Origin of the sequence: Kitasatospora sp. NPDC056181 (assembly GCF_042266225.1) — a bacterium.
GTDB lineage: Bacteria > Actinomycetota > Actinomycetes > Streptomycetales > Streptomycetaceae > Kitasatospora.
On the sequence record NZ_JBHJUK010000076.1, the window covers coordinates 1 to 41,400 of the forward strand.

The following is a 41,400-nucleotide window of genomic DNA, read 5'->3' on the forward strand; positions in this document are numbered from 1 at the left end:
CCCCGCCCCCGGCCGCCCCGCCCCCCCCCCAACCGCCGCCGGCCCGGCCGGGCCTGTTGCTCACTCTCCGTCACCGCCTCTGGCCGGGCCGGCCCGGCGGGCATCCGGTATCGTCGCTGGTTGGTCGAACGGTGGACGGAGCGAACAGTGACAGCGGTGCAAGACGAGCGCAGCACGGTGCAGACCGCACCCGACCCGGCGCCCGCCCCCCTGTCGGACCGCCTCGCGGCCGCCCTCGGCGCACCCGTACGGGCGCTGCGCGAGGCACCGCGCCGGCCGCTGCTGGCCGTCTCGGCCGTGGCGCTGCTGTCCCTGGTGGTCTACGCCGTGGTCCGGCACTTCGTCCACACCTCGATGGTCGACATGATCGTCTACCGGGCCGAGGGCGCCGCCGTGGCCGACGGCCGCGACCTCTACGCCCTGCGGGTCACCGAGTGGAACCTGCCCGCCACCTACCCGCCGTTCGCCGCGATGCTGTTCGTGCCGACGACCTGGTTCCCCGTCCCGGTCCTCCGGATCGTGATCACGCTCGGCAACCTCGGGCTGCTCGCGCTCCTCACCCATCTCTCCTTCAAGCTCGTCGGCTGGCCGCGCCGCGAACTGCGCGCCCTCGGCGTGATCCTGGTCACCGGTGCCGGGGTCTGGCTCGAACCCGTCTTCACCACACTGCGCTACGGCCAGATCAACCTCGCCCTGGCGTGCCTCATCCTCTGGGACCTCACCCGCCCGGACGGCCGCCGCAGCAAGGGCGTCGCGATCGGCATCGCCGCCGGCATCAAGCTCACCCCCGGACTGTTCGCCGTCTACCTGCTGCTCACCGGCCGGATCCGGGCCGCCTTCGTGGCCGGCTTCACCTTCCTCGGCACGTTCCTCGTCGGAGCGCTGGTGCTGCCCGACGCCACCTGGGGCTTCTGGACCAAGTACCTCTACGACTCCTCGCGGGTCGGCAAGACCCACATCGTCGACAACCAGTCGCTCCGCGGCGCCTTCGCCCGGCTGCTGCACACCAGCGACCCCGGGACCGTCGCCACCCTGGGCGCCGGCCTGGCCGCACTGGCCGGCCTCGCCATCGCCGCCTGGGCGGCCAGGAGCTCGCGCTGGCTTCCGCGCGCCGAGGCGTGGGGCGTCTGCTGCGCCGCCGTCACCGCGGTGCTGATCTCGCCGATCAGCTGGACCCACCACTGGGTCTGGTGCGTGCCCCTGCTCGTCCTGCTCGCCTGCGAGGCCTCGGTCGAGCGGGCCCGTCCGGCCGCCGTCCGCAAGGTGCGCTGGCGCGCCGCCTTCGGGGCGACGCTGGTCGCGTTCCTCTCCTTCGCGATGTGGGCCGCGAAGCCGCTGGGCGACCTCGTCCTGCACCTCTCGCCGCTCCGCCAGATCCCGACCTCCATCTACCCCCTGGTCGGGATCTGCTTCCTGCTCGCCGCCGCGCTACGGATATGGGCGCGCCGACGGGCCGCCGGCGCGCCGCTGGCCCTGCTGCCCGGGCAGCGGGCGGGCGGCGGCCGTCCGGGTCCCGCGCGCGACCATCAGCAGGCCCCCGCGGCCCGCTGAGTCGTCGGGGCCGGTGGGGTCCTGGGGTGTGCCGGGCTTTCGTGGGCCGGTGGGGTCCTGGGGTGTGCCGGGCCGTCGTGGGCCGGTGGGGTCCCGGGGTGTGCCGGGCCGTCGTGGGCCGGTGGGGTCCTGGGGTGTGCCGGGCTTTCGTGGGCCGGTGGGATGCGCCGGGCCGGTGGAGCCGTGCCGCGCGACCAGGTCGCGCGCACTCACGCGAGCAGCTCGGCGAGCGAACCGTCCATGTCCAGGGCGGCCATCTCGCTGCCCGGCGGCACCAGCCGGTGAGCACGCTCCAGCCAGGCGGCCACCGCCGGCAGCGGCGCCTCCAGCAGCGCGTCCCCGGCCGGCGAACTCAGCGCCATGCAGAGCACGCTGCGCCGCCCCGACCGGGTCGGCCAGATCCGCACGTCCCCCTGCCCGCACGGGCGGAACGTGCCCTCCACCAGCAGCTCGCGGGCGAACACCCAGGTGACCGGCGAGCCGGTGTCCAGGTGGAAGGTGATGTGCACCGCGTACGGGTCGTGGCTGCCGTACGACAGCCGGGCCGGGACGGGGACGCTGTGCTCGGGGGAGAGCACCAGGTTGAGCTCCAGCTCGTGCTCCACCACGCTCGTCGGGCGTTCCATGATCGCTTCCTCTCTGCCTGCGGTTCGTGCCCGGTTCCGGGCCCTGTGACTTTGGAGAGCGCGGGCCGGGCGCGCTCTTACACACGTTTCCGGGATTTCTTCGGGGGAGTCCGCGGACCGCGGCGCAGAGCGGTGGGGCGCCGGGGGAACGGGCACGGGACCACCGCGGTGCGCCCTCGTCCCTACCCCGGCCGGGTCGGGGCTGTCCGGTGATTGGCCAAGTTCCAACCTCCGGGCTTCCGAGGTACTACCCTTTGTGACTGCCCGGCGACTGTCCGCCCATCCGGCGGTACCCTCGCGCGCGCCGACGGCGAAGCCACCCGTGCCGCCCGAGCCGCCGTCGTGAACCGCTCGCCGGGCGCGCCGCACGGCCCTGCGAGGAAAGAAGACCCCCATGACGGACCAGCCCTTCGCCGGCGGCGCGGACACGGCCGTCGATCCCGCACCGGGCTACTACCCCGACCCCTCCATCCCCGGCTTCGTCCGCTACTGGGGCGGCACGGCCTGGGTGCCCGGGACCAGCCGCCCCTCACCGGCGGAGGGCGAGGTGCTTCAGCCGCCCCGGTTCGTGGCCCGCCGCAGCGGGGCGGCGGGCGGTGCCGCCGGCGCGGGGGTCGGAGCACGGTACGTGCCGCCGCCGGCGGGGCCGGCCGGAACGGAGGAGGCGGAGGAAGGGGTGGCGTCGCACGCCCCCGGGGGTGCCGCGGCTGTCGTGGAGCGGGCGCCGGAGCGGGTGCCGGAGCGAGTGCCGGAGCGGGCGTCCGACAAGGCGGCGGACGTGGCGGAGGCCTCGTCCGGGGAGACCGGACCGGTGTACCTGGACCAGACGGCGGGCGGCGCGTCGTTCACCTTCGGGCCGCAGTTGGCCGCCGGCGGGACGGTGTTCCGGCCGGAGGGTGCGGACGACGCGGCGGGCGCGGCGGGCGCGGCGGGTTGGGAGGCGGTGCGCGAGACGGTGCGCGAGGTCGGGCCGGCAGACGAGGCGCAGGCCGGCTGGCAGGTCGACCCGCAGGCGCAGCGGGGGCTGATGGAGACCGGCGGCGCGCCGCGGTGGGTCTCCTGGGGCGTGCTGCCCGGGGCGGAGCAGTGGGCGGAGGCGTCCAGGGTTGAACCCTCCAGGGTGGAGGCGTCCAGGGTCGAGGCGGTTCGGACGGAGGCGTTCGGGGCGGAGGCGTTCGGGGCGGAGGCGTCCAGGGGTGAGGTAGGCGCTTCGGTGGCCGGGCCGGCCGTGGCGGCCGAGGCCGCGGTGGATCCCGCGCCGGTGGCGGCGGCCGTGCGGGTCACCGTGCCGATGCCCGTTCCGATGCCCGTTCCGATGCCCGTTCCGGTGGCGGGGCCGGTTGCGGGGCCGGAGCCGGAGCAGGAGTCGGCTCCCGGGTCGGCGGCGGACGGGGCGCCGGAGTCGGCCCCTGGGCCGGCGGTGGAGGTGGCGCCGGCGCCCGCTCGTGCCGCGGCGCCCGCTCGTGCCGCGGCCCCCGCCACCCGTGCGGCGCGTCCGGTGCCCGGGCCGCGCCCGGCCACCCGTCGCCGCCCGGCCCCGCCGGTGCCGGCCGGGCTCGGGCGCCGGCTGGCCGCCCGGCTGGTGGACACCGCCGTCCTGGCCGTGGTCGCCACCGCCGCCGCCGTCCCGCTCGGCAACTCGGTCAGGACCCACCTGCAGGACAAGCTCGACCAGGCCCGGATGGCCAGCTCGCTCACCCGCCGCCAGGTCGACGTCTGGCTGGTGGACGGCGTGGTGGTCGGCAAGTTCGCCGTCCTGGTCGGCATCCTCGCCTTCGTCGGCCTGCTCTACGAGGTCCTGCCGACCGCCCGCACCGGCCAGACCTTCGGCAAGCGGCTGGCCCGGATCCGGGTCATCGACGCGGCTCCCTCGGCGGCCCGTGTCCGGCTGACCGTCGGACGCTCGCTCTGCCGATGGCTGGTCAGGAACGCCTCGGCGGTCCTGCTGCTCGGCCTCGTCTGGCCGGTGTTCGACCGTCCGGCCCGGCGCGGCTGGCACGACCGCGCGGCCCGCACCCGGGTCGTCCGGTCCTGACCCGGCCCGGCGGAGGTCACCGGGCGAAACGGACTAAATATCCGAAGCTCGGAGAATGTGTGATGTTCTACTCAGGGGCATGAGCACCTACAATCCCTCAGGCCCCGACCCGGAAGGGGGCGGCCAGCCCTCCTCCGACAAGCAGCCCCCGCAGTCGGCCGGCGGCACGCCGGAAGGTGCGCCGTCAGACCCGTACGGAAACCCCCGGCCCGGCAGCCCCGACGACCGCCCCGGCGCGTACGGCGGCAATTACGGCGGTACCCCCGGCGGGTCGCCGTACGGGCAGAGCCCCTACGGCCAGTCGCCGTACGACAAGCCGCCGTCCGGCTACGGCTCGCCGGGTACCGGGCCCGTCCCCGGGATGCCGCCGCTCGGCAGCTGGCCCAGCCGGATCCTCGCCCAGCTGATCGACTACCTGCTGGTCCAGGTGGTCGCACTTCTCGTGGTGCTGCCCTTCGCCAGTCTCGGCGACCGCTTCGGCTCGGCCGGCGCGTTCTGGCTCGCCTGCGGGCTGTACCTGATCTACGACGGTGTGATGCTCAGCCGGGACGGCCAGACCCTCGGCAAGAAGGCCTTGAAGATCCGGGTCGCCATGCTGATCGACGGCAGCACGCCGACCCCGGCCGCCGCCTGGACCAGGTCCGCCGTCTTCATCCTCCCGGCGGTGGTCTGCTGCGCCGCCTTCTGGTGGGTGATCGACGGCCTGTTCGGCGTCTTCGACAAGCCGTACAGCCAGTGCATCCACGACAAGGCCGCGAAGACCGTGGTGGTCTCCACAGCCTGAGTGTCCGTGATCCCGGTGGCGCCCGGTGGCGCCTCAGCGCTGCCGGGCGTACTCGTGCCCGGCGGGAGCGGGAGCGGGAGCGGGAGCGGGGGAGGGGGCGGGCTCCGGCGCGGGGGTGGGGGCCGGTACGGGAGTCGGCGCGGGGGCCGGCTTCGGCGCGGGCTTCCCGCGCTGCGCGGTGGTGGACAGTGACAGCACCGTCACCAGCGTGCCGAGCGCGAGCGCGAACCCGACCAGCACCGTGACCGCCAGGACGCCCGTGGCGCCCGAGACGGCCAGCAGTGCCACGGTGGCGGCGACGACGGTGAAGGTGCCGAGGCATATCTGAGCGGTGGTCGGGCGCGGCATGGCGTCGGTCCTTCGCACGTCGGGGGAAACGGGCGGGTGGTGCCGGTACCGAATGTTCCTACCCGGCACGGGAGTTCGGTAAGTGCAGCCTAACCCGCCGGACCTGGGGCACGGGGGGCGCACGGGCTCACCGTGGGGTCGTGCGCCCCGCTCGGTACGGTGATCGTGACCGGACCGTTCACGCACTCAGGGGGAACCGCCGTGCCCGTCGCCGACTGGCCCACCACCGAGACCGAGGCGATCGCCGAACAGGAACGGCTGCGCCCGCTCGTCCAGCCGTACGGCCCCGGTCCCTCCGGCGCGCAGGACGACCGGCTGATCGCCGGTGTCGACGTCGCCTACGACGACGAACGGGACCTCGTCGTCGCCGCCGCGGTGGTCCTCGACCTCGACGGCCTCGCCGTCGTCGAGGAGGCCACCGCCGTCGACCGCGTCGCCTTCCCCTACGTCCCCGGCCTGCTCGCCTTCCGCGAACTCCCCGCAGTCCTGGACGTCCTCGAACGGCTCACCCACGCCCCCGGTACCGTCGTCTGCGACGGCTACGGCCTCGCCCACCCGCGCCGCCTCGGCCTCGCCAGCCACCTCGGTGTGCTCACCGGCCTGCGCACCATCGGCGTCGCCAAGACCCCGTTCACCTTCGACCACCGCGAACCCGGCGCCCCCCGAGGCTCCTGGGCCCCGCTCACCGACCCCGCCACCGGCGAGGAGGTCGGGCGCGCCGTCCGCACCCGGGCCGGCGTCAAACCCGTCTTCGTCTCCGTCGGCCACCGCATCGGCCTGACCGAAGCCGTCGACACCACCCTCGCCCTCGCCGACCGGTACCGGCTGCCCGAGACCACCCGCCATGCCGACTCGCTCTGCCGCCGGGCCCTCGCCGCCCTGCAGAAGGGGACGTCCGCGAACTGACGGCTCGCCGGCCCGTCGGCGGTTCGGCCGAAGCGCCATACTCCCGGCCCGGAGCATGTGTTAGACATGTCTCTCCGGAAGCTGCGCAGAACAGTTGAACGGGACGGCTACACGGGGCAGCCGCCGAACGGCGGCCTCACAGGCAGCGGAACGACGGACGCAGGGGAGGCGCCGGAAGTGGCGACGGGGACCGGATCGACCGGCGGGGGCGGCCAGGGATACCGCGTCGAGGTCGATCAGCTGAGGGCGTTCGCCGCCCAGGTACGCGGACTGCTGGCCGAGTTCCAGCACCACGCCGACGGCACCACGGCCCACGGCCAGAGCGCCGTGGGCAAGAGCGCCCTCGGCACCTTCGCCGAGGCCACCGAGCTGCACGACCGCTACCAGACCATGCGGGACGGCCTGCGCGACGTCCTCAACCAGCTCCAGGACGCCGTCGACGACGCCCAGAAGAAGGCCGAACTCACCGCCACCAACTACGAGGAGCAGGAACACCGCACCTCGGGCAAGCTGAAGCTCGGCGACGACGGCTGGTCGGTCGCCAGCCCCTCCGCCACCAGCGCCGCCGCCTACGCCCAGACCGTCGCCCCGGCCCAGCACAGCGGCGGGAAGTCCGAGCGATGAGCGCCGCACGCCAACAGCCCCCGGAGAACGGAGACGGCCACCGATGAGCGGATCGGGCTACACCAAGTTCAACGACTACAGCCACGCCGAACTCCGGAAGATGGCCCAGGCCCTCAACCCCGGCGAGGTGATGGCCGCCAGCGACCCCTGGCGCCGCGCCGCCGACACCCTCAAGGCCATCCGCGCCACCCTCACCCGCGCCAGCACCGAGGCCGCCGTCAGCTGGGAAGGCAGCACCAGCGACGCCTTCCACAAGCGCATGCTCAACCTCGCCGCCACCATCAACAACGCGGCCTCCTACGCCAACGACGCCGCCAACACCCTCAAGCACCTGTCCGAAGCCATCGCCCAGGCCAAGCACGACATGCCCGAAGAGCCCAGCGGGTGGGAGCAGTTCACCGACGGAGTCGGCGACACGGTCTCCGCCGTCTTCGGCGGCGACGACGAGGACACGAAGACGGCGGTCGCGGAGCAGAAGAAGGCCGAAGCGGCGGCGGTCATGCAGACGCTGGCGATGCACTACCGGGTCGCGGCGCCGATGCTGAAGCCGCCGCCGCCACTTCCGCGCCGCGATGACGTTCACGACGTCCCATCGTCTCCAGCCGATGCCTCCGCGGGAGCACCGGCACTGAGCGCCGTCATGGCCGGAATCGGCTATACCGGGACAGGAACGGTGCCGGTCGCCACCGGAGGTTCGACGCCGCGGGTAGGGAAGGCCGCTGATCAGCCTGCGCCGAGGTCGGCGGCGGCGAAGCCGGCACCGACACCACCGAGGACGGACTCGGGCATCAAGGGTGGGACGGCTCAGGCGGCTCCCAAGCCTCCGTCCGTCACGAACTACGGCCCCGGTACCGGGATCGACGGCACGACGATCAATCCTTCCGGCACGTCCGGGACCAGTCCGCTGTCCACCAACCCCGCCAACCCGACGTCCAACCCCGGAACGCCCATCGGCCCCACGGCGAGTGGTAATGGTGGCGGACCGGGGCCGACCGGAGGCGGGCCGATCATGGGCGGGCAGGCAGGGCAGGGAAACAACCCTGGCAAGGGCGGCGGGATCCAGAACAAGGACGTATTCGGCCGCACGGCGAGTGCCCCTGGTAAGGCTGCCGGACGCGGTGGAAAGGCTTTCGGCGCGGGAGAGGAGCTCGGAGGCGGTTTCGGGACTGGAGGCCGCGCCGCGGGGGCCCGCCCCGGAGGCGGTCTTTCGGGGCGGACTGGAGGCATTGTCGGCGGGGGCGCGCGTCCGGGGAGCGGATCCGGGGCGAAGCAGGCCTTCACCGAAGGCGGTTCCGGGCTCGGAGCCCGAGGTCGGGCCCGGGGAGAGCTGGGCGCGAATGCGGCGGGCGGTATGGCGCCCGGCATGCCGCTCACCGATGCCCAGCGGCGCAAGAAGGAGAAGGGTAAGGACGGCAAGCGGCCGGATTACCTCGTCGAGGACGAGGAGACCTGGGCGTCGGACAAGCCCGCCAACCCGAACGTGGTGGAATGAGCCCTGTCCGCTAGTGGACAGGCTGATGATCAGTCGTCCCGCAGGTCCGTGACCTGCGGGACGCTTCGCTGAGTGGGGTGACCAGGCTTGACGAGCAGCCGGCTTGTGCGAGGTGCAGCTTCGTTGGCTGCCGGGACCCTCTTGTGGGGAGTGGCTGCTTCTCCGGCAGCTGCGGATCAGATTCGCGATGGGCAATGGCCCCTGAAGAAATATCAGGCAGAATCAAAGATCTGGCCGGTAAGCCAGGGTGACGGAGTTATTGTCGCCGTGGTGGACGGTGGCGTTGAGGGAGATCACCAGGATCTTGTTGGGCAGGTACTGTCTGGAGCCGATTTCTCCGGCGAGAAGACGGATGGCCGGACGGATAGGAACGGCCATGGTACCGGTATGGCCAGTTTGATTGCCGGTACGGGGCACGGTCCACAGGCCGGCGTCATGGGCCTCGCACCCAAGGCAAAGATCCTTCCCATCAAGATCAGAAGTGATGGAGAGTCGGCTGGACTCGAACAGTCCGACATTGCTTTGGCCGTCAGATTTGCAGTGGATCACGGAGCGAAGGTCGTCAACATTTCGCTCGGAGGCTATGCGCGGCTTGATTCCGAGGCGCGTGACGCGATCAAGTATGCCGTAGCCAAGGATGTCGTTCTCGTGGCATCCACTGGAAATAGCGGGAACAGGGCTTTGCCTGTCGAGTACCCGGCGGCCTTCCCTGGCGTGGTTGCAGTGGCGGCGGTCGATGAACAGGGAGAGGTGTGGGAGAAATCCACATTCGGTCCCGAGACAACGATCGCCGCACCGGGTGTGGAGGTTTATCGCGCCACTGCCACTTCGACTTCGAGTTATGGCATCGGCGATGGCACCTCGGACGCCACCGCCTACGTGTCTGCGACGGCGGCCCTCATCCGTTCGAAGTACCCCACCCTCTCCGCCGGCCAGGTCATCAACCGGATGATCAAGAGCGCTACCCCTCCGTCGGACGGTTCGGCAGTGCCCGATGCCCACTACGGCTACGGGATCATCGACCCCGCCAAGGCCCTGGCGCCGAATCCCGCCGTGGACGGGGGGCCGAAGGAGAATCCGCTGCTGAGCCGGGCAGAGTCGCAGGGGGCTCCGGACGCGGGGGAGGCGCCGCCCGGGGTGCCCTCCGCCGGGGCGAAGGGCAATCCCGGGATCACCTACACGCTCATCGGCGCCGGGGTGCTGTTCGGGCTGGTGCTCGTCGCCGTCTGCGTGTCGTTGGTGGTGCGCGGGCGGCGCAAGCGGCGGGAGGCTGCGGCGGAGCCGGGTGGCACCGGCTACCCGTATCCGGTGCCACCGCCCCCCGGGCCGCCCGGGCAGCAGGGGTACGGCTACGCGCCGCCGCAGCAGCCTCCGGCGCCGCCGACGGGGAACCCGTATCAGTAGGCCTGCGGTTGGGCCGCCAGCCACTCGTCGCGCAGGGCCGCCATGTGCAGGACGTCGTGGAACTCGCCGGCCCAGTGGTGGGCCTGGCGGGCGCGGCCTTCGAGGACGAAGCCGGCCTTCTCGTAGGCGCGGGCGGCGCGTTCGTTGAAGGCCCAGACCTCCAGGTGGACGCGGTGGAGGCGGACCTCCTCGAAGGCGTGGCGGAGGAGGAGGCGGGTGGCCTCGGTGCCGATGCCGCGGCCGGTGCTGCCGGGGGTGAGGGCGATCCGGAAGCTCGCGGAGGCGTTGTCGCGGTCGAGGTCGTTGAGGGCGAGTTCGCCGAGGAACCGGCCGGTGGCGGGGTCCTCGACGGCGAGGTCGAGGCGGTCGGGCTGTTCGGCGCGGGTGGCGCACCAGGTGCGGATCTGGTCGTGGGTGAAGGTCTGGCGGGTGCCGGTGAGGCGGTTGGTCTCCTCGTCGGCGGTGAACCGCCACATGGGTTCGGTGTGGCGGGCGGCCAGGGGCACGAGGGTGATGGTGGGCCCGTGCAGGGTGGGCTTCTGGGCGAGCGCGGCGTCGTTGATCATGTCCGGGCGGCCTCAGAGCTTCCGGTGCATGACGTGCAGGCCGACGTAGCCCTTGTCGGGGTGGCGGAAGGCCTCGGGGACGGTGGTGAGGATCTCGAAGCCGAAGGTCTGCCAGAGCGCGACGGCGCGGTGGTTGGTCTCGACGACGGCGTTGAACTGCATGGCGCGGTAGCCGTCGGCGCGGGCCTGGTCGAGGACGTGGGCGCAGAGGGCGCGGGCGACGCCCCGGCCGGAGTGACGGGGGTCGACCATGAAGCCGGCGTTGGCGACGTGGGAGCCGCCGCCGGCCTGGTTGGGGTGGCTCTCGGCGGTGCCGAGGACGGTGCCGTCCTCGTCGACGGCGACGAAGGTGCGGCCGGGTGCGGGCTTGAACCAGAGGGCGCGGGCGCGTTCCTCGTCGGTGTCGCGGTCCCAGCTGTAGGTTTCGCCGGCGGCGATGATCTCGCGCAGGAAGGGCCAGATCGCCGGCCAGTCGTCGGGGGTGGCTTCGCGGATGAGCATGGTGTCCAGCATGGACCGGTGCGCCCCGGTCCGACCAGCGGTTTTGGCCGGGGCGGATCTCCCTGCGGAGGGCCGGAACCTGCCGCTGCCGGCCGGCTGGCAGCGGCGCCCCGGCCGGCCGTGGCGCCCCGGCCCGCGCCGGGCACACTGGGTAGGCCGGGCTACTCGGCGACGGCGATCTGCTCGCGGTGGTGGGCGGGTGCGGTGAGCTCGTCGACCACGGCCACGGCGAGGTCGGCCTGGGCGATCCGCTCGCCGAGGACCTGTGGGCCGCCGGTCCGGTAGCGGCCGGTGCCGGGGGCGGCGCGGTCGAGGTCGAGGGGCGGGGTGACCACGACCCAGTCGAGGGCGGCGTCGGACTCCCGCAGCCGGTCCAGGGCGAGGGCGTGGCCGAGCGAGAAGGCGCGGTAGGCCTCGGGGAAGGCCGGGTCGTCGTGGACGGCGGTGCCGGGCGCGGTCTCCAGGGTGGTGGCGACACCGACGTGCACCAGCCGGCGGACCCGGGCCGTGCCGAGGCCGGCCACCAGCGCGTCGGCGGTGGCCCCGTAGAAGTCCGTGGAGGGGACGTCGGGCGTGTAGACGGTGGAGACGGCGGCGGTGTGCCCGTGTGCGGTCGCGGCGACGGCGGCCGGGTCGGTGACGTCGCAGCGCACGAGGCTGACGCCCTCGCCGGCGAGGTCCCGGTGGCGCTCGGGGTCGCGGACGGCGGCGGTCACCGCCAGTCCGCGCCGCCGGGCCTCGGTGACGACTGCGCGCCCGACCTGGCCGCCCGCGCCGAAGACGACGACGCCGCGGTCAACCTGCCTGGGGGTGCTGCTCATTGTGGTCTCCGTCCGCTCGCCGGGGGCGCTGTCGCCCGCCGTTGCGGTGACGGTAGACCGGGGGCGGCCGGTTACTTCAACGGTACCGGCGGGGGCCTGCGGGGACGGTGGGTCGGCTACGGTCGGGGCCATGCCGCCGACTGCGATCGAACCCCTGTCACTGGAACCGTCGCCCCTCGCACCCCGGCCTCTCGAACGCCCGCCCCTCGCACCCTTGCCGGCGGACTTCTTCGACCCGGACTGCCCGGTGCAGACGATGCCGGTGCTGGGCGGCAAGAAGTGGACCTGGAAACTGATGCGCTGTCTGGAGGGCGGTCAGCGCCGGTTCTCCGAGCTGCGGGTGCCGCTGGTGGGCATCACGGCGAAGGTGCTGGCCGAGACGCTCCGCGCGATGGAGCACGACGGGGTGGTGAGCCGGACCGAGTACGCCGAGAACCCGCCGCGGGTGGAGTACGCGCTGACACCGCTGGGCCGTTCGCTGCTGGGGCCGATGGACGCGGTCTGCGGGTGGAGCCGCGAGCACCTGGCCGCCCTGCTGGAGGCCCGCGAGGCGTACGAGCGGGACGAGCGGGAGGGGCGGGGCGAGTAGGACCACCGGGACGACCGGGTCGAGCCGCGGCGCGCGGGCCGAGCGGGACGAGCCGTGGCGCGCGGGCCGAGCGGCGCCGGGCTGGCAGCATTTCGGTGCCCGCTGGCGCTATGGCCGCTGGTGGGGGCCGCGTCCGGGCGGCCATCCTGGACGCATGACCACTCCTGAGAACACCCCCGCCGCCACCGCCACCGCCACCGGCGACGCCATCGTCCCGGACACCAAGGACTGGACGTGGGTCCTGGAGCGCGCGTGCCCGGACTGCGGCCTGGACTCCGCGGCCGTGGCCCGCGAGGCGGTCCCCGGGCTGATCCGGGACAACGCCGGCGCCTGGGTGGCCGTGCTGGCCGGGGACGAGGAGGAGCTGCGCCGCCGCCCCCGTCCGGAGATCTGGTCGGACCTGGAGTACGCGTGCCATGTCCGGGACGTCTTCCGGCTGTTCCACTTCCGGCTGAACCTCATGCTCGACCAGGAGAACCCGGACTTCCCGAACTGGGACCAGGACGAGACGGCCGTCGCCGAGCGCTACGCGGAGCAGCTGCCGCAGGAGGTCTCGGTGGAGCTGGACGAGGCCGCGCAGGTCCTGGCGGACGCGTTCGAGAGGCTGGCCGCCGAGCAGTGGCAGCGCACCGGCAACCGCAGTGACGGCGCACGCTTCACCGTGGAGTCGTTCTCCCGCTACCTGGTCCACGACCCGGTCCACCACCTGTTCGACGTGACGGGCGAGCGGGTCTGATCCCGCCGGCCGAACGGCGGTGCGGGGGAGCGGGGTGCGACGGCCCGGCCGGGGTCACCAGCCGGAGGCCTCGCGGAGCATGGTGCGGCGGAGTCGGCCGGCCACGCTGGCGGTGTCGGTGCCGATGACGTCGGCGATCTCGGGGGCGGCGAGGCCGACGATGTAGTGCAGGATCGCCAGGTCGTCGTCGGCGGGGCGGCTGGGCCCGGCCGGGGGGTCGGCCCGGAGGGTGTGCTCGTTGACCGTCCCGCGCAGGATCTGCCAGGCGTTCGCGGTCGGGTTGGAGCTCCCCAGCAACTCGCGCCACTGGACGGCGATTTCGGCGAACGCCTGCTGGACGGCGCCGGCCGCCTCAGTACTGTCCGGCAGCCAGACCCGGGCGTAGCTGAGGTAACGCGGCCGGTGGAGCTCGCAGAACGCCGCGAACTCCAGTGATACCGCAGGCGGTTCGCCGGGCCCCGGGGGAGGCTCGGCGGTGCTGTCATGACGGTTGGTCATCTCGGCTTCTCGGCAAGTGAGATGGGCTTCTGGCGGTCGATCATCCGTGCTCACTCTACGGTAGGCGCTCGGTGCGCTGGGTTACCAATCGGATTGAATGCCCGGAACGTGCCGCCGCTCGGCCGGTTCCAGCGGTGGCCGGGTGTGGGCCGACGGGCGGCGGGGTGGCGCGGGGCCGGTGGTGGGGGTGGTGCGCAGCGCTGCCAGGGTCGCGAGAGTGAAGATGTCATGGCCGGTCAGCGGGGGTGGCCGGCAAGGGCGGTGGAGCGGTTGATGGGTCACCGTAGGCGGTCCGGTGGCTCACGTCCACACCCGAGGCGTGAAGCCCCGCCCGCGCCACCGGACGCGCGCGCGGCGGATGGGCGGCGGGCGCGGAGGCGGGCGTGCGGGTGGGTGGTGCGCTCCCGTGGACCGCGCGCGCCGGGGGTGGGCGAAGCAGGGTGTCCGGGGTGGGCGAAGCGGGGTGTCCGGGGTGGGGTGAAGCAGGGCCTCCGGGGGGCGCAGGTGCGGGGCCGGGTGGCGGAGGTGAGGGGTGGAGGTGGCGGGGCGGGTCGTCCGGCGCCCGCCCCGTTCGCGCCCCTCGCGCCTGCCGCATGTGCGGACGGCCGGACGGGAAGGGTGCTATGACGATGCGTCAGCCAGACGTGCTGGCCTCCGAGGGGGAGGGCAGGTCGTCCGCCGCGGTGCTCCGTCCGAGCTGGGCGGGGAACGACTCGACGGCCCGCCGCCGGGCCAGTTCGGCCGCCCTCGCCGCCGTGACCGCCGTCGCCGCCGTGGCCGCCGCTGCACGGGCCGCGGCCGCCACGCTCTCGCCGCCGTCCCCGGGGTCCTCCACGGCACCCCTCGCGGCGCCTTCCCGGTGCCGCCGGACGGCCGCGTCGGCCGCCCCGGTCCCGTCGGCCGCGTCCGCCGGGCCGGTCCCGTCGCCGGCGTCGGTCCCGCCGCCTCCCCGCCCCCGGCCGGCGGCCGTGCGGGCGGCGTGCTCCTCGGCCGCCTGTCTCGCGGCCAGGTAGGCCTGGACGGCGGCCATCCCGTAGACGGGCTGGATCAGTTGGTGCCCCTTGAAGAAGGGTCTGGCCGGGGCGAATCCGGCGGCGACCACGAGGTCGCGGATCTCGGCTATCTCGGCTTCACTGCGGGCGGTGAAGCGGACCTCCCAGCCCTTCTTGTACGTATGGCCCTGTTCGCCGCTGCGGCGGGCCGGGTCCGGCCGGCGGACGTATCCGGGCAGGCGGCCGAGGCGGAGCTGGGCCGCGCGGAGGCCGGCGGTCTCGTCACGTGACATGAACTAAGGGTAGGCAATCCAGGGAGCGGGAGTGACGCCCGGCGGCGCTTCGGCGTATGCCCTTGGTCACTCTCGGTCAGAAACCCTGGTCGTTGACCGGCCACGGCCAGCGGCGGCAACCGTGTGACCTCCCATTACTCCAAATGGGTGAGGGTATGGGGACTTTAGTGCGGGCTGATCCCGGTTTCGCGACGGTTGGGTAACAGTGCGTCAGGCGACCGATGAGCGGTCCGGGCTGTTGGGGATGGTGTCGGCATGAGCTACCGGATTCCCTCGCCGCCGCCGTCCCTGGAGGAACTGGCGAAGCGTCAGCAGAACGTCGTCACCGCCAGCCAGCTGCGCGCCCGGGGCGTGCCGGGCCGGGTCGTCAGTGAGCACTGCCGCCGCGGCGGGCCCTGGCAGCGCCTGCTGCCCAGGGTCTACCTGCTGCAGTCCGGCGAGCCCACCCCCGAGCAGCGGATGTGGGCCGCACTGCTGTACGCGGCGCAGAACGGCCGGGAGGAGGGCCGCCGGGAGGGCGCGGTGATCACCGGCACCGCCGCGCTCGCGCTGTACGGCTTCGCCGCGGTGCCCCGGCTCCCGGCGGTCACCGGGGTGGACGTGCTGGTGCCCCGTCAGCGCCGCCTGAAGGACGCCGGCGAGGTCCGGATCCGGCGCACCGAAAGGGAGTTGGTGGCCCGCTCGGTGCACGGGCTGGCCTGTGCGCCGGTCGCCCGGGCGGTCGCCGACGCGGTGCGCGAGTGGACGGCCGAGGGCGCGGCGGAGTCCGGCGACGGCGCCGCGCTGCCCGTCCGCGAGGTGCTCCGGGAGGCCCTGGGCCGGGCCGGCGCCCGGGTGCGCCGGTCCGAGGCCCGCTGCACCCTCCAGGAGCTGGTCGCCGAGCTGACCGAGTCCGGGCTGGCCGCCGACCTGCGGGTGCGGCCCGCGCTGGACGAGCTGCTGGCCGAGGAGCGGGACGCCGCACTGGCGCGGATCGGCGAACTGGTCGACGAGTGGCTGCTGCCCGTCCCGCTGGCCGGCCCGGAGCTGCGGATGCGCGGCGGCACCTACATCGCCGTGCCGGACCTGTACTGGCCGCAGGCCGGCGTGGCGGTGGAGGTCGACTCGGAGCTGCGCTGCGTCAGCGAGGGCGAGGCCGCCTGGGTGCGCGGCGGCCAGCACCGGATGGAGTACCTGGGGATCCGGGTGGTCTACCTCTCCGGTGCCCGGCTGGCCACCGAACCGGACGCGGTCGGCGCCGAACTGCGCGAGGCCTTCCGGCAGGGCGGCACCGACGTGGTGGAACTGCTGCTCGGCGAGGGCTGACCCGGCTCAGCCGTGAACGGTCGGCGTGCCGACCAGCTCGACCCCGGCCGCCCGCAGCTCCTCCAGCGCGGCGGCGGTGGTCCCGGGCGCCACGCCCGCCGTCAGGTCCAGCAGGACGCGGGTGGTGAAGCCCGCCCGGGCCGCGTCCAGCGCGGTGGCCTTGACGCAGTGGTCGGTGGCCAGGCCGACCACGTCCACCTCGGTGACCTGGCGCTCGCGCAGCCAGTCGACCGGCCCGCGGTTGTTCTCGTCCAGCCCCTCGAACCCGCTGTACGCCGCCGCGTAGGCACCCTTGTCGAAGACCGCCTCGATGGCGCCGGAGGTGACGGAGGGCGCGAAGTTGGGGTGGAAGCCCACCCCCTCGGTGCCCGCCACGCAGTGCACCGGCCAGCTGTTGACGTAGTCCGGGTCGTCGGAGAAGTGGTCGCCCGGGTCGATGTGGTTGTCGCGGGTGGCGAGGACGTGCTGGTACCCGGGGCGGCCCTCGGCGATCAGGTCGGTGATCGCGGCGGCCACCTCGGCCCCGCCGGCGACGGCCAGACTGCCGCCCTCGCAGAAGTCGTTCTGCACGTCGACGACGATCAGTGCCCGGTGCATGGCTCGCATCCTCGGTTGTGGGGGGACGGCGCGCTGGTTCTGTGCGCCTCCGGTGGGAACTCTACGGTCGACTGTAGGCAGTGGCACCCGGGGGCGGAAGGCCCGGGGAGCACCCGGGCCCCGCCCCGCGCTCCGCCGCCCGCTGTCACAGCATCAGTTCGGTCGGCAGGACCGGGTCGCCCTTGGAGAGCTGGGTGGCCGAGAGCGGCAGTCCCGCGCGGGCCCGGACGTGGCGTTCGCGGGCCGCGCCCAGCGGCTCCCGGCCGACCACCTCGCCGGCCAGCACCAGCGGCACCTGGAGCAGGTGCGGCTCCAGGTCGGCCGGGACGGCGCCGGTGCCGACCACCTCGGCCTCGGCCACGCCGTCCGCGTCGGGCCGCCGGGCCGCCCACTTGCGGCCGCCGATGCTGGTCTTGCCGCCGGCCGCGCGCTTGGCGACCGGCACCAGCGGGCCGTCCGGCGAAGCGGCCCGGGCGACCAGCTTGTAGACCATCGCGCAGGTCGGGTGGCCGCTGCCGGTGACCAGGCTGGTGCCGACGCCGTAGCCGTCCACCGGGGCGGCCGCCAGGGCGGCGATCGCGTACTCGTCGAGGTCCGAGGTGACGATGATCTTCGTGTCGCGGGCGCCGAGCTCGTCCAGCTGGCGGCGGACCCGGTGGGCCAGCAGGGTGAGGTCGCCGGAGTCGATCCGCACCGCGCCCAGCTCGGTCCCGGCCACCTCGACGGCGGTGCGGACGGCCTCGCGCAGGTCGTAGGTGTCGACCAGCAGCGTCGTGCCCTTGCCCATCGAGGCGATCTGCGCCCGGAACGCGTCCCGCTCGCTGTCGTGCACCAGGGTGAAGGCGTGCGCGGCGGTGCCGGTGGTGGGGATGCCGTGGGTGAAGCCGGCCTCCAGGTCGGAGGTGGCCGCGAAGCCGGCCACGTACGCGGCCCGGGCGGCCGAGACGGCGGCCTGCTCGTGGGCGCGCCGGGCGCCCATCTCGATCACCGGGCGCCCGCCGGCGGCGGAGGTCATCCGGGAGGCGGCGGCGGCGATCGCCGAGTCGTGGTTGAGGATCGACAGGATCACCGTCTCCAGGATCACCGCCTCGGCGAAGGTGCCCTCGACGGTCATCAGCGGCGAGCCGGGGAAGTACGCCTCGCCCTCCGGGTAGCCGTGGATGTCGCCGGTGAAGCGGTAGTCGGCCAGGAAGCGCAGGGTGTCGGCGTCGACCACGTCCTGGGCGGCCAGCCAGTCGAGCTGCGCCGCGGTGAAGCGGAAGTTCTCGACCGCGTCCAGGACCCGGCCGGTGCCGGCCATCACGCCGTAGCGGCGTCCGCTCGGCAGGCGGCGGGTGAACACCTCGAACACGGAGCGGCGGTGCGCGGCCCCGCTCTGCAGGGCGGCCTGCAGCATGGTGAGCTCGTAGCGGTCGGTGAGGAGCGCGGTCGAACCGGCCGCGCGCACTGAAGTGGCGTCCATGGGGATGATGCTACTACCACTTAGCGTCAGATTGACGATTTCTCGTGGGGGGCGTTCGCGAAGGCGTGGGGCGGAATCGCCCGGAGGTCCCCCGGATGGCAGCATGGGGGCTGAAAGGTGCAGGTACCGGAGGAACGGCGAGGAGGACCCGGCGGTGAGTGTCGCGCCCGCGGAGATCGAGCGACCGGAGGTCGAAGGCCTGCCGGTGGCGGAGCCGGACACCCCCTGGGTGACCATCGTGCACAACGACCCGGTCAACCTGATGAGCTACGTCCAGTACGTCTTCCAGGCCTACTTCGGGTACCCGAAGGACAAGGCCAGGAAGCTGATGATGGAGGTGCACACCAAGGGTCGGGCGGTGGTCTCCAGCGGCTCCCGCGAGGAGATGGAGCGCGACGTGCAGGCGATGCACGGCTACGGCCTCTGGGCGACGCTCCAGCACGACTGAGCCGCGGCGCCGCCGGGCGCCGCACCACCGGGGGCGGCGCCGCACCACCGAAGACGACGAAGACGGGCTGACCGATAACGATGGCTGGGTTGTTCGAGAGTGCCGGCGGCGGGAGCGCGGCGATCGCGCTGGACGAGGTGGAGGCCTCCATCCTGCGCTCCCTGGAAGTGCAGATGCTGGAGCTGATCGGCCCCGGCCCGGGCGGTGAGGGCGGCGACCCGCTGGCCGCGCTGTTCGCCGAGGGCCCGACCGAGGCGCCCTCGGACCCGGCGCTGGCCCGGCTGTTCCCGGACGCCTACCGGGACCCGGAGAAGCCCCAGGACGACGAGAGCAGGGCGGCCTCCGGCGAGTTCCGCCGCTACACCGAGCTCGACCTGCGCGCCCGCAAGCGCGACGACGCACTGCAGGTGGTCCGGGCGCTGGACGGGCTCGGCGGCGAGGGCGGGGTGCTCAAGCTGCCCGCCGCCGACTGCCCGCGCTGGCTGTGCGCGCTCAACGACCTCCGGCTGACCCTGGGCGTGCGGCTGGAGGTCACCGAGGAGGACGAGCAGGGGCTGTACGACCTGCCGGACGCCGACGAGCGGAAGCCGCTGGTGATGGCGTACCTGTGGCTGGGCGCCCTCCAGGAGTCGCTGCTGGAGGCGCTCTCGGACTGAATTCCGCCCGCTTCCGGGCAGGCCCCGACCCCGTCCGCATGCTGGACGGAGGGTCGGGGCTTTTAGTTTCAAATCGGGCGAAACCGTAGTACTCCATGCTCAAATGTCGCTCAGATGCACACCGCTGTCCGGACGCCGCGTGGTACGACTTCTCCACCCCACGAGACCCATCCAGGACGGTGCACCATGGCCGAGCAGCTCCACGACGAAACGGTCGACACCGAACCGGACGGCGAGGGCTACGAGCGGGGGCTGGGCAGCCGCCAGATCCAGATGATCGCGATCGGCGGCGCCATCGGCACCGGCCTCTTCCTCGGCGCCGGCACCGCGATCTCCAAGTCCGGCCCGAGCCTGATCCTGTCGTACGCGGTGGCGGGCGTGGCGATCTTCGCGATCATGCGGGCGCTCGGTGAACTCCTCACGTACCGCCCGGTGTCGGGCAGCTTCGCGGAGTACGCCCGGGAGTTCCTCGGCCCCTTCGCGGGCTATGTGACGGGCTGGACGTACTGGCTCTTCTGGGTTGTCACGGGTATGGCGGAGACCACCGCCGCCGCCGTCTACGTGAAGTTCTGGGCGCCCGGCATCCCGCAGTGGCTCAGCGCGCTGACCTTCCTGGTCATCCTCTACGCGGCCAACCTGATCTCGGTGAAGCTCTTCGGCGAGATCGAGTTCTGGTTCTCCATGGTCAAGGTCACCGCCATCATCGGCATGATCCTGATCGGCATCGGCGTCCTCACCCTCGGCTTCAGCGACGCCGGTGACACCGCGTCGGTCAGCCACCTCTGGGAGAACGGCGGCTTCTTCCCCAAGGGGATCGGCGCCACCGTGATGACGCTGCAGATCGTCATGTTCGCCTACCTCGGCGTGGAACTGGTCGGCGTCACCGCCGGCGAGAGCGAGGACCCGCAGAAGACCCTGCCGCGCGCCATCAACACCCTGCCCTGGCGCATCGCGCTGTTCTACATCGGCGCCCTGGTGGTCATCCTCTCGCTCGTCCCGTGGACCGAGTTCCAGCCCGGCGTCAGCCCGTTCGTCGCCGCCTTCGGCAAGATCGGCATCCCCGCCGCGGCCGGCATCATCAACTTCGTGGTGCTCACCGCGGCGCTCTCCTCCTGCAACTCCGGCATGTACTCCACCGGCCGGATGCTGCGCGACCTCGCCCTGCGCGGCCAGGCCCCCGCCGGCCTCACCAGGCTCAACTCCCGCCGCACCCCGGCCGCCGCGATCACCCTCTCCTCGCTGCTGATGGGCGCCGGCGTCGTCCTCAACTACCTCGCCCCGGCCAAGGCGTTCGAGTACATCACCTCGGTCGCCACCGTCTGCGGCCTCTGGACCTGGGCGATGATCCTGATCTGCCAGATCCGCTACCGCAAGGCCTGGAAGGCCGGCCACCTCCCGCCGCCCACCTTCAAGGCGCCCGGCGGCGTCTGGAGCAGCTGGGCCGCGCTCGCCTTCCTCGCCCTGGTCGTCGTGCTGATCGCCCTGGACGAGGACAGCCGCATCTCGCTGTACGTCCTCCCCGTCTGGGCCGTGCTGCTGGTGGTCGGTTACCAGGTCCTCAAGCGCCGCAGCCCGGCCGCCCTCGACGCCGTCGCCGACGAGCACCCGCACGCCCGCGTCGGTGGCTGACCACCTGTCGGACCACGGCGTGGACGCCCCGGCCGGTGCCCGCCGGGGCGTGGCTATCCTGACCGCATGCTGACCATCACCCGAGAACTGCGCGACGCGATCGTCGCCCACGCCCGCGCCGACCACCCGGACGAGGCCTGTGGCGTGGTGGCGGGCCCGGCCGGGACCGGGCGGCCCGAACGGTTCGTCCCGATGCTCAACGCCGCCCGCTCGCCCACCTTCTACGAGTTCGACTCGGGCGACCTGCTCAAGCTGTACCGCGAGATGGACGACCGGGACGAGGAGCCCGTGATCGTCTACCACTCGCACACCGCGACCGAGGCCTACCCCTCGCGCACCGACGTGAGCTACGCCTCCGAGCCGTTCGCCCACTACGTCCTGGTCTCCACCGCCGACGGCAACGGCCCCGACGACCCGTACCAGTTCCGCTCGTTCCGCATCGTGGACGGCGAGATCACAGAGGAAGACGTCCAGGTCGTCGAGGCCTACCAGCCCTGACCAGCACCCACCTGGGCGCGGCCCGCCGACTGCCCGCGAGCGGTCGGCGGGCCGACGTCATCTCAACAGAAGAAACGGAAACATCCGGATCGCGAGACAGGCATGTCGGAGCGAGGCCGGGAATCTATACGATGAGCCCATGCGTTCCGTCGATGTGAGCACCCAGGCCCCGGGCACCCGCCTCGTGGCGCGCCTGCACGTCGACCTGTGCCGGCTCGCCAGTGCGATCTGTCCCGGCACGCCGGCGCGCTCTCGCTGAGCCGCCCGCCCACGCCCGCCGCACGCCCTGCGCCCCGGGCCCACCCGCCCTGCCGCGCCCGCTGCGGCCCACCCACCTCACGACTCGCACAGGAGCGCACCCATGGCCATCGAGGTCCGCATCCCGACCATCCTCCGCACCTACACCGACGGCGCCAAGGCCGTCGAGGGCACCGGCAGCAACCTCGGGGAACTCTTCCACGACCTCGACGCCCGCCACCCGGGCATCGCCGCCCGCCTGCTGGAGGGCGGCGAGCTGCGCCGCTTCGTCAACGTCTACCTGAACGACGAGGACGTCCGCTTCCTGGAGGGCATCTCCACCGCCCTCGCCGACGGCGACAGCGTCACCATCCTGCCCGCCGTGGCCGGCGGCGCCCGCTGACCTCCCGCTCCCCCGCCCGCCCGCGCGGGCGGGGGAGCCGCCGCTCCCGACCCTCACCGCCGTTGCCGGAGGCCCCCCTTGCGTTACGACAGCCCGCTCGAAGCCGTCGGCAACACCCCGCTGGTCCGCCTGCCCCGCCTCTCCGCCGGCATCCCCGGCAACGCCGACGGCCAGGTCACCCTCTGGGCCAAGCTGGAGGACCGCAACCCCACCGGCTCCATCAAGGACCGCCCGGCGCTGCACATGATCGAGCGCGCCGAGGCCGCCGGCCTGCTCACCCCCGGCTGCACCATCCTGGAACCCACCAGCGGCAACACCGGCATCTCGCTCGCCATGGCCGCAAAGCTCAAGGGCTACCGGATGGTCTGCGTGATGCCCGAGAACACCAGCGAGGAGCGCCGCGAACTGCTGCGCATGTGGGGCGCCGAGATCATCGCCTCCCCGGCCGCCGGCGGCTCCAACACCGCGGTGCGGATCGCCAAGGAGATCGCCGCCGAGCACCCCGACTGGGTCATGCTCTACCAGTACGGCAACCCGGACAACGCCGGCGCCCACTACGCCACGACCGGCCCCGAGATCCTCGCCGACCTGCCCACCGTCACGCACTTCGTGGCCGGCCTCGGCACCACCGGCACCCTGATGGGCGTCGGCCGCTACCTGCGCGAGAAGGTCCCCGGCATCCGGATCGTCGCCGCCGAACCGCGCTACGACGACCTGGTCTACGGCCTGCGCAACCTCGACGAGGGCTTCGTCCCCGAGCTGTACGACGCCGAGGTGCTCACCACCCGCTTCTCCGTCGGCTCCGCCGACGCCGTCCGCCGCACCCGCGAACTCCTCCAGCAGGAGGGCATCTTCGCGGGCGTGTCCACCGGCGCGATCCTGCACGCCGCGCTCGGCGCCGGCCGCAAGGCCGCCGCGGCCGGGCAGCGCGCCGACATCGTCTTCGTCGTCGCCGACGGCGGCTGGAAGTACCTGTCCACCGGCATCTACACCGCCGAGTCGACCGAGGCCGCGGTCGAGGCGCTGCAGGGCCAGCTCTGGGCCTGACGGCTCACTGGCCGGCCGACACCGCCCGCTGCGCGCGGGCCCAGATCTGCCGGTCCACCACGCCGGCCCGGCGGCGGAAGTCGGCGAGCGGCACCTCGCGCAGCTCGTCCGTCTCCAGCCAGCTGGTCCGGCCCTGGCGGTCGCCCACCGAGCCCGGCGGCAGCGGCAGCACACCGGGCCGGTCGGCATGGTGCTTGCTGGTGATCTTCGCGACGGTCGCGGTGCGGCCGTTCACCCGCAGCACCAGGCACGGGCGGTCCTTCACCCCCGGGCCGTCCTCGAACGGCACCTGCGCCCACCAGATCTCCTGCGGGGCCGGCCCCGGCCGGCCCTTCGCCGGGCGGGGCCGTGCCCGTGGTGCGGCCGGGGCCTTCCGGGACCGCCGGAGCACGGCCAACGCCAGGACCGCGACGCCCGCCACGGCCAGGACCACCCAGATGCCAGTCATGCGGCGAACCGTACCGGGACCGCACCCGCCCCCACCACTGTGGCCGCCGTGACCGCCGGGCATTTGTCCGCACCGTGCTCCCGTTTCGTCACGGAACGTCCACAGTGCCCGTTTCTGCGGCAAAGCCACCCCCGGGCTCCGGAAAAGCTGCTCCCGAACGTCCCCCCACGCCCCGGAGGTGACCCCGTGAGCCGCAGCACCGACCTGTGGTCGTACGCCGAGATCGCCCGCCACATCACCGTCCAGCCGGAGACCGTCCGCAACTACCGGCGGCACGGGCTGCTGCCCGACCCGGACGTCGTCGACGGCGACGGCCACCCCCGCTGGTACCCCGACACGATCAGGGCCTGGGCCCGCCGGCGTCCCCGCCACCGCTGAACCGGCGCCTGCGGCCCCGCCGGACCGGCGCCCCGGCGTTCTGGTGATTCCAGCCACAGCGCGGCACGGAGACGGGGGCAAAGTGCCTCTCCGCCCTTACCCTCGACACACGCGAGGGCAGCGTCACCGGCCGGTTCACCGGCCCGCACTGCCATGACCAGCGGCAGCCAGGACGTGTCGGGGCGGAGGGGCTCGGATGAAACTGACCGTGGTGGGGTGCTCGGGGAGCTTCCCGTCCGCCGACTCCCCGTGCTCCAGCTACCTCGTGGAGGCCGACGGCTACCGGGTCGTGCTCGACCTCGGCAACGGCGCACTCGGCGCCCTGCAGAAGTACGCCGACATCTACGACGTCGACGCCGTCCTGCTCAGCCACCTGCACGCCGACCACTGCGTCGACCTCTGCGCCTACTGGGTCGCCCGCAACTACCGCGCCGAGGGCTGTCCCGACCCGATGCCCGTCTACGGCCCGGCCGGCACCGCCGAGCGGCTCGCCCGCGCGTACGACATGCCGGAGAACCCCGGCATGAAGGAGGTCTTCGACTTCCGCACCCTCACCCCCGGCGGCTTCGACCTCGGACCGTTCCGGATCGGCGTCGCCCAGGTCAACCACCCCGTCGACGCCTTCGCCTTCCGGCTCGAACACGACGGCCGCAGCCTCGTCTACTCCGGCGACACCGGCGAGAGCGACGAACTCGTCGAGCTCGCCCGCGACGCCGACCTCTTCCTCTGCGAAGCCGCGTACATCGACGGCCGCGACACCTACCAGGCCGTCCACCTCAACGGGCGCGAGGCCGGCGAGCACGCCACCGCCGCCCGCGCCCGCCGCCTCGTCCTCACCCACATCCCGCCGTGGACCGACGCCGAGCACAACCGCCGGGACGCCGCCGCCGCCTTCGCGGGCCCGGTCGACATCGCCCGGGCGGGCGCGGTCTACGAGATCTGAGCCGACGGGCGGGCCCCTCGCGGGCGCACACGAAGAATTTCGGGATCACCTGCAACCGTCAGGCCTCCCGGGCGTCTTGGTAAGTGAGCGGCGGGAGAGCCGCATCACCAGGCCGGGCCCGTCGGGCCGGCCACCGTCAACGTCACCAGCACGCCTACTTCGTGCTGCCCGGGAGGCCTCGCCGCCGTCCGGGAAGGTTCCGGGGGGAATCCATGCGCCAGAAGCAGATCAACCGTGCCCTGCGCCGTGTCCGCGGCGTCGTTCCGGCCGTCGTCCTCACCGCGGGGCTGGTCGCCGGAGGGGCGGTGACCGCCGCGCCGGCCTTCGCCGCCGCGGGGCCGCTCAACCTCACCGTCCACGGCCCGGCCGGGATCGGCTTCGCCGGCCAGCCGGTGGAGTTCACCGAGACCATCGGCAACGCGGGGGACCAGGGCTTCGCCGTCGCACTGGAACTCTCGGTCGAGACCAGCCTCGGGGCGCCGGCCAACGCCATGAGCATGGACTGGCGCAACGACATGACCGGCAGCTGGGAGCACCTCTCGCTGGAGTCCCGCACCGCGGGGGACAAGGTCGTCTTCTCGACCGTCGCGGGCAAGATCATCGTCCCGCCGGGGGGAACCGACGTCCACCTGCGGCTCGGCGCACCCATGGGGACGCCGCACGACGGCGACAGCAACGGCGGCGTCGGCCCCGCCGTCACCCTCCGGTCGAACGTCAAGGGCTGGTGGCAGGACGGCCCGGTCGAGCCCGAGGTCAAGGACGCCCGCCAGATCAAGGTGGACTCGATCTCCAACGGCATCGCCGGGGTGCCACACACGGCCGTCGCCGGCGGCGCGCCGATCGAGTTCGACGCGGTGCTCCGGAACCCGACCCCGTCGGCCTACGTCAATCTCGGCAACGTGCTCTTCACGGACGGACATGCCAAGCTCGAAGTGCGCGGCGCCGACGGCCGGTGGACGGCGCTGACCGCCGTGCCCCGGTCGGAGGCGGACGGCGGAGGCTCGGGCTTCTACCTCGACGGCCGTGACTCCTCGGCCGCGCCCGGCAGCACGACGACCAAGCGGGTCCGGGTGACCTACCCCTCCGCCATGCCGGCCGGCCCGACCCGGTTGCAGCCCTGCGTCTTCGTCAACGAGTCGGCCGGTCACCCCTTCCACGGCACCACGACCTGCTCGGGCGGCGTGGACGTCCAGGTCGCCGTGGACACCGCCGCGAAGGGGCGCGGCGCCGGCCCGACCACCACCCCGGCCACCGGCCAGGGCACGGGCACGGGCGCCGGCCAGGACACCAACCAGGACACCAACCAGGCCAAGCCGAAGCCGAAGGGCGGAGCCGTCCCCGCCCCCGCGCCGGCCGCCGCCGTCACCACCGCCCCGGCCGCGCCCGGCGCGACCGCCACGCCGGCCGCCGCCCCCGCCTCGCCCGGCACGGTCACCGTGGCCGCGCCCGCACCCGCCGAGCGGCTGGCCACCACCGGCGCCGACGGCGACCACACCAGCGTGATCGCGGGCCTCGCCGCGGCCCTGCTCGGCGTCGGCTCGGGCGCCTTCGCCCTGCTCCGCCGCCGCCGCTCCGCCTGACACCACGGCGACCACCGGCCCCCTGCGCCCCGACCGGGCGCAGGGGGCCACCTGCTCACCCCACCGGCGTCAGCCAATCCCGGTAGCGGGGGTCGGCGCCCGAGACCGCTGCCTCGTACGCCGCGCGCAGCCGGCCGGTGACCGGACCGGGCGCGGCCGGCAGCTCGCGGTCGTCGAGGGAACGGACCGGGACGACGCCGGCCGCCGTCCCGCAGACGAACACCTCGTCCGCCGCGTAGAGGTCCGAACGCAGCAGGGCCTCCACCCGGGCCGGCAGACCGAGATCCCGGGCCAGCGTCAGCACCGTGTCCTGCGTGATCCCCTCCAGGGCGCCCGCGCTGGCCGGCGGCGTGCGCAACACCCCGTCGCGCACGGCGAACACGTTCTCGCCGGTGCACTCGCTCACCGAACCGTCCGGGCCCAGCAGCAGTGCTTCGTCGTACCCCGCGTCCGTCGCCTCCCGGCGGGCCAGCACCGAGTTGAGGTACGGACCGGTCGACTTCGCGGCAGGCGGAACCGCGTTCGGGTCGTTCCGCCGCCAGCTGCTCGTCTTGAGCCTGATCCCGGCCTCCCCGTCCGGGAGTTGGGAATGCCACTCCCAGCTCGCAATGGACGTCACGGTCGGCGAGAACCGCATGTCCAGGCCCATGGAGCCGTACCCCAGGAACGCGAAGTGCCGCAGGTAGCACGAGCGGTGGCCGTTCGCACGCACCAGGTCGATCGTGGCCTTCGCCAACTCGTCGACACTATAGGGAAGTTCCATGCGCAGCATGCGCGCGCTGCGATCCAGTCGGCGCAGGTGCTCGGGCAGCCGGAACACCGCGGGGCCGTCCGCCGTCGCGAACGCCCGGGTGCCCTCCAACACCCCCGTGCCGTAGTGCAGGCCGTGCGTCAGCACATGGGTCCGCGCCTCCTGCCAGGGCACCAGCGCGCCGTCCAACCAGATCGTCGAAGCTTCGGTGAGAGCCATGCGTCCCATCCTGGCCACCGCTCCGCCGCAGGTCAGCCACCCCGGCACTGCCGGAACCGGCCATGACCGGGAGCGGAAGCGGCGGCGTCTCGCCCCTCGGAAGCCCCGGCCCGGCCCACGCCGACCCACTAGGCTGCGCCGATGGAGCGCACGGAGAGCGCGGGAAACCCCGCCGACAGCGACGCCACCCGGCTCTACGCCCGGCTGCTCGCCGAACCCGGCCGCCCGTCCGCCGCCCCCGGCCCCGACTGGGACGAACGCCGCCTCGCCGCCGCCACCGCCGAACTCCTCACCCTCGGACTGCTCCAGCCCACCGCCGCCGAGGCCGGCGGACACGCCGCCGTCTCCGTCGACACCGCCGTCCGCCAGCTCCTCCTCGACACGGACGCCCAGGTCACCGCCCTCGTCGCCGCGCTGAGCCGCGCCCGCGAAACCGTCGACCGCCTGCACGCCGGCTACCTCCCGGTCCAGCACCGCCACCACGCCGGCACCGCCCTCGAACTCGTCCACGGCGCCGACCGGATAGCCGCCCTGCTGGAGGACGCCGCCCGTGGCGCCCGTACCGAAGCCCTCTCGCTCCGCCCCGGCCAGGACCTCTCCGGCCCCGCCCTGGCCGGCAAGCTCGCCCGCGAACGGCTCGCCCTCGCCCACGGCGCCACCCTGCGCACCGTCTACCCGGCCGCCGTGTTGCGCCGGCCCGCGGTGCTCGCGCACGTGCGGGAGCTGACCGGGGCCGGTGCCAGGATCAGGGCCGCGCACTCGCTGCCGCTCTGGCTGATCGTGGTCGACGCCCGGCTGGCGATCCTGCCCGCGCCGGGAGCCGGTCCGGGCGGGGACACCATGGCCGCCGAGGCGGCGGTGGTGGTGCGGGAGCCGGCCCTGGTCGCGCTGGTGGCGGAGCTGTTCGAGTACTTCTGGTCGGCGGCCTGGACGCCGCCGGAACTGCTCTCCGCCGCCTCGGACATGACTGACCGTCACTCGGAGGTGTTGCGGCTGCTGGCGAACGGGCTGACCGACGCGGCGATCGCCCGCAAGCTGGAGGTCTCCGAGCGGACGGTGCGCCGGCTGGTCGCCGAGCTGACCGCCGACCTGGGGGCGGAGAGCCGCTTCCAGGCCGGCGTGCATGCGGCCCGCCTCGGCCGGATCTGAGTCCGGTCCGTGGCGGGCCGCGCACCGGCGGGGCTCAGGGCCGTCCGGGCACCGCCAGGCGCTCAGGGTCGTCCGGGCACCGGCAGGCCGAGGTGCTCGCGCAGCGTCGTCCCGGTGTACTCGGTGCGGAACACCCCGCGCTCCTGGAGCAGCGGCACCACCTGGTCCACGAAGTCGTCCAGTCCACCCGGGGTGAGGTGCGGGACGAGGATGAACCCGTCCGCCGCGTCGCTCTGCACGTGGGCGTCGAGCTGGGCGGCGATCGTCGCCGCGCTGCCGATGAACGACTGCCGGCCGGTCACCTCGATCACCAGCTCGCGGCTGCTGAGCCCCTTCTCGGCCGCCACCGCCCGCCACCGGGCGGCGATCTCCAGCGGGTCGCCGAGCCTGGTCCGGCCCTGGACGAGGGTGCTGTCCACCACCGGGTCGGCGGTGGGCAGCGGCCCGTCCGGGTCGTGGCCCGAGAGGTCGGTGCCCCAGACCTGCTCCAGGTAGGCGATGGCGGTCCGCGGACCGACCTGGGCGCGGCGGATCTCGGCGGCGCGCTCGGCGGCGTCGGCGTCGGTGTCCCCCAGTACGTACGTGACACCGGGCATGATCTTCAGCTCGTCCGGCTTGCGCCCGTACGCGGCCAGGCGTCGCTTCACGTCGGCGTGGAAGGCCTGGCCGGCGGCCAGGGTGGAGTGCCGGCTGAAGACGACGTCGGCCGTGGCGGCGGCGAACTCCCGGCCCTCGTCGGAGTCCCCGGCCTGGATGACCACCGGGTGACCCTGCGGCGGGCGGGGGAGTGAGAGCCGGCCCTCGACGTCGAACTGCGGGCCGACGTGCCGGACGTTCCCGTCCCCGGCGTCCCAGAACTCCCGGGCCAGCTGCACGAATTCGGCGGCCCGGGTGTAGCGGTCGGCGCGGTCGAGGTAACCGCCGCGGCGGAAGTTCTCGCCGGTGAAGGCGTCCGAGGAGGTGACCACGTTCCAGGCCGCCCGGCCGCCGGAGAGGTGGTCCAGCGAGGCGAACCGCCGGGCCAGTTCGTACGGTTCGTTGAAGGTGGCGTTGACGGTGGCGGCCAGGCCGAGGTGGGTGGTGACGGCGGCCAGGGCGCCCAGGACGGTGATCGACTCGGGCCGGCCGACCACGTCCAGGTCGTGGATCAGGCCCTTCACCTCGCGCAGCCGCAGGCCCTCGGCGAGGAAGAAGAAGTCGAACCTCCCGCGTTCGGCAGTCTCGGCGAGATGGCGGAAGGAGGAGAACTCGATCTGGCTCCGGGAGGCCGGGTCCGTCCACACCGTGGTGTTGTTGACGCCCGGGAAGTGCGCCGCGAGGTGGATCTGCTTGAGCGGTCGGTCCGTCATCGGGTCACCTCGAAGGCGTTGGTCGCAGCGGTGGCGACGGCCGGCGCGCCGGCGGTGGCCGGGGCGGTGGCGTAGCGGCCGGCCGGGCGGGCCAGGCCGAGGTGGTCGCGCAGGGTGCGGCCGGTGTACCCGGCGCGGAACAGTGCGCGCCCGCGCAGCGCCGGGACGACGCGGTCGGCGAGGGCGGCCAGGTCACGGGCGGGGTCGGCGGGCACCAGGTGGAAGCCGTCGACGCCTGCGCCGCCCCCGGAGAGTTCGGCGGTCAGGGCGGCGGCGGCCGCCTCGTCGGGCAGGGCGGCGTCGATCCGGGCCAGGATGCGCAGGCCCTCGCCCGCGCGCAGCCGCAGTTCGGTCGCGGCGGCCAGCCGGGCGGTCCGGCCGGGGGCGTCGAGCAGGACGACGTCCGCGTACCGGGCCGCCGTCTCGACCCGGGCCCGGCCGCCGGCCGGGGCGTCCGTCGCGAGGTCGGCCGCGGCGACCGCGACCGCGACGACCGGCCGGCCCTGCGGCGGGCGCGGGGTGATGGACGGGCCCCGGACGGAGAAGTGCGGGCCCTCGAAGTCGATGTGGTGCAGCTTGTCGCGGTCGATGAACCGGCCGGTCGCGACGTCGCGGATCTCCGCGTCGTCCTCCCAGCTGTCCCAGAGCCGCGCGGCGACCTCGGCGGCGTCGGCGGCCTCGGCCCAGAGCACGTCGGCCGGGGCGACGTCCTTGCGGCCGAAGGCCCGGGCCTGCGCCTCGGTGTCGGATACCCCGACCAGCCAGCCGGCCCGGCCCTCGCTCACCCAGTCCAGGGTGTTGACGGAGATCGAGGTGTGGAACGGCTCGGTGTGCGTGGTGGTCACGGTCGGGACCAGGCCGATCCCCCGGGTTTCCGGGGCGAGCCGGGCGAAGGTGGCGAGGGCGTCGAGCCGCTGCGGCTCGGGGGCGTAGGAGTCGTCGAGGGTGACGAAGTCCAGGGTGGCCCGCTCGGCGAGGCGGGCGAGGTTGGCGAAGTGCCCGGCGTCGAAGTGGCCGGGGCTGTCGAGGGCGGCGGACAGGTGCAGCTGGCGGGGCATGGCGAGGCCTTGACTTTCCTCGTACGGGAGCGGTGCCTGCGGAGTGCAGGCGGGCACGTGGCGGCGGCCCGGGTGGCGGGCGGTCACGTGTGACGGGAAGCGGGGGCCGGGGCGCGGCGGGGCGTCAGCCGGGCGGCGGCGGGGGAACGGTCAGGTCAGGCGCAACACGCCGCCGACCACACGCGACCGAAGTCGATGTGGCTGCGGGTGACCAGGATGCGCGGGGCGTTCACCGACTCAGTTGACCAGCGGTCTTGCCGGTTCGTCAACCGTCGTCTCACCGGAGCGCTCCGGCGGTGGGACGGGCGGGGCCGGGGGTGCTGCGGGTCGTACCTCGGCGTCAGGCCTTGGTGACGTCCTCGAGCTCGTCGTCGTCCTCGCGACCGGGGGTCTTGAGGTCGAACTTGACGATCGCGAAGCGGAACAGGAAGTAGTACAGCGCGGCGAACGCGATACCGATCGGGATGATCATCCACGGGTCGGTGGCCTTGTTCCAGGCGAGCGCGTAGTCGATCAGGCCGCCGGAGAAGGTGAAGCCGTCGTGCACGCCGAGCGCCCAGGTGAGGGCCATCGAGACGGCGGTCAGCACCGCGTGGATGACGTACAGGGCCGGGGCGATGAAGACGAAGGCGAACTCGATCGGCTCGGTGACACCGGTGACGAAGGAGGTCAGCGCCAGCGACAGCATCATGCCGGTGACGGCCTTGCGGCGGTGCGGCTTGGCGGTGTGGGCGATGGCGAACGCGGCGGCGGGCAGCGCGAACATCATGATCGGGAAGAAGCCCGACATGAACTGTCCGGCGGTCGGGTCGCCGGCGAAGAAGCGGGCGAGGTCACCGTGGACGACGGTGCCGTCGGGCTTGGTGAAGTCACCGGTCTGGAACCAGGCGTAGGAGTTCACGAACTGGTGCATGCCGACCGGCAGCAGGCCGCGGTTGACCAGGCCGAAGGCGCCCGCACCGAACGCGCCGGCGCCGATCAGGGTGTCGTTCAGGCTCTTGATGGCGTCGCCGACCGGGCCCCAGGTCAGGGCGAAGACGACACCGACGGCGGTGCCGACGAAGGCCATGATGATCGGGACGAGGCGGCGGCCGTTGAAGAAGCCGAGCCAGTCGACCAGCTTGGTGCGGTGGTACTTCTGCCACAGCACTGCGGAGAGCAGACCGATCACGATGCCGCCGAGCACACCCGGGTTCTGGTACACCGGGGCGGTGTACTTGCCGTCGACGACGGCGGCCTCGGTGACCGGGAACGCGGTCAGCACGTTCTTGTACACCAGGAAGCCGACGAGGGCGGAGAGCGCGGTCGAGCCGTCCGCCTTCTTGGCGAAGCCGATCGCGATGCCCACCGCGAACAGCAGCGGCAGGTTGGCGAAGACCGCGTCACCCGCGGTGGCGAACACCGCGGCGACCTTGTTCCAGCCGAGGCCGTCCTTGCCGAACACGTCGTCCTGGCCGAGGCGCAGCAGCAGACCGGCGGCCGGGAGAACGGCGATGGGCAGCTGGAGGCTGCGGCCGATCTTCTGCAGACCCTGCAGCAGGTTCTGGCCGAACTTCTTGGTGGGGCTGGGCGTGGCCGGAGCCGCGGCGGGCGCCGGTGCCTGCGCAGACTGACTCATGGGGGTGGGTTCCTAACGGCAGGGCGGGTCGGTCGGGGGTTAGGTGCACAGGGGGCCGAACCGCGAACTGGTCTACACCACACGTGGTGTAGACCAGTTTTGTAGCACGGGTGGAGAAGGGGGGGAACCCCTGAAAGCGGTGCTGGTGAGAAGCGCTATGAAATCGAAACCTACTTGCGGATCGACGATCATGATTACCCGCCGTGATTGGCATTTTGGCTATTTGCGCAACAAAAAGAGGCGGCCGACCGCCGGGGGCCGACCGGCGGGCCCGTCCTGGGGGAAGGGGTCCGCCGGGGGCGCCCGTCCGGCGGGGCGGGCGGCGGCGCGCGCGGGTGTCCGGGGGCGGCAGGGGCGGGGCGGAGGCGGGGCAGCCGGCCGCGGACCGGTCGGCCGAGCGGCGTCCGGTGCGGCCGGACGCGGGGGAGCGCGAGGGCGTTCCGGCCCCCCTGGCCGCCGTCCGGAAATCGCCGCCGCATTGCCGTCGCGCTCCGCCGGGCCTTCCCATTCGCCGGGTGAAACCCGTGGCGGTGCCCCGGTGACGTAGTTGCGGCGGATTGCCGACCACCGGGTCGCGGTCGCGGTGGCGATCTTCCCCCACCCGGTTTCCGTTCGGCCCCCGTCCGGTTCCCTGTCCCGTTCCCCGTCCGGCTCTCCCTCCGGCACGGCTTCGGCGGGCGCCCCGCCCGGGCCGTGCCCGGGCGGACCGGGGTGCGGCCCGGGTGGGCCGCAGGTCGCGTTCCGGGGAGTCGCCGAATTTCCCGGTCGCGGAATAGCCGGAGTTCCGTATCGGGACCATCGCCCTGTTCCGGATATGCCGAAGGCCCCCGGACCGGTGGTCCGAAGGCCTTTTCGGAAGGCGCGTGGTGACGCTCGGTTTATGCCTTGGTCACGTCCTCGACCTGGTCCTCGTCCTCGCGCCCGGGTGTTTTCATGTCGAATTTCACGATGATGAACCGGAACAGCGCGTAGTACACGGCGGCGAAGCCGAGCCCGATGGGGATGATCATCCAGGGCTTGGTGGCCAGGCTCCAGTTGATCACGTAGTCGATCAGGCCGGCCGAGAAGCTGAAGCCGTCGTGCACCCCCAGGGCCCAGGTCACCGCCATCGAGGCGCCGGTCAGCAGGGCGTGCACCGCGTACAGCACCGGGGCGACGTAGGCGAAGGAGTACTCGATCGGCTCGGTCACGCCGGTGACGAAGGAGGTCAGGCCGACCGAGAGCATCAGACCGTAGATCTCCTTGCGGCGGTGCACCTTGGCGGAGTGCGCGATCGCCAGGGCGGCGGCCGGCAGCGCGAACATCATGATCGGGAAGAAGCCGGACTGGAACTGGCCGGCCGTCGGGTCGCCCGCCAGGAAGCGCGGGATGTCGCCGTGCACGACCATGCCGTCCGGCTTGGTGAACGAGCCGAACTGGAACCAGACGAAGGTGTTCAGCAACTGGTGCATGCCGATCAGCAGCAGCACGCGGTTGCAGACGCCGAAGATGCCGGCGCCGCCCGACTGCAGGTCGACGAGGTGCTGGCTGAAGTCGTTCATGGCGCGGCCGATCGGCGGCCAGGCCCAGACCGCGAGGCAGGCGGCGAGCATGCCCACCAGGGCGGTGATCATCGGGACCAGGCGGCGGCCGTTGAAGAAGCCGAGCCAGTCCACCAGCCTGGTGCGGTGGAAGCGCACCCAGAGCCAGGCCGACATCAGGCCGATCAGGATGCCGCCCAGCACCCCCGGGTTCTGGTACGTCGCGGCCGCCGCCTTCGCCGAGGTGTAGTCCACGCACTGGTTGCCGACCAGGATCGTGGGCGGCTTGCAGTCCTCGGGGAAGGCGTGCAGCACCTGGTAGTAGACGAGGAACCCCACCACGGCCGCGAGCGCCGTGGAGCCGTCCGCCTTCTTCGCCATGCCGATCGCGACTCCGATGCAGAAGAGCATCGGCAGGCCGAGCGAGGAGTCCAGCAGCGCGCCACCCGCCGCGGCGAAGACCTTGGCGACGTTGTCCCAGCCGAGTCCGTCCTTGCCGAAGACGTCCGGCTGCCCGAGCCGGTTGAGGATGCCGGCGGCCGGCAGCACCGCGACCGGCAGCTGGAGCGAGCGGCCCATCTTCTGGAGCCCGCCGTAGAAGGTGTGCCACCACGTGGTCTGCGGGGCTGTGGCGCCTGCCGAACTCATCCTTCGCCCTCCGGGAGCAGTAGCCGGCCGGTGGCCCCCTGCGGGACCGCTGGACGGGACTCAGGAACACCCGGGGCCCTTCCTGCGTTCATCGGAGTACACATATATTGGTGTAGACCACTCTTGGAGACGCAGGCAGCGCGCGCCGGGACGGAAGCCCCGCTGATCGTCATCCTGGGACGAAGATCCAGACGGTGCGCGCCAGAATGGGCCAAAAGTGGACTAACGTGGCATACCGGTCCTGGGCGGGTGATGCTTGTCGCACTGCCGTGCAGCGCGACGGCCGCTGAATCCGCGTCAGCACCGGCACGGACCCACCCCCGGCCTCGGCCGGGGACCCCCAGCACAGCGCAGGACGGCACCCGGCAGAGCAGCCGACGGGCCGAGACAGAGGGAGAACAACAGATGGCCAGCAAGGCTGAGAAGATCGTCGCCGGTCTGGGCGGCATCGACAACATCGAAGAGGTCGAAGGCTGCATCACCCGCCTGCGCACCGAGGTCAAGGACGCCTCCCTCGTCAACGAGGCCGCCCTCAAGGCGGCCGGCGCCCACGGCGTCGTGAAGATGGGCACCGCGATCCAGGTCGTCATCGGCACCGACGCCGACCCGATCGCCGCCGACATCGAGGACATGATGTGAACTGAGCCCCCGGGCTCACCACTTTCCGGCCCGCCGCCCCCTCCCCGGGGCGGCGGGCCGAGGTCCTTCCGGGCAGGCCCGGAACGGCCGCAAGGGCAGCGCCCCCGGCGCCGGGCGCCCGACCCCGCACCCGCGGGCGCACCCCCGTACCCCCGGGCGCACCCCCCGGGCGCACCCCGGGCCCGGCCGCGGCAGACGCGATTGCGGACCGGTCGGGGCGTACCGGGGCCACCCGGCGGAAGCGGCTACGCTCGGTGCCTATGTCACGCATCGACGGCCGCACCCCCGAACAGCTCCGCCCCATCACCATCGAGCGGGGCTGGAGCAAGCACGCCGAAGGCTCCGTCCTCATCTCCTACGGCGACACCAAGGTGCTGTGCACCGCCAGCGTCACCGAGGGCGTCCCGCGCTGGCGCAAGGGCAGCGGCGAAGGCTGGGTCACCGCCGAATACTCCATGCTCCCCCGCGCCACCAACACCCGCGGCGACCGCGAAGCCGTCAAGGGCCGCATCGGCGGACGCACCCACGAGATCAGCCGCCTCATCGGCCGCTCCCTGCGCGCCGTCATCGACCACCGCGCCCTCGCCGAGAACACCATCGTCCTCGACTGCGACGTCCTCCAGGCCGACGGCGGCACCCGCACCGCCGCCATCACCGGCGCCTACGTCGCCCTCGTCGACGCCGTCGCCTGGGCCCGCGACAAGAAGATCCTCCGCGCCAAGGGCCAGCCCATCACCGGCGGCGTCAGCGCCGTCAGCGTCGGCATCATCGACGGCACCCCCATGCTCGACCTCCAGTACGAGGAGGACGTCCGCGCCGAGACCGACATGAACATCGTCTGCACCTCCGACGGCCGCTTCGTCGAGGTCCAGGGCACCGCCGAAGGCGCCCCCTTCGACCGCGCCCTCCTCGACCGCCTCCTGGACCTCGGCACCCTCGGCTGCGCCGAGCTCGACGAGATCCAGCGCAAGGCCCTGGAGGGCTGACCCCCCGCCACCCGCGGCTCTCCGGGCAACCGCCGTTTACAGGCCCTGCCCGGAGACCGTACGGTTCCCGCAGCACACCGTTGCGGGAACCACGGGCACCCTCCGCGCGTCCCTCCTCAACGGAAACCGCGCCCACGAGGAGGACTTGATGCCCGACAGCATCACCCGCGCCGGCATCGCCCGCCCCGCCACTCTCGCCGTGGTCGCACTCATCGCCGTCCTCCCGCTCAGCGTGGTCAGCTGCTCCGCCGTGCAGAAGGCCATCGACTGCGGCAACACCGCGATCACGATCTCCGGCGACGTCAACGACGTCGTCAACGCCTACAACAACGTCAACAACGACCCGGCGGCCGCCGGGCAGGCTCTCCAGAAGCTGAAGACCGACCTCGACCAGCTCGGCAAGAACTCCTCCAACACCGACGTCGCCAAGGCCATCACCGACCTCAACACCCAGGTCGACAAGATCCAGCAGGCGGCCAACAACAAGCAGGTCCCCGACCTCAAGCCGCTCGGCGACGCCGCGGGCAACCTCACCAAGGTCTGCACCGGCTGACGTCCGGTTAGGGTGGGTTTCATGACCACCCGACTCATCCTCGCCACCCGCAACCAGCACAAGGTCGCCGAACTCCGCGCCATCCTCGGCGACGCCGGCCTGGACGTCGAACTGGTCGGCGCCGACGCCTACCCCGAGATCCCGGACGTCCCCGAGACCGGCGTCACCTTCGCCGAGAACGCCCTCCTCAAGGCCCACGCCCTGGCCACGGCCACCGGCCTGCCCGCCGTCGCCGACGACTCCGGCCTCTGCGTGGACGTGCTGAACGGCGCCCCCGGCATCTTCTCCGCCCGCTGGGCCGGCAAGCACGGCGACGACCGCGCCAACCTGGACCTGCTCCTCGCCCAGCTCTCCGACATCGCCCCCGAGCACCGCGGCGCCCACTTCTTCTGCGCGGCGGCGCTCGCCCTGCCCGACGGCACCGAGCGCGTCGTCGAGGGCCGCCTCCTGGGCACCCTGCGGACCACTCCGGCCGGCGAGGGCGGCTTCGGCTACGACCCGGTCCTCCAGCCCCTGGGGGAGACCCGCACGTGCGCGGAGATGACGGCCGACGAGAAGAACGCCATCAGCCACCGCGGCCAGGCCTTCCGCGCCCTCGCACCGGTGGTGCGGGAGCTGCTGGGCTGACGAGCGGCAGGAACGGCGAAGGCCCGCCCGGAGATCGCCTCCGGGCGGGCCTTCGATGTGAAGGATCGTGCGGCCTGAGGGATTCGAACCCTCACGGGATTTCTCCCACGGGCACCTAAAACCCGCGCGGCTGCCGGTTACGCCAAGGCCGCATGGTCCTCAGTCTAGGGGCTTGTCCGGGCCACGGACACCGCCATTTCGAGGTGTGCCGCCGTCCTGGCCGTCCGTCGGGTCCGGCGCGGTGGTCCTGTTCTTGTTGCGTCCGCAGTACGTGTCGGTGACGGCGTGGCAGTTCGGGCAGAGCAGCCGGAGGTTGCCGGGACGGTTGTCCGACCAGTCGCCGCTGATGTGGTCGACCTCCAGGGTCAGCGGGCGGCCCTGCCACTCGGGCCCGGTGCCGCAGCCCTCGCACAACTCAAGGCGGCCGAGCTCTCCGAGGGCCCGGCGGATCCGCACGCCGGGAAGCCGCTTGGCGTCCCACGGACGTTGGGTGAGGAGCCGCTCGGCCGGGATCCGGGTCGGGCCCCGCTTGCCGCGGCTGTGGGCCTGTCCGGTGAAGTGCGAGGTGTCAATGCCGAGCGCCTTGATCCGGCGGCCGATGTGGGCCTGGGTGCCGCCGGCCTGGCGCTGGTTGAGGAACCGTACGACCCCCGCCACGCTCCGGCAGGCCGAGACGGCCTCCTGGAGGAGCTCGCGGGTGTAGACGCTTCCGGCCTGGCGGAAGTGCGACGTGTCGATCGCGTGCTCGGTCAGCTTGCGGCGCAGGTACTTGCGCCGGTCCTTGTTCGGCTCCTTGCCGAGGGCGGTGAGCATCTCGTCGAGCGAGGCGGTTGCTGCCGCGGTGGCCGCGAGCAGTTCGCGTGTGTACTTGACCGTCATGGTCGTCCCCCTTCGGGCTGGTGTGCGCCCGTCCCCCGTGCGGGTGAACGATCGTCGGGGCGTTCGGTTACGGCCCCGCCGGCGGTTCCCGCCGTTGGTTCCCGCCCCCGCCGGCGGTTCCCGCCGTTGGTTCCCGCCCCCGCCGGCGGTTCCCGGTGGTGGTGCGGGGTGGTCGTGGGTGTGCGGAGGAGTGGCCGGGACCGGCCGTCGTGGATCGGCCGTTCGGCCTGCGCTCTTGGGGATTTGATGACCAATTGGTACAGACCTATTGACCTATGTGGTTCAGACCACATAGCTTCGGCGCCAATCTGCATTCCCCCACGTGCGTGCTCCCCCACAGGCACGCGCCGACACTCTCTCCCGGAGGACCGAGTGTTGATCCGATCCACGGCGGAGCGGCGTCCCACCGCCGCCCGTCACTCCAAGAACCCCGCCGCCCGGGCGGGTCTGGCCTCGCTGGCGGCCGCCGGCCTGGCGGGCCTGCTGGTGGCGACGCTGGGCGCGGCGCCCTCGCAGGCGTCCGCGACCGTCGACAACGCGTCCTGTCGCCCCGACGGCATGTACCAGACTCCCGGGGTGGACGTCCCGTACTGCAGCGTCTACGACGCCGAGGGCCGCGAGAAGATGGGCGCGGACCACCAGCGCCGCATCATCGGCTACTTCACGGGCTGGCGCACCGGCAAGGACGGGACCCAGCCCTACCTGGTGAGCGACGTCCCCTGGGACAAGGTCACCCACCTGAACTACGCCTTCGGGCACGTCGGCGGCGACAACAAGATCTCCGTCGGCACCGACGACGACAAGAACGAGGCCACCGGGATCTCCTTCCCGGGCGTGCCCGGTGCGGAGCTGGACCCGTCGCTGCCCTACAAGGGGCACTTCAACCTGCTGACGAAGTTCAAGAAGCAGTACCCGAACGTCAAGACCATGATCTCGGTGGGTGGTTGGACCGAGACCGGCGGCTACTTCGGTGACGACGGCAAGCGCGTCAACTCCGGCGGCTTCTACTCGATGACCGTCAACCCGGACGGCAGCGTCAACCAGGCGGGTATCGACACCTTCGCCAACTCCTCGGTCGACTTCATCAAGAAGTACGGCTTCAACGGCGTCGACATCGACTACGAGTACCCGACCTCGATGAAGGACGCGGGCAACCCGCTGGACTGGCAGCTCGCCAACTCCAAGCGCGGTTCGCTGGCCAAGGGTTACGCGGCGCTGATGAAGACCCTGCGCGAGAAGCTGGACCGGGCCGGCGCCGCCGACGGCAAGCACTACCTGCTCTCGGTCGCGGCCCCGTCGTCCGGCTACCTGCTGCGCGGCATGGAGACTTTCCAGGTGGCGCAGTACCTGGACTACGTCAACATCATGTCGTACGACCTGCACGGCGCCTGGAACAAGTACGTCGGCCCGAACGCCTCGCTGTTCGACGACGGCAAGGACGGCGAGCTGGCGGCGGCCAACGTGTACGGCACCGGCCAGTACGGCGGGATCGGCTACCTGAACGCGGACTGGTCGTACCACTACTTCCGCGGTGCGATGCCGGGCGGCCGGATCAACGTCGGCCTGCCGTACTACACGCGCGGGTTCAAGAACGTCACCGGCGGGACGAACGGCCTCTGGGGCACCTCGTCCACCAACAGCTGCCCGGTCGGCTCCGGCCTGACCACCTGCGGTGACGGCGCCGTCGGCATCGACAACATCTGGAACGACAAGGACGACGCGGGCAAGGAGTCCCCGGCCGGCTCGAACCCGATGTGGCACGCGAAGAACCTGGAGAAGGGCATCGTGCCCGACTACCTCTCCAAGTACGGCGTGACCGACACCGCCCTGCAGGGCACCTACGCCCGCAACTACAGCTCCTCGCTGGTGGCGCCGTGGCTGTGGAACGACTCGAAGAAGGTGTTCCTCTCCACCGAGGACGAGCAGTCGGTGGGCGCCAAGGCGGACTACATCGTCAACCAGGGCGCCGGCGGCGCGATGATCTGGGAGCTCGCGGGCGACTACAAGTGGGACGCGGCCGCCAACGGCGGCAAGGGCCAGTACGTTCCGGGCTCGACGCTGACCTCGCTGATGTACGACAAGTTCAAGGCGGCCTCGCCGTACGGTGCGGTCCGTTCGACGACCGCGCTGCCGCAGCAGACCCTGCCGATCGACGTGTCGTTCACCAACTTCGCGCTGGGCGACTCGAACTACCCGATCAACCCGAAGATCCACATCGTCAACAACTCGACGACGACCCTGCCGGGCGGCACGGAGTTCCAGTTCGACTACAGCAACTCGGCTCCCGGCAACGCGAAGGACCAGTCCGGCTTCGGGCTGACCGTCATCAAGCAGGACAACCCCGGTCCGGGCAACGTGGGCGGCCTCAAGGGCACCTACAACCGGGTCTCGGTGAAGCTGCCGGGCTGGCAGTCGCTGGCGCCGGGCGCGTCGATCGACATGGACTTCGTCTACTACCTGCCGGTGTCGACGCCGTCGAACTGGACGGTCAACGTCGGCGGCACGCTGTACGGCCTCAAGGGTGACCTGAGCCGGGGCGCCGTGGACGGCGGCACCGCGACGCCGACCCCGTCGCAGACGGCCACGCCGACCGCGACCCCGACCGTCACGCCCACGGTGACCCCGACGGTCACCCCGACCGTGACGCCGACCGTGACGCCGACCGTCACCCCGACGGTCACCCCGACCGCGACCCCGACCTCGGGCACCTGCACGGGTGCGCCGGCCTGGGACGCGGGGGCCACCTACGCGACCACCACCAAGGTGTCGTGGAAGGGCCACTACTACCAGAACAAGTGGTGGACCAAGGGCGACGACCCGAGCGCGAGCGGCTCGTGGGGCGTCTGGAGCGACCTCGGGACCTGCTGACGACAGCGGTTCACCGAGGTGAGAGACGGCGGTGGCGGTGCACCCGGTCGGGGGGGGCGCCGCCACCCCCCACGCTAACCGACTGACCGGCTAAAACGCCCACCAGGCCAGGGTCGTCTAAAACAAAAACAACCCACAC

The 41,400-nt window shown here is 72.8% G+C and carries 42 protein-coding genes and 1 tRNA gene; 26 read left to right on the top strand and 17 right to left on the bottom strand.

The window, feature by feature from the left end; all coding sequences use genetic code 11:
- Positions 1-147 precede the first annotated feature (147 nt).
- Positions 148-1,551, top strand: a complete 1,404-nt coding sequence (locus tag ACFC1F_RS25835) for a glycosyltransferase 87 family protein (RefSeq protein WP_209416104.1) — start codon at positions 148-150, stop codon at positions 1,549-1,551.
- Between the two features lie 209 nt (positions 1,552-1,760).
- On the opposite strand, the gene ACFC1F_RS25840 is transcribed toward ACFC1F_RS25835, so the two are convergent.
- The gene (locus ACFC1F_RS25840; RefSeq protein ID WP_376161675.1) at positions 1,761-2,177 is read right to left on the bottom strand and encodes an SsgA family sporulation/cell division regulator; all 417 of its coding nucleotides are present in this window, start codon (positions 2,175-2,177) and stop codon (positions 1,761-1,763) included.
- Between the two features lie 394 nt (positions 2,178-2,571).
- Here ACFC1F_RS25840 and ACFC1F_RS25845 point away from each other — a divergent pair, with 394 nt between their 5' ends.
- Together ACFC1F_RS25845 and ACFC1F_RS25850 are read left to right on the top strand one after the other, a co-directional pair.
- Positions 2,572-4,212: an RDD family protein gene (locus ACFC1F_RS25845; RefSeq protein WP_376161677.1), complete on the top strand. Its 1,641-nt coding sequence runs from the start codon at positions 2,572-2,574 to the stop codon at positions 4,210-4,212.
- A 79-nt stretch (positions 4,213-4,291) separates the two neighbouring features.
- On the top strand, positions 4,292-4,996 hold the full coding sequence (locus ACFC1F_RS25850; RefSeq protein ID WP_376161679.1) for an RDD family protein: 705 nt from the start codon (positions 4,292-4,294) through the stop codon (positions 4,994-4,996).
- Positions 4,997-5,029: 33 nt separating this feature from the next.
- On the opposite strand, the gene ACFC1F_RS25855 is transcribed toward ACFC1F_RS25850, so the two are convergent.
- On the bottom strand, positions 5,030-5,344 hold the full coding sequence (locus ACFC1F_RS25855; RefSeq protein ID WP_376161681.1) for a hypothetical protein: 315 nt from the start codon (positions 5,342-5,344) through the stop codon (positions 5,030-5,032).
- A gap of 201 nt (positions 5,345-5,545) precedes the next feature.
- Here ACFC1F_RS25855 and ACFC1F_RS25860 point away from each other — a divergent pair, with 201 nt between their 5' ends.
- The 4 genes from ACFC1F_RS25860 to ACFC1F_RS25875 all read left to right on the top strand — a co-directional run bounded on the left by ACFC1F_RS25860 (position 5,546) and on the right by ACFC1F_RS25875 (position 9,770).
- Complete coding sequence (locus tag ACFC1F_RS25860) at positions 5,546-6,250, top strand: endonuclease V (RefSeq protein ID WP_376161682.1); 705 nt, start codon at positions 5,546-5,548, stop codon at positions 6,248-6,250.
- Between the two features lie 177 nt (positions 6,251-6,427).
- Entirely contained in the window at positions 6,428-6,874 is a 447-nt protein-coding gene (locus ACFC1F_RS25865) for a hypothetical protein (protein WP_209416110.1), read from the top strand.
- Positions 6,875-6,917: 43 nt separating this feature from the next.
- Positions 6,918-8,366, top strand: a complete 1,449-nt coding sequence (locus ACFC1F_RS25870; protein ID WP_376161684.1) for a WXG100 family type VII secretion target — start codon at positions 6,918-6,920, stop codon at positions 8,364-8,366.
- Between the two features lie 270 nt (positions 8,367-8,636).
- Positions 8,637-9,770 (top strand): S8 family serine peptidase, encoded by a 1,134-nt coding sequence (locus tag ACFC1F_RS25875; RefSeq protein ID WP_376161725.1) that lies wholly within the window; start codon positions 8,637-8,639, stop codon positions 9,768-9,770.
- Here the strand turns inward: ACFC1F_RS25875 and ACFC1F_RS25880 are convergent.
- From ACFC1F_RS25880 to ACFC1F_RS25890, 3 genes are all read right to left on the bottom strand, one after another.
- Positions 9,764-10,336: a GNAT family N-acetyltransferase gene (locus tag ACFC1F_RS25880; protein ID WP_376161686.1), complete on the bottom strand. Its 573-nt coding sequence runs from the start codon at positions 10,334-10,336 to the stop codon at positions 9,764-9,766. The genes ACFC1F_RS25875 and ACFC1F_RS25880 overlap by 7 nt on opposite strands.
- A gap of 12 nt (positions 10,337-10,348) precedes the next feature.
- Entirely contained in the window at positions 10,349-10,837 is a 489-nt protein-coding gene (locus tag ACFC1F_RS25885; protein ID WP_376161688.1) for a GNAT family N-acetyltransferase, read from the bottom strand.
- 161 nt (positions 10,838-10,998) lie between these two features.
- Positions 10,999-11,658 carry an NAD(P)-dependent oxidoreductase gene (locus tag ACFC1F_RS25890; RefSeq protein ID WP_376161690.1) on the bottom strand — a complete coding sequence of 220 codons (660 nt, stop codon included), beginning with the start codon at positions 11,656-11,658 and terminating at the stop codon, positions 10,999-11,001.
- A gap of 214 nt (positions 11,659-11,872) precedes the next feature.
- Between ACFC1F_RS25890 and ACFC1F_RS25895 the strand changes: the two genes are divergently transcribed.
- Together ACFC1F_RS25895 and ACFC1F_RS25900 are read left to right on the top strand one after the other, a co-directional pair.
- Positions 11,873-12,247 carry a winged helix-turn-helix transcriptional regulator gene (locus ACFC1F_RS25895; protein WP_376161692.1) on the top strand — a complete coding sequence of 125 codons (375 nt, stop codon included), beginning with the start codon at positions 11,873-11,875 and terminating at the stop codon, positions 12,245-12,247.
- 154 nt (positions 12,248-12,401) lie between these two features.
- Positions 12,402-12,983, top strand: a complete 582-nt coding sequence (locus tag ACFC1F_RS25900; RefSeq protein ID WP_376161694.1) for a DinB family protein — start codon at positions 12,402-12,404, stop codon at positions 12,981-12,983.
- Between the two features lie 54 nt (positions 12,984-13,037).
- On the opposite strand, the gene ACFC1F_RS25905 is transcribed toward ACFC1F_RS25900, so the two are convergent.
- The gene (locus tag ACFC1F_RS25905) at positions 13,038-13,481 is read right to left on the bottom strand and encodes a hypothetical protein (RefSeq protein WP_209416116.1); all 444 of its coding nucleotides are present in this window, start codon (positions 13,479-13,481) and stop codon (positions 13,038-13,040) included.
- A 634-nt stretch (positions 13,482-14,115) separates the two neighbouring features.
- Positions 14,116-14,766, bottom strand: coding sequence for a hypothetical protein (locus ACFC1F_RS25910; protein ID WP_376161696.1), 651 nt, complete (start codon positions 14,764-14,766; stop codon positions 14,116-14,118).
- Positions 14,767-15,021: 255 nt separating this feature from the next.
- On the opposite strand from ACFC1F_RS25910, the gene ACFC1F_RS25915 reads away from it, so the two are divergent.
- Positions 15,022-16,071, top strand: coding sequence for a hypothetical protein (locus ACFC1F_RS25915; RefSeq protein WP_376161698.1), 1,050 nt, complete (start codon positions 15,022-15,024; stop codon positions 16,069-16,071).
- 6 nt (positions 16,072-16,077) lie between these two features.
- On the opposite strand, the gene ACFC1F_RS25920 is transcribed toward ACFC1F_RS25915, so the two are convergent.
- Together ACFC1F_RS25920 and ACFC1F_RS25925 are read right to left on the bottom strand one after the other, a co-directional pair.
- A complete protein-coding gene (locus ACFC1F_RS25920) occupies positions 16,078-16,668 on the bottom strand; it encodes an isochorismatase family protein (RefSeq protein WP_209416119.1) in 591 nt (196 codons plus the stop codon).
- A 145-nt stretch (positions 16,669-16,813) separates the two neighbouring features.
- On the bottom strand, positions 16,814-18,130 hold the full coding sequence (locus tag ACFC1F_RS25925; protein WP_376161700.1) for a nicotinate phosphoribosyltransferase: 1,317 nt from the start codon (positions 18,128-18,130) through the stop codon (positions 16,814-16,816).
- A gap of 154 nt (positions 18,131-18,284) precedes the next feature.
- On the opposite strand from ACFC1F_RS25925, the gene clpS reads away from it, so the two are divergent.
- The 7 genes from clpS (at position 18,285) to ACFC1F_RS25960 (ending at position 23,048) form a co-directional block, all read left to right on the top strand.
- Positions 18,285-18,578 carry an ATP-dependent Clp protease adapter ClpS gene (clpS, locus tag ACFC1F_RS25930; RefSeq protein WP_148644646.1) on the top strand — a complete coding sequence of 98 codons (294 nt, stop codon included), beginning with the start codon at positions 18,285-18,287 and terminating at the stop codon, positions 18,576-18,578.
- An 80-nt stretch (positions 18,579-18,658) separates the two neighbouring features.
- On the top strand, positions 18,659-19,234 hold the full coding sequence (locus tag ACFC1F_RS25935; protein WP_209416121.1) for a DUF2017 domain-containing protein: 576 nt from the start codon (positions 18,659-18,661) through the stop codon (positions 19,232-19,234).
- 186 nt (positions 19,235-19,420) lie between these two features.
- The gene (locus ACFC1F_RS25940; protein WP_376161703.1) at positions 19,421-20,863 is read left to right on the top strand and encodes an amino acid permease; all 1,443 of its coding nucleotides are present in this window, start codon (positions 19,421-19,423) and stop codon (positions 20,861-20,863) included.
- Positions 20,864-20,929: 66 nt separating this feature from the next.
- Positions 20,930-21,361, top strand: a complete 432-nt coding sequence (locus ACFC1F_RS25945) for a Mov34/MPN/PAD-1 family protein (protein ID WP_209416123.1) — start codon at positions 20,930-20,932, stop codon at positions 21,359-21,361.
- Positions 21,362-21,500: 139 nt separating this feature from the next.
- Positions 21,501-21,620 carry a putative leader peptide gene (locus ACFC1F_RS25950; protein ID WP_327677307.1) on the top strand — a complete coding sequence of 40 codons (120 nt, stop codon included), beginning with the start codon at positions 21,501-21,503 and terminating at the stop codon, positions 21,618-21,620.
- Between the two features lie 102 nt (positions 21,621-21,722).
- Positions 21,723-22,001: a MoaD/ThiS family protein gene (locus tag ACFC1F_RS25955; RefSeq protein WP_209416124.1), complete on the top strand. Its 279-nt coding sequence runs from the start codon at positions 21,723-21,725 to the stop codon at positions 21,999-22,001.
- 78 nt (positions 22,002-22,079) lie between these two features.
- The gene (locus tag ACFC1F_RS25960) at positions 22,080-23,048 is read left to right on the top strand and encodes a PLP-dependent cysteine synthase family protein (protein ID WP_376161706.1); all 969 of its coding nucleotides are present in this window, start codon (positions 22,080-22,082) and stop codon (positions 23,046-23,048) included.
- A 4-nt stretch (positions 23,049-23,052) separates the two neighbouring features.
- On the opposite strand, the gene ACFC1F_RS25965 is transcribed toward ACFC1F_RS25960, so the two are convergent.
- The gene (locus ACFC1F_RS25965) at positions 23,053-23,496 is read right to left on the bottom strand and encodes a type II toxin-antitoxin system PemK/MazF family toxin (protein WP_376161708.1); all 444 of its coding nucleotides are present in this window, start codon (positions 23,494-23,496) and stop codon (positions 23,053-23,055) included.
- Positions 23,497-23,682: 186 nt separating this feature from the next.
- Between ACFC1F_RS25965 and ACFC1F_RS25970 the strand changes: the two genes are divergently transcribed.
- From ACFC1F_RS25970 to ACFC1F_RS25980, 3 genes are all read left to right on the top strand, one after another.
- Positions 23,683-23,874, top strand: coding sequence for a MarR family transcriptional regulator (locus ACFC1F_RS25970; protein WP_209416127.1), 192 nt, complete (start codon positions 23,683-23,685; stop codon positions 23,872-23,874).
- A gap of 196 nt (positions 23,875-24,070) precedes the next feature.
- Positions 24,071-24,817: an MBL fold metallo-hydrolase gene (locus tag ACFC1F_RS25975; RefSeq protein ID WP_209416128.1), complete on the top strand. Its 747-nt coding sequence runs from the start codon at positions 24,071-24,073 to the stop codon at positions 24,815-24,817.
- Positions 24,818-25,029: 212 nt separating this feature from the next.
- Positions 25,030-26,397: an LPXTG cell wall anchor domain-containing protein gene (locus tag ACFC1F_RS25980; protein WP_376161710.1), complete on the top strand. Its 1,368-nt coding sequence runs from the start codon at positions 25,030-25,032 to the stop codon at positions 26,395-26,397.
- A 55-nt stretch (positions 26,398-26,452) separates the two neighbouring features.
- Here ACFC1F_RS25980 and ACFC1F_RS25985 read toward each other — a convergent pair whose 3' ends face one another.
- Complete coding sequence (locus tag ACFC1F_RS25985; protein ID WP_376161712.1) at positions 26,453-27,367, bottom strand: branched-chain amino acid transaminase; 915 nt, start codon at positions 27,365-27,367, stop codon at positions 26,453-26,455.
- 141 nt (positions 27,368-27,508) lie between these two features.
- Here ACFC1F_RS25985 and ACFC1F_RS25990 point away from each other — a divergent pair, with 141 nt between their 5' ends.
- Positions 27,509-28,516: a LuxR C-terminal-related transcriptional regulator gene (locus tag ACFC1F_RS25990; protein WP_376161713.1), complete on the top strand. Its 1,008-nt coding sequence runs from the start codon at positions 27,509-27,511 to the stop codon at positions 28,514-28,516.
- 62 nt (positions 28,517-28,578) lie between these two features.
- On the opposite strand, the gene ACFC1F_RS25995 is transcribed toward ACFC1F_RS25990, so the two are convergent.
- From ACFC1F_RS25995 to ACFC1F_RS26010, 4 genes are all read right to left on the bottom strand, one after another.
- Positions 28,579-29,865 carry an LLM class flavin-dependent oxidoreductase gene (locus ACFC1F_RS25995; protein WP_209416132.1) on the bottom strand — a complete coding sequence of 429 codons (1,287 nt, stop codon included), beginning with the start codon at positions 29,863-29,865 and terminating at the stop codon, positions 28,579-28,581.
- The gene (locus ACFC1F_RS26000; protein ID WP_376161716.1) at positions 29,862-30,923 is read right to left on the bottom strand and encodes an LLM class flavin-dependent oxidoreductase; all 1,062 of its coding nucleotides are present in this window, start codon (positions 30,921-30,923) and stop codon (positions 29,862-29,864) included. Before ACFC1F_RS26000 ends, ACFC1F_RS25995 begins: the two co-directional genes overlap by 4 nt.
- A gap of 340 nt (positions 30,924-31,263) precedes the next feature.
- Positions 31,264-32,541, bottom strand: a complete 1,278-nt coding sequence (locus tag ACFC1F_RS26005; RefSeq protein ID WP_209416134.1) for a PTS transporter subunit EIIC — start codon at positions 32,539-32,541, stop codon at positions 31,264-31,266.
- A gap of 878 nt (positions 32,542-33,419) precedes the next feature.
- On the bottom strand, positions 33,420-34,709 hold the full coding sequence (locus ACFC1F_RS26010; protein ID WP_209415920.1) for a PTS transporter subunit EIIC: 1,290 nt from the start codon (positions 34,707-34,709) through the stop codon (positions 33,420-33,422).
- Between the two features lie 252 nt (positions 34,710-34,961).
- Between ACFC1F_RS26010 and ACFC1F_RS26015 the strand changes: the two genes are divergently transcribed.
- From ACFC1F_RS26015 to rdgB, 4 genes are all read left to right on the top strand, one after another.
- Positions 34,962-35,348, top strand: a complete 387-nt coding sequence (locus ACFC1F_RS26015; RefSeq protein WP_256463596.1) for a glucose PTS transporter subunit EIIB — start codon at positions 34,962-34,964, stop codon at positions 35,346-35,348.
- A 260-nt stretch (positions 35,349-35,608) separates the two neighbouring features.
- A complete protein-coding gene (rph, locus tag ACFC1F_RS26020) occupies positions 35,609-36,334 on the top strand; it encodes a ribonuclease PH (RefSeq protein WP_209415919.1) in 726 nt (241 codons plus the stop codon).
- 148 nt (positions 36,335-36,482) lie between these two features.
- Positions 36,483-36,887 (top strand): hypothetical protein, encoded by a 405-nt coding sequence (locus tag ACFC1F_RS26025; RefSeq protein ID WP_376161719.1) that lies wholly within the window; start codon positions 36,483-36,485, stop codon positions 36,885-36,887.
- Between the two features lie 21 nt (positions 36,888-36,908).
- On the top strand, positions 36,909-37,514 hold the full coding sequence (rdgB, locus tag ACFC1F_RS26030) for an RdgB/HAM1 family non-canonical purine NTP pyrophosphatase (protein ID WP_209415917.1): 606 nt from the start codon (positions 36,909-36,911) through the stop codon (positions 37,512-37,514).
- Positions 37,515-37,582: 68 nt separating this feature from the next.
- Here the strand turns inward: rdgB and ACFC1F_RS26035 are convergent.
- Positions 37,583-37,666 (bottom strand) — tRNA-Leu (locus ACFC1F_RS26035).
- Positions 37,667-37,673: 7 nt separating this feature from the next.
- Positions 37,674-38,393 (bottom strand): HNH endonuclease signature motif containing protein, encoded by a 720-nt coding sequence (locus tag ACFC1F_RS26040; protein WP_376161721.1) that lies wholly within the window; start codon positions 38,391-38,393, stop codon positions 37,674-37,676.
- A gap of 375 nt (positions 38,394-38,768) precedes the next feature.
- Here ACFC1F_RS26040 and ACFC1F_RS26045 point away from each other — a divergent pair, with 375 nt between their 5' ends.
- Positions 38,769-41,261, top strand: a complete 2,493-nt coding sequence (locus ACFC1F_RS26045) for a chitinase C-terminal domain-containing protein (RefSeq protein WP_376161723.1) — start codon at positions 38,769-38,771, stop codon at positions 41,259-41,261.
- Positions 41,262-41,400 lie beyond the last annotated feature (139 nt).

Coding starts and splice junctions, on each gene's coding strand:
- ACFC1F_RS25840 (WP_376161675.1), bottom strand. CDS start 2,177: ATGGAACGCCCGACGAGCGTGGTGGAGCACGAGCTGGAGCTCAACCTG.
- ACFC1F_RS25845 (WP_376161677.1), top strand. CDS start 2,572: ATGACGGACCAGCCCTTCGCCGGCGGCGCGGACACGGCCGTCGATCCC.
- ACFC1F_RS25850 (WP_376161679.1), top strand. CDS start 4,292: ATGAGCACCTACAATCCCTCAGGCCCCGACCCGGAAGGGGGCGGCCAG.
- ACFC1F_RS25855 (WP_376161681.1), bottom strand. CDS start 5,344: ATGCCGCGCCCGACCACCGCTCAGATATGCCTCGGCACCTTCACCGTC.
- ACFC1F_RS25870 (WP_376161684.1), top strand. CDS start 6,918: ATGAGCGGATCGGGCTACACCAAGTTCAACGACTACAGCCACGCCGAA.
- ACFC1F_RS25880 (WP_376161686.1), bottom strand. CDS start 10,336: ATGATCAACGACGCCGCGCTCGCCCAGAAGCCCACCCTGCACGGGCCC.
- ACFC1F_RS25885 (WP_376161688.1), bottom strand. CDS start 10,837: ATGCTCATCCGCGAAGCCACCCCCGACGACTGGCCGGCGATCTGGCCC.
- ACFC1F_RS25890 (WP_376161690.1), bottom strand. CDS start 11,658: ATGAGCAGCACCCCCAGGCAGGTTGACCGCGGCGTCGTCGTCTTCGGC.
- ACFC1F_RS25900 (WP_376161694.1), top strand. CDS start 12,402: ATGACCACTCCTGAGAACACCCCCGCCGCCACCGCCACCGCCACCGGC.
- ACFC1F_RS25905 (WP_209416116.1), bottom strand. CDS start 13,481: ATGACCAACCGTCATGACAGCACCGCCGAGCCTCCCCCGGGGCCCGGC.
- ACFC1F_RS25910 (WP_376161696.1), bottom strand. CDS start 14,766: ATGTCACGTGACGAGACCGCCGGCCTCCGCGCGGCCCAGCTCCGCCTC.
- ACFC1F_RS25915 (WP_376161698.1), top strand. CDS start 15,022: ATGAGCTACCGGATTCCCTCGCCGCCGCCGTCCCTGGAGGAACTGGCG.
- ACFC1F_RS25920 (WP_209416119.1), bottom strand. CDS start 16,668: ATGCACCGGGCACTGATCGTCGTCGACGTGCAGAACGACTTCTGCGAG.
- ACFC1F_RS25925 (WP_376161700.1), bottom strand. CDS start 18,130: ATGGACGCCACTTCAGTGCGCGCGGCCGGTTCGACCGCGCTCCTCACC.
- ACFC1F_RS25935 (WP_209416121.1), top strand. CDS start 18,659: ATGGCTGGGTTGTTCGAGAGTGCCGGCGGCGGGAGCGCGGCGATCGCG.
- ACFC1F_RS25940 (WP_376161703.1), top strand. CDS start 19,421: ATGGCCGAGCAGCTCCACGACGAAACGGTCGACACCGAACCGGACGGC.
- ACFC1F_RS25945 (WP_209416123.1), top strand. CDS start 20,930: ATGCTGACCATCACCCGAGAACTGCGCGACGCGATCGTCGCCCACGCC.
- ACFC1F_RS25950 (WP_327677307.1), top strand. CDS start 21,501: ATGCGTTCCGTCGATGTGAGCACCCAGGCCCCGGGCACCCGCCTCGTG.
- ACFC1F_RS25955 (WP_209416124.1), top strand. CDS start 21,723: ATGGCCATCGAGGTCCGCATCCCGACCATCCTCCGCACCTACACCGAC.
- ACFC1F_RS25965 (WP_376161708.1), bottom strand. CDS start 23,496: ATGACTGGCATCTGGGTGGTCCTGGCCGTGGCGGGCGTCGCGGTCCTG.
- ACFC1F_RS25975 (WP_209416128.1), top strand. CDS start 24,071: ATGAAACTGACCGTGGTGGGGTGCTCGGGGAGCTTCCCGTCCGCCGAC.
- ACFC1F_RS25980 (WP_376161710.1), top strand. CDS start 25,030: ATGCGCCAGAAGCAGATCAACCGTGCCCTGCGCCGTGTCCGCGGCGTC.
- ACFC1F_RS25985 (WP_376161712.1), bottom strand. CDS start 27,367: ATGGCTCTCACCGAAGCTTCGACGATCTGGTTGGACGGCGCGCTGGTG.
- ACFC1F_RS25990 (WP_376161713.1), top strand. CDS start 27,509: ATGGAGCGCACGGAGAGCGCGGGAAACCCCGCCGACAGCGACGCCACC.
- ACFC1F_RS25995 (WP_209416132.1), bottom strand. CDS start 29,865: ATGACGGACCGACCGCTCAAGCAGATCCACCTCGCGGCGCACTTCCCG.
- ACFC1F_RS26000 (WP_376161716.1), bottom strand. CDS start 30,923: ATGCCCCGCCAGCTGCACCTGTCCGCCGCCCTCGACAGCCCCGGCCAC.
- ACFC1F_RS26005 (WP_209416134.1), bottom strand. CDS start 32,541: ATGAGTCAGTCTGCGCAGGCACCGGCGCCCGCCGCGGCTCCGGCCACG.
- ACFC1F_RS26010 (WP_209415920.1), bottom strand. CDS start 34,709: ATGAGTTCGGCAGGCGCCACAGCCCCGCAGACCACGTGGTGGCACACC.
- ACFC1F_RS26015 (WP_256463596.1), top strand. CDS start 34,962: ATGCTTGTCGCACTGCCGTGCAGCGCGACGGCCGCTGAATCCGCGTCA.
- rph (WP_209415919.1), top strand. CDS start 35,609: ATGTCACGCATCGACGGCCGCACCCCCGAACAGCTCCGCCCCATCACC.
- ACFC1F_RS26025 (WP_376161719.1), top strand. CDS start 36,483: ATGCCCGACAGCATCACCCGCGCCGGCATCGCCCGCCCCGCCACTCTC.
- rdgB (WP_209415917.1), top strand. CDS start 36,909: ATGACCACCCGACTCATCCTCGCCACCCGCAACCAGCACAAGGTCGCC.
- ACFC1F_RS26040 (WP_376161721.1), bottom strand. CDS start 38,393: ATGACGGTCAAGTACACACGCGAACTGCTCGCGGCCACCGCGGCAGCA.